19 protein-coding genes (2 of these 19 cut by a window edge) are annotated in these 57,671 nt (G+C 74.5%); 6 read left to right on the top strand and 13 right to left on the bottom strand.

The annotated features are described in order from the left end of the window. From ACIGXM_RS15815 to ACIGXM_RS15800, 4 genes are all read right to left on the bottom strand, one after another. Positions 1 to 18,690, bottom strand: the 5' portion of a protein-coding gene (locus ACIGXM_RS15815) for a non-ribosomal peptide synthase/polyketide synthase (RefSeq protein ID WP_396561071.1). 1,326 nt of this gene lie to the left of the window's left edge; the window shows 18,690 of its 20,016 coding nt (coding positions 1-18,690); it begins with the start codon at positions 18,688 to 18,690; the stop codon falls past the left edge of the window. A gap of 13 nt (positions 18,691 to 18,703) precedes the next feature. Next, on the bottom strand, positions 18,704 to 37,465 hold the full coding sequence (locus tag ACIGXM_RS15810) for a non-ribosomal peptide synthase/polyketide synthase (RefSeq protein WP_396561069.1): 18,762 nt from the start codon (positions 37,463 to 37,465) through the stop codon (positions 18,704 to 18,706). Positions 37,466 to 37,612: 147 nt separating this feature from the next. Further along, entirely contained in the window at positions 37,613 to 38,959 is a 1,347-nt protein-coding gene (locus ACIGXM_RS15805) for a serine hydrolase domain-containing protein (protein ID WP_396561067.1), read from the bottom strand. A 93-nt stretch (positions 38,960 to 39,052) separates the two neighbouring features. Next, the gene (locus tag ACIGXM_RS15800; RefSeq protein ID WP_396561065.1) at positions 39,053 to 40,174 is read right to left on the bottom strand and encodes a cytochrome P450; all 1,122 of its coding nucleotides are present in this window, start codon (positions 40,172 to 40,174) and stop codon (positions 39,053 to 39,055) included. Positions 40,175 to 41,344: 1,170 nt separating this feature from the next. On the opposite strand from ACIGXM_RS15800, the gene ACIGXM_RS15795 reads away from it, so the two are divergent. The 4 genes from ACIGXM_RS15795 to ACIGXM_RS15780 all read left to right on the top strand — a co-directional run bounded on the left by ACIGXM_RS15795 (position 41,345) and on the right by ACIGXM_RS15780 (position 44,889). Then, positions 41,345 to 41,935, top strand: a complete 591-nt coding sequence (locus ACIGXM_RS15795) for a TetR/AcrR family transcriptional regulator (protein WP_396561063.1) — start codon at positions 41,345 to 41,347, stop codon at positions 41,933 to 41,935. A 330-nt stretch (positions 41,936 to 42,265) separates the two neighbouring features. Next, positions 42,266 to 43,903, top strand: coding sequence for a CocE/NonD family hydrolase (locus ACIGXM_RS15790; RefSeq protein ID WP_396561061.1), 1,638 nt, complete (start codon positions 42,266 to 42,268; stop codon positions 43,901 to 43,903). A gap of 233 nt (positions 43,904 to 44,136) precedes the next feature. Beyond that, complete coding sequence (locus ACIGXM_RS15785) at positions 44,137 to 44,523, top strand: hypothetical protein (RefSeq protein ID WP_396561059.1); 387 nt, start codon at positions 44,137 to 44,139, stop codon at positions 44,521 to 44,523. A gap of 147 nt (positions 44,524 to 44,670) precedes the next feature. Continuing rightward, on the top strand, positions 44,671 to 44,889 hold the full coding sequence (locus ACIGXM_RS15780; RefSeq protein WP_396561057.1) for a hypothetical protein: 219 nt from the start codon (positions 44,671 to 44,673) through the stop codon (positions 44,887 to 44,889). 192 nt (positions 44,890 to 45,081) lie between these two features. Here ACIGXM_RS15780 and ACIGXM_RS15775 read toward each other — a convergent pair whose 3' ends face one another. After that, entirely contained in the window at positions 45,082 to 45,573 is a 492-nt protein-coding gene (locus tag ACIGXM_RS15775; protein ID WP_396561055.1) for an Lrp/AsnC family transcriptional regulator, read from the bottom strand. 182 nt (positions 45,574 to 45,755) lie between these two features. On the opposite strand from ACIGXM_RS15775, the gene ACIGXM_RS15770 reads away from it, so the two are divergent. Continuing rightward, positions 45,756 to 47,423 carry a histidine decarboxylase gene (locus ACIGXM_RS15770; RefSeq protein ID WP_396561053.1) on the top strand — a complete coding sequence of 556 codons (1,668 nt, stop codon included), beginning with the start codon at positions 45,756 to 45,758 and terminating at the stop codon, positions 47,421 to 47,423. 46 nt (positions 47,424 to 47,469) lie between these two features. Here ACIGXM_RS15770 and ACIGXM_RS15765 read toward each other — a convergent pair whose 3' ends face one another. The 6 genes from ACIGXM_RS15765 to ACIGXM_RS15740 form a co-directional block, all read right to left on the bottom strand. After that, complete coding sequence (locus tag ACIGXM_RS15765; protein WP_396561051.1) at positions 47,470 to 48,279, bottom strand: phosphate ABC transporter ATP-binding protein; 810 nt, start codon at positions 48,277 to 48,279, stop codon at positions 47,470 to 47,472. A gap of 62 nt (positions 48,280 to 48,341) precedes the next feature. Next, positions 48,342 to 49,232, bottom strand: a complete 891-nt coding sequence (pstA, locus tag ACIGXM_RS15760; RefSeq protein ID WP_396561050.1) for a phosphate ABC transporter permease PstA — start codon at positions 49,230 to 49,232, stop codon at positions 48,342 to 48,344. Then, positions 49,233 to 50,225, bottom strand: coding sequence for a phosphate ABC transporter permease subunit PstC (pstC, locus tag ACIGXM_RS15755; protein WP_396561048.1), 993 nt, complete (start codon positions 50,223 to 50,225; stop codon positions 49,233 to 49,235). Between the two features lie 67 nt (positions 50,226 to 50,292). Then, the gene (gene pstS / locus ACIGXM_RS15750) at positions 50,293 to 51,480 is read right to left on the bottom strand and encodes a phosphate ABC transporter substrate-binding protein PstS (RefSeq protein ID WP_396561046.1); all 1,188 of its coding nucleotides are present in this window, start codon (positions 51,478 to 51,480) and stop codon (positions 50,293 to 50,295) included. A gap of 241 nt (positions 51,481 to 51,721) precedes the next feature. After that, positions 51,722 to 53,515, bottom strand: coding sequence for a SpoIIE family protein phosphatase (locus tag ACIGXM_RS15745; RefSeq protein WP_396561044.1), 1,794 nt, complete (start codon positions 53,513 to 53,515; stop codon positions 51,722 to 51,724). Between the two features lie 276 nt (positions 53,516 to 53,791). Beyond that, positions 53,792 to 54,028, bottom strand: a complete 237-nt coding sequence (locus ACIGXM_RS15740; protein ID WP_396561042.1) for a hypothetical protein — start codon at positions 54,026 to 54,028, stop codon at positions 53,792 to 53,794. Between the two features lie 400 nt (positions 54,029 to 54,428). Between ACIGXM_RS15740 and ACIGXM_RS15735 the strand changes: the two genes are divergently transcribed. Continuing rightward, positions 54,429 to 54,740 (top strand): WhiB family transcriptional regulator, encoded by a 312-nt coding sequence (locus tag ACIGXM_RS15735; protein WP_396561040.1) that lies wholly within the window; start codon positions 54,429 to 54,431, stop codon positions 54,738 to 54,740. Between the two features lie 19 nt (positions 54,741 to 54,759). On the opposite strand, the gene ACIGXM_RS15730 is transcribed toward ACIGXM_RS15735, so the two are convergent. Together ACIGXM_RS15730 and ACIGXM_RS15725 are read right to left on the bottom strand one after the other, a co-directional pair. Further along, positions 54,760 to 56,856 (bottom strand): SpoIIE family protein phosphatase, encoded by a 2,097-nt coding sequence (locus tag ACIGXM_RS15730; RefSeq protein WP_396561272.1) that lies wholly within the window; start codon positions 56,854 to 56,856, stop codon positions 54,760 to 54,762. 341 nt (positions 56,857 to 57,197) lie between these two features. After that, positions 57,198 to 57,671 carry the 3' portion of a hypothetical protein gene (locus ACIGXM_RS15725; RefSeq protein WP_396561038.1) on the bottom strand. It continues 48 nt past the right edge of the window, so 474 of the gene's 522 nt are visible here — the last part of the coding sequence; its start codon lies beyond the right edge, outside the window — the gene reads right to left on this strand; the stop codon is at positions 57,198 to 57,200.

Below are 57,671 nucleotides of genomic sequence, written 5' to 3'. Positions count from 1 at the left end.
GGTGAGCGGCACCTCTCCCGTCACCGGGCCGTCGCCGCCGCGCCGTGGGGCGTCGCGCACGACGGTGGCCAGCTCGGCCACGGTCTGATGCGTGAACAGGTCCCGGGTCGCCAGGTGCAGGCCGTCCCGGCGCAGCCGCGACACCACCTGCATGCTGAGGATCGAGTCGCCGCCGAGCACGAAGAAGTTGTCGTCGGCGCCGATCTCCTGGATGCCCAGGACGTCGGCCCAGATCCGGGCGATGCGGCGTTCGGTGTCGGTCCGCGGTGCGAGGCGCGGCCCGGCGGCGGCCTGCGCGGGCCCGGGTGCGGGCAGGGCCCGCCGGTCGGTCTTGCCGTTCGGGGTGAGCGGCAGCCGTTCCAGCGGCACGAACACCGACGGGATCATGTGCGGCGGCAGCAGCCCGGCCAGGTGCCCGCGCAGTTCACCGGCGGACACCCGCTCCGGCAGGGGTCCGGCGGACCCGTCCGCGGGGACGACGTAGGCCACCAGCCGGCCGGGCCCGGCGACCGCCCCGTCCCCGGAGGCGTCGGCGCGCACGGTGACGACCGCGTCGCGCACCAGGGTGCTGCGGCGCAGCGCGGTCTCGATCTCACCCGGCTCGATCCGGAAGCCGCGCACCTTGATCTGGTCGTCCACGCGTCCGGCGAAGCGCAGGTCGCCGTCGGCGTGCCGGCGCACCAGGTCGCCGGTGCGGTACATGCGTTCCCCCGGCGCGCCGAACGGGTCGGCGACGAACCGCTGGGCGGTCAGGCCCGGGCGGCCCAGGTAGCCGCGGGCGACGCCCGGTCCGGCCACGTACAGCTCCCCGGTCACGCCGGGTGGGACGGGCCGCAGGGCGGCGTCGAGGACGTAGCCGCGGGTGGCGCCGCAGGGGCGGCCGATCGGCGGCGTGCCCCCGCCCGGCGACAGCGGGCCGGTCCAGGTGGCGACCACCGTGGCCTCGGTGGGACCGTAGGAGTTGATCATCCGGCGGCCGGCGGCCCACGTGTCGACCAGGTCGGCCGGGCAGGCCTCGGCGCCGACGATCAGGGTGCGCAGGGCGGGCAGCGCGTCGGCCGTCTCCGGTTCCACGGTCGCCAGGGCCGCCGGGGGGATCAGGGTGTGGCTGACGCACCGGTCGGCGAGCACCTCGGCCAGCCGCTCACCGACCAGCGGACCCTCCTCCCCCGTGACCAGCGCGGCCCCGCCGAGCAGGGAGACGCACAGTTCCAGCACGGAGGCGTCGAAGCTGGGCGAGGCGAACTGCAGCACCCGGTCGCCGGGGCCCACGGCGTACTGCTCGGCGGCGGCGGCCGCGAAGGCGGCCAGTCCACGGTGGGTCACCACCACGCCCTTGGGCGTCCCGGTCGACCCGGAGGTGTAGATGACGTAGGCGGGGTGCTCGGGGGTGAGCGCGGTGGTGCGGTCGGCGTCCGTGGGCGCCGTCTCCGGCCCGTCCGCGGCCCACACCTCAGCCGGGTCGTCGAGCACCACGCGGGCGCCCGAGTCGCGCACCATGAACTCCCGCCGCTGCGCCGGGTAGTCCGGGTCCACCGGAAGGAAGGCACCGCCGGCCTTGCCGACGGCGAGCTGCGCCACCACCGCCCCCGCCGACCGGGGCAGGGCGAGGGCGACCAACCGCTCCGGCCCCACGCCCCGCTGGATGAGCCGGTGGGCCAGCCGGTTGGCCGCCCGGTCCACCTCCGCGTACGTCAGCTCCCGCCCGCCGTCCAGCAGCGCCACCGCGTCGGGGGTGCGGGCCGCCTGCCGCTCGAACAGGTCCGGCAGGGTCGCCTCGGGCACCGGTCGGAACGTGCCCCGGGCCTGGTCCAGCAGGGTTTTCAGCTCGCCGTCACCGGTCAGCGGCAGCGCGCCGACGGGCCGCCCGGGGTCCTGCGCGACGGCGGCCAGCAAGGTGCCGAGCTGGCCGGCCATCCGCTCGGCCGTGGCCGCGTCGAACAGGTCGGTGTTGTAGGTGATCAGGCCGTGCAGTGCCCCCGAGTCCGTCTCGGCGAACTCCAGGGTGAGGTCGAACGCCGCCTGCTCCACCTCGGTTTCGACGTCCGTCACGTCGAGGCCCGGCAGGTCGAGATCGGCCACCGGGGTGTTCTGCAGGACGACCATGACCTGGAAGAGCGGGGTGCGGCTGGTGTCGCGGACCGGCTGCACCTGGTCCACCACCCGTTCGAACGGGACGTCCTGGTGGGCGAAGGCGTCCAGCACCGTCTGCCGCACGTCGGTGAGGAACTCGGTGAAGGGCCGCCGCGTCTCGACCCGCGAGCGCAGCACCAGGGTGTTGACGAAGAACCCGACGAGGTTCTGCGTCTCGGCCCGGTCGCGGCCGGAGGTGACGGTGCCGACGGCGATGTCCGCGTCGCCGCTGAGCCGGGCGAGGTAGGCCTGGGCGGCGGCGACGAGCGTGGTGAACAGGGTGGCTCCCCGCTCGCGGCCGACCCGGGCCAGGCGGCGGGCCGTGCGGGCGGGCAGCTCCAGTCGGGCGGTGGCTCCGCTGCTGGTGCGCACCGCCGGCCGGGGGCGGTCGGTGGACAGGTGGAGCGGCTCTGTTCCCGCCAACTGCTCCTGCCAGTAGGCGAGCTGGTCGTCGGCGTCGGTGTCGCCGGCCGTGCGCTGCCAGTGCGCGTAGTCCGCGTACTGGACCGGCAGCGACGGCAACTGGGGCGCGGTGCGGTCCAGTTCGGCCCGGTAGAGGTGGGCCAGGTCGGTGAGCAGGACACCGGTCGACCAGCCGTCGGTGACGATGTGGTGCAGGGTGAGGGCCAGCACGTGGTCGTCGTCGGCCAGCCGTACCAGGCCGGTGCGCAGCAGTGGTCCCCGGCGCAGGTCGAAGGGGCGGGCGCGTTCCCCGGCGAGCAGCCGGCGCAGTGCCGACTGCCGTGGATCCTCCGGCAGTTCGGACAGGTCGTGCAGCGGCAGCGGCACGTCCTGCGGCGGATGGACGTTCTGGACGCCGTGGCCGTCGACGCTGTCGAAGGTGGTACGCAGCGACTCGTGGCGGGCCACCAGGGCGCGCAGGGCCGCGCCGAGCGCTCCGGTGTCCAGGGCGCCGCGCAGGCGCAGGGCGAGCGCGGTGACGTACTCGGCGCCGCCGGGCGCGAACTCCTCCAGGAACCACAGGCGTTGCTGGGCGTAGGACATCGGCGCGGCCGTGTCGCGGGCGACCGGGACGATGGCGCGGCGCCCGGTGCCGGCCGGGTCGCCGGGCTGGCCCTGTTCCTCGGTGAGCAGCCGGGCCAGGCCGGCCGGCGTGGGGTGGGCGAACACCGTGCGGGGGGTGAGGTCGGTGCCGAAAGCCTCGGACAGGCGTCCGGCCAGGCGGATACTGAGGATGGAGTCACCGCCCAGCTCGAAGAAGCTCTCCTCCACGCCGGGCGGTCGCATGCCCAGGACCTCCCCGAAGACCTCCGCCGTGCGGCGTTCGGCCTCGGTACGCGGCGCGACCCGCTCGCGGTGCCCACCGCCGTGTTCCGCGTCCGGCGCCGGGAGGGCCGCCCGGTCGACCTTGCCGTTGCCGCTCAGCGGGAGGGCGGCGAGCGGCACGAAGGCGGCGGGGACCAGGTAGTCGGGCAGGGCGCGGGCGGCGAAGGCCCGCAGTTCCTCCGGGTCGTTCCCGGCCGGGCCGACCACGTAGGCCACCAGCCGCCTGCCGCCGGGCCGCTCCTCACGGGTGAGGACGGCGACGTCGGTGACCTCCGGGTGTGCCGCGAGCGCGGCCTCCACCTCGCCGGGTTCCACCCGGAACCCGCGGATCTTCACCTGGTCGTCCGCGCGGCCCAGGAACTCGACGGTTCCGTCCGGGCGCCGCCTGGCCAGGTCGCCGGTGCGGTACATCCGGGCGCCGGGCGGACCGAGGGGGTCGGCGAGGAAGCGTGCCGCGGTCTCGCCCGCACGCCCCAGGTAGCCGCGCGCCACGCCCTCGCCAGCCACGTACAGCTCGCCCGCACAGCCCGGCGGGACGGGCCGCAGGCGGCCGTCGAGGACGTGGACGCGCTTGTCGTCCAGGGGGTGGCCGATGGGAACGGTGTCGGGAACCGTCGTCGCGTCCGCGAGGGTGAAGGAGGTCGCGAAGGTCGTGGTCTCGGTGGGTCCGTAGCCGTCCACCACGCTCAGGCCGGGGCAGGCGCCCAGGACCCGGCGCACGGCGGCGGCGGGCACCACGTCACCGCCGGTCCACAGCCGGCGCAGGCCGGCGAAGCAGTCCGGCGTGTCCTGGGCCAGCAGCCGGAAGAGCCCGGCGGTGAGCCACAGCGCCGTCAACCCGCCGCTCCCGGCCAGCCGCCGCAGCAGCGCCGCGTCCACCGGCCCCTCGGGGGCGACGACCACGCAGCCCCCGTTGAGCAGCGGTGCCCACACCTCGAAGGTGGCGGCGTCGAAGGCCACCGGCGAGTGCAGGAGGACCCGGTCGCAGAGGCCGCCGGCGAAGCGGCTGTCGGTGGCCAGCGACGCCACGTCGCGGTGCCGTACCGCCACCGCCTTGGGCTGTCCGGTGGATCCGGAAGTGAACATCACGTAGGCCAGCCGGTCCGGGTCGGCGGGCGGCACGGGCCGCGCCGCCTCCCCGGCCACGTCGGTCCGTGCGGCGGCGACCTGTTCGGCGGTGAGCCGGGTGGTGGCGCCCGCCCGGGCGAGCAGGACCCGGCGGCGTTCCTCGGGGGCCCGGGCGTCCACGGGCACGTAGGCGCCGCCCGCCTTGAGCACGGCCAGCTGGGCGACGACGAGTTCGGCCGAGCGGTCCATCAGCAGCGCCACCCGGGCCTCGGGCGCCAGGCCGTCCGTCAGCAGCCGGGAGGCCAGGCGGTCCGACCAGTCGTCCAGTTGGCGGTAGGTCAGCTCGTTCCCGCCCTGCCGCAGCGCGACCGCTTCGGGGGTGCGGCCCGCCTGCTCGGCGAAGACCCGCACCGGGCTGCGCGGAGCCGCCCGGCGGGCGGTGGCCTGCCACGACGCCAGCAGTTCCCGGTCGGCCCGGGTGAGCGGGTCCAGCTCGCCGAGGTCACCGTCGAGGCCGTCGGCGAGGGCGGTGAGCAGGACGACCAGGCGGTCGGCCGCGTCCTGGACCGTGCGGCGGTCGAACAGCGCGGGGTCGTAGGCCAGGTCGAAGCCGAGCCGCTCGGTCAGGTGGGCGCGCAGGCACCAGGGGAAGGTGGTGGCGTCGTCGGCGCGCACCTCCGCCACCCGCACCCCGGTCCTGGCCGCGGCCGACTCGTCGACGGGGTAGTTCTCGAACACCACCATGCTGTCGAACAGCGCCTCGCCGGCCGGCACGTCGCTCAGCCCTTGGACGCGGGAGAGCGCCAGGTGGTCGAAGCGGCGGCCGTCGCTCTGCCGCTCCTGCAGGTCCCGCAGCCAGGGAAGCACGCCACCGGCGGGAATCCGGACCCGGGTCGGCACCGTGTTGATGAACATGCCGATCATCGACTCGACGCCGGGCAGTTCGGCCGGGCGCCCGGACACGGTGGTGCCGAACACCACGTCGTCGCCGCCGCCGTAGCGTGCCAGCAACAGCGCCCAGGCGCCCTCCACCACGGTGTTGACGGTCACTCCGGCGCTGGCGGCGGTCTCCCGCAGCCGCCGCGAGACCGCCTCGTCCAGCCCGTGCTGGACGGTCGCGCCGGAACGGGCGCGGTGCGACTCGGTCGGCGTGCGGTCGTACGGCAACGGGGTGCGCGCGGTGAAGCCGGCCAGGACGTCGGCCCAGTGGGCCTCGGCCGCGTTCTCGTCCTGGTCGCCCAGCCAGCTCAGGAAGTCCGCGAACGGCCGCCGTACCGGCCGGGGCGCCCGCGGACCGCCGGTCAGCGCGGCGTACTCCTCGCACACCTCGGTCAGCAGCTGCCCGCTGCTCCAGCCGTCCAGGATGAGGTGGTGGGTGGACCACAGCAGCAGGACCTCGTCGCCGGGCAGCGCGGCCAGGGCCAGGCGGGTGAGCGGCGCGGTGGTCAGGTCCATGCCCGCGGCGCGGTCCGAGGCGAGCAGCCGCTCGGTCTCCTCCGCCCGCCGCCCGGGCGTCAGATGACGCCAGTCCAGGTGGGCGACGGGCAGCTCGGCACGTTGGCGGACCACTTGGACCGGGTGCGGCAGGCCCCGCCAGTGCACGCTGGAACGCAGCGCCGGTGTGCGGTCGGCGACCTGCTGCCAGGCCCGGGCGAACCCGCGCGGGTCTGCCACTCCGGCCAGCCGCACCGCGATCCGGTCGAAGTAGGCGCCCTCGGTGTCGACCAGTCCGTGGAAGAGCATCCCGGACTGCAGCGCGGTCAGCGGCAGCACGTCGGCGACGTGGCGGCCGTCGCCGACGAGCCGGTCCAGCTGCTCCTGGGCGAGCCCGGCGAGCGGGAAGTCGGACGGGGTCCGGCCGCCGGCCCCGGGGCGGGCGCAGTGCGCGACGATGTCGCGCAGGGCGGCGCACATCTCCTCGCCCAGCCGGCGGACGGTGGCCTCGTCGTAGACGGCCGTCGGGTAGGTCCAGCCCAGTTCGAGGCGTCCGTGCTGGACCACTCCCGTGATGTCCAGCAGGTAGGGGCGGGGTTCGTCCGGGTCGGTGTCGCCGCCGGTCGGGGGCAGCGAGCCGCGGTACAGGCCGTCCGTGCCGGTGTCGCCGGCATCCCACTGCCCGTGGTAGTTGAAGCCGACTTCCGGGGCCGGTGCACCGGCCAGCGGGCTGCCCGGCATCAGATGGCGCAGCGCGCCGTGGCTCAGCCCGTGCAGCGGGACCGCGCGCAGTTGCTCCTTGACCGAGCGCAGGGTGTCGTGCCAGCCGGCGTCGGGGGCGACGCGCAGGGCGAGCGGGAACTCGGCGGTGAACCAGCCCACCGTCCGGGACAGGTCCACGTCGTCGAAGAGGTCCTCGCGGCCGTGCCCCTCCACGCCGACCAGAACGGTGTCGCGCCCGCACCATCGGGTCAGGGTGCGGCCCAGGGCGCTGAGGAGGACGTCGTTGACCTGGGTCCGGTAGACCTCGGGGACCTGGCGCAGCAGCGCGTCGGTCGCCTGCGCGTCCAGCGTCACGGTGACGGTGGCGGCGGTGCCGTGGCTGTTGGTGCCGGGCCGGCCGGCGGGCAGGCCGGCCGGAGCCGCGCAGGCGCGCGCCCAGTAGTCCGTGTCGGCGTCCAGGGCACCGGAGCGGGTGTGCCGGTCCAGCCGGGTGGCCCAGTGACCGTAGGACGTGCCCGCCGGGGGCAGTTCGACCGTCTCCCCGGCCCTGGCCGCCTGGTACGCCGCCTCGAGGTCGGCCAGCAGGATGCGCCAGGAGACGCCGTCCACGGCCAGGTGGTGGACGGTGATGACGAGCTGGCCCTCCCGCTCCCCGCCGCGGTCGAAGAACAGCACGCGTGCCACCCGGCCGTCGGTGGGGTCGAGCGAGGCCCGGGCCTCTTCCGTGGCGCGTCGCACCTCCGCCTCCAGGCCCGCGGCGTCGAGGCCGGCCACGTCGTGCCGGGTGAAGACGCCTTCCGGCGCCTGGGCCGTCACCTCCTGACGCCAACCGGTGCCGGTGTGGCGGAACCGGGTGCGCAGGGCCGGGTGGCGGTGCACGAGGGCCGAGACCGCCCGGCGGAGGGCCGAGGGGTCGGTCCCGGGGGCCAGTTCCAGGCGCTGGGTCATGGTGAAGCGCAGCGCGTCGCCGGGCCGGCGGCCGTCGAGGTACCAGTGCTGGATCGGGGTGAGCGGTGCCTCGGCGGGCGGGGTGTCGCCCCCGGCGTCCGGGCGGGCGACCACCTCGCCGACCCGCAGGGCGAGTTCGGCGACGTTCTGGTACCGGAAGACGTCCTTGGTGGTGAGGGCGAGCCCCGCGGCCCGGGCGCGGGAGACGATCTGGATGCTGAGGATGGAGTCGCCGCCGAGCACGAAGAAGTTGTCCTGGGCGCCCACCCGCGCCACACCGAGCACCTCGGCCCAGATCGCGGCGAGCCCCTCCTCGGTGCCGGGCCGCGGCGCCACGTACGGGGTGGTGCTGTCGGGCTGGGCGGGCGGGGCGGGCAGCGCGCGGCGGTCGGTCTTGCCGCTGGTGGTCCGCGGGATCCGGTCCAGCGGGACGAACGCGGCGGGCACCATGTGGTCGGGCAGCGTCCGCCGCAGCCGGGCCCGCAGTTCGTCGGCGGGCGGTACCCGGTCCCCGGCGGGCACCAGGTAGGCGACGAGCATGAGGCGGCCGGCGTGCTCGCGTGCGGTGACCACGGAGTCGGCGACGTCCGGGTGGTCCAGCAGGGCGGCCTCCACCTCGCCGGGCTCGATCCGGAACCCTCGGATCTTGACCTGCTCGTCGACGCGGCCGAGGAACTCCAGCAGTCCGCGCGCGTCCCAACGGGCCAGGTCGCCGGTGCGGTACATGCGGGTGCCGGGCGGCCCGAAGGGGTCGGGCAGGAAGCGGACGGCGGTCAGGCCGGGCCGGTTCAGGTAGCCGCGCGCCACCTGTGCGCCGGCCAGGTACAGCTCCCCGGGCACACCGGGCGGCACCGGCTGCAACGCGCCGTCGAGCACGTAGGCCCGCAGGTTGCGACCGGGGCGACCGATGACCGGGCGGTCGGGGCGGTCCGTGCACCGGCCGTAGACGGCGTCGACGGTGCACTCGGTGGGCCCGTACATGTTGTAGGCGGTGACGCCGAGGCCCGCTCGGGCCGCGCACAGCTCCTGCCAGGTGGCGGCGGGGACGGCCTCGCCGCCGACCAGCAGCAGGCGCGGATGGTGGCGGCCCGGCGCGAGCAGGCCCGCGGAGGTGAGTTCGCGCAGGAAGGAGGGGGTGACGTTCAGCAGGTCGAGGCGGCGTTCGACGATCTGGGCGCAGAACGCCTGCGGGTCCAGCCGGACGTCCTCGTCGATGAGGTGGACCTCCTGGCCGAGCGCGAGCAGCAGGGGACCTTCCCAGCTGGTGTCGAAGGAGAACGAGGCGCTGAGCGCGGCCCGCAGCCGCCCGTCCGCGACGTGCGGCGCGACCAGTCCCTCGTGGTGGTCCCGGCAGAGGTTGACCAGGTGACGGTGTTCCACCGCGACGCCCTTGGGCCGGCCCGTGGAGCCGGAGGTGTAGACGACGTAGGCGGTGTGCTGCGGCAGCAGGGGGCTCGTCCGGTCGGCGTCGGTGAGGTCGTGCGCGGGCAGCCGGTCCCACGGCACCTCGCGCAGGACGTCCGCCGTCAGCACCGTCTGCGGCCGGGCGTCGTCGAGCAGGAGGCCGGCCCGCTCCTCGGGCAGGTCCAGGTCGACGCAGAGCAGGGTGGCGCCCGCCTTGAGCACCGCGAACAGCGCCACCAGCAGGTCCGAGCCGCGCGGCAGCCGGACGGCGACCACGCGCTCCGGACCGGCGCCGAGGCCGACGAGGTGGCGGGCGAGCCGGTTGGCCCGCTCGTTGAGGGCGCTGAAGTCGAGGGTGGCGTCCCGGGCGACCAGGGCGGTGGCGCGCGGGGTGCGGACGGCCTGCGCCTCGAACAGGGCGGGAAAGGTGGTGTCCGCCCCGGGTAGCCGCTCGCCCCGCCCCTGCCGGAGCACCTCACGCCGTTCGTCGGTCGTCATCAGCGGAAGTGTGCCGACCGCGGCGCCCGGATCCCCGGCCGCGGCCTCCAGCAGGATCCTCAGCCGGGTGGCCAGGCCCTCGGCGGTCTCCGCGTCGAACAGGCCGGTGTTGTACTCCAGGTAGCCGGTCAGGCCGCCGTCGCGCTCGACGAAGTCGAAGGAGAGGTCGAAGGTGGCGTTGCGGACCGGTGGTGTCACCGGTGCCACGTCCAGGCCGGGCAGCCGGGGCGTCTCGGCGCCCAGGTTGTGCAGGGCCACCATCACCTGGAACAGCGGTGTGCGGCTGGTGTCGCGCTCCGGCTGGAAGGCGTCCACCAGCCGTTCGAAGGGCACCTCCTGGTGGGCGAACGCCTCCAGGACGGCGGTGCGCGACCGGGCCAGCAGCTCGCGGAACGACAGGTCCGGGCGCACCCGGCCGCGCAGCACCAGGGTGTTGACGAACATGCCGACCACGTCGTGGAGTTCGCTCCGCTCCCGGCCCGAGGTGACGGTGCCGACGGCGATGTCCTCCTCGCCGGCCCACCTGGCGAGCAGGACCTGGCAGGCCGTCAGCAGGGTCATGTAGAGGGTGGCGTCGGCCTCCCGGCCCCGCTCGCGCAGCCGTCCGGTCAGCGCGGCGGGCAGGGTGAAGGTCACCAGGGCCCCGTCACGGGTGCGCACCGCGGGTCGCGGCCGGTCGGTGGGCAGTTCCAGCGGGACCATGCCGTCCAGAGCCCGGCGCCAGTAGCCGAGGTCCTCCTCGACGCGGTCGGTGCGGGCCCGCTGCCAGGCCGCGTAGTCGGTGTACCGCACGGGCAGCGCCGGCAGGTCGGGGCGGCGCCCCTCTCGCGCCGCCGCGTACAGCTCGCCCAGGTCCCGGCCCAGGACGGCCATGGACCATCCGTCGGTGGCGATGTGGTGCACGGCCAGGACCAGCATGTGCTCGTCATCGGCCAGCCGGACCAGCCGGGCGCGCAGCAGGGGCCCGGTGGCGAGGTCGAACGGAGTGGCGGCGACGTGTTCCAGCAGCGCGTCGAGGGCTGCCGGGGCCGCTCCGAGGAGATCCTCGCACGGCAGCTCGACCGGCTCCGGGGGGCGCACGACCTGCCGCGCCCGCCCGTCCTGCTCGGCGTAGGTGGTCCGCAGCGCCTCGTGCCGGGCCACCAGGGCGTCCAGGGCGGTGCCCAGGGCGCCCACGTCGAGCGGGCCGCGCAGGCGGAGCGCGGACAGGGTCGTGTACTCGGTGCTGCCCGGCTCGAAGCGGTCGAGGAACCACAGCCGCTGCTGGGCGTACGACAGTGGCGGCTCGGCGTCCGGGTCCGCGGCGGGGATGACGTCGGCCGGCGAGCTCCCGGTCCCGGCCGGGTCTCCGAGGGCGGCGGCCAGGTCCGACAGCGTGGGGTGGGTGAACAGCAGCCGGGGCGAGACGTCCGCGCCGAACGCCGCGCGCAGCCGGGAGGTGACGCGGACGGCGAGGATGGAGTCGCCACCGAGGGCGAAGAAGTCGTCGTCGGCGCCGACCTCGTCGGTGTCCAGCACGTCCGTCCACGCCGCGGCGACCAGCCGTTCGGCGCGGGTGCGGGGCGCGGTGCGGTCGTGGCCGGTGGCGAAGCCGTCCGGGCCGGGCGCGGGCAGGGCGCGCCGGTCGAGCTTGCCGTTGGCGGTGAGCGGCATGGCCGCCACCGGGACGTAGGCGGCGGGCACCATGTACGCGGGCAGCAGCCGTTCCAGGTGCGCGCGGAGGTCGGCCGCCGGGGGCGCCGCGGCGCGGTCGGCGCCGCCGACGACGTGGGCCACCAGCCGGCGCGTGCCGGAGGCGTCCTCGTACACGCCCACGGTGGCGAGGCCCACGCCCGGGTGGGTCTGCAGGGCGGCCTCGATCTCGCCGGGCTCGATCCGGTAGCCGCGGATCTTCACCTGCTGGTCGGCGCGGCCCAGGTACTGCAGGGTGCCGTCGGCCCGCCACCGCGCCCGGTCGCCGGTGCGGTACATCCGGGTGCCGGGCCCCCCGAAGGGGTCGGCGACGAAGCGGGTGGCGGTCAGGCCGGGCCGGTTCAGGTAGCCGCGGGCCAGGCCCTCCCCCGCCACGTACAGCTCACCCACCGCGCCCGGCGGCACGGGGGCCAGGTCCGCGTCGAGCACGTACAGCCGCAGGTCGGGGATGCCGGTGCCGATCGGCCCGGCGCTGCCGGCCGCCGCCGTCGCGCGGTCCAGCGGGGCGCGGGTGACGTGCACGGTCGTCTCGGTGATGCCGTACATGTTCACCAGGCGCGGTGCGTCGTCCGGGTGGCGGGCGTACCAGTCGGCGAGCCGGGTCACGTCCAGCGCCTCACCGCCGAAGACCACCGTGCGCAGCGCCAGTCGGTCGCCGATCCCGGGATGTTCGGCGTCCGCGCGCACCAGCTGGTAGAACGCGGACGGGGTCTGGTTGAGGACGGTGACCTGTTCGTCGGCCAGCAGGCGCAGGAACTCCTCCGGGGAGCGGGCGGTGTCCTCGGGCACCACGACGAGCCGGCCGCCGTACAGCAGCGGGCCCCACAGCTCCCACACCGAGAAGTCGAAGGTGTAGGAGTGGAACAGGGTCCAGACGTCGTCCGCGCCGAAGCCGAACCAGTCGCGGGTCCGGTCGAACAGGCGCACCACGTTGGCGTGGGGCACCACGACACCCTTGGGGTGGCCGGTGGAGCCGGAGGTGAAGATGGCGTAGGCGGGGCTCTCCGGCAGCGGGCGGTGGGCGGTGGCGAGCCCGGTGACCGGACGCCGCGCCAGGTCGGCGCGCACCTCCGGGTCGTCCAGTGGCAGGACCGGCACACCGGCCTCCCGCGCCCCCGGGGCTTCCTCAGAGACCGTCAGCAGGGCCACCGGCCCGGCGTCCCGCAGCAGTCGGGCGACGCGTTCGGCGGGCAGTCCGGGATCGACGGGCAGATAGGCCGCGCCCGTCTTGAGGACGGCGAGGACCGCCACGACCAGGTCGACCGAGCGGGGCAGCGCGAGGGCCACGAACCGCTCGGGAGCCGCGTGGAGTTCGACCAGCCGGTGGGCGAGCCGGTTGGCCCGCGCGTCCAACGTGGCGTAGTCGAGGCGGTCCTCGCCGCACGTGACGGCCTCGGCGTCCGGGGTGCGGGCGGCCTGTGCCTCGAAGAGGTCCACCAGGGTCCGCGCGGGCCGGCCCTGCGCGGTGCCGTTCCAGTCGACCAGCACGCGCCGCCGCTCCTCGGCGGTCGTCCAGGGCAGGGCGCGCAGCGGGCGGTACGGGTCCCCGGCCAGCTCGGTGAGCAGCAGGCACAGGCGGTCGGCGATGGTTCGCACGGTCACGGCGTCGAACAGCTCCGGGTCGTAGGCGAGGTCGAAGCCGAAGCGTTCTCCCTGGTAGGCCCGGAGCACGAGCGGGTAGTTGGTGGCGTCGCGGGAGGACACGTCGGCCAGGCGCACGCCGGAGCCCGCCGTGCGGGTCTCGTCGAAGGGGTAGTTCTCGAAGGCGACCATGCTGTCGAACAGCGCGCTGCCGGACGGCAGGTCGCTGAGACCGGTCAGCTCGGCGAGGGACACCGCGGCGAAGCGCCGTGCCTCGGCCTGCGCCTCTTGCAGGTCCCGGAGCCAGGCGGCGGCGGTCCGGCCGCCGTCCACCCGGACCCGGGTCGGCAGGGTGTTGATGAACATGCCGATCATCGACTCGACGCCGGGCAGGTCGTCGGGGCGTCCGGAGACGGTGGTGCCGAACAGCACGTCCTGCTCGGCGCTGTAGCGGGACAGCAACAGCGCCCAGGCGCCCTGCACCATGGTGCCGAGCGTCAGTCCGGCCTGCCGGGCGGTGCGGGCCAGCCGCTCGGACACCTCCTCGGAGAGCCCGGCCGTGTGCACGTCCGCCGACCGGGTCCGGTGGACCTCCCGCCGGCCGCGGTCGACGGGCAGCGGGGTCGCGGTGGTGAAGCCGTCGAGGACGCCCCGCCAGTGCGCGGCGGCGGCCCCGGCGTCCTGGTCGGCCAGCCAGCGCACGTAGTCGCCGAAGGGCCGGCGCACGGCCGGTCGCGTCCCGGCGCCGGTGGTGAGCGCCGCGTACTCCTCGAAGACGTCGGTGAGGACCTGGGCCAGGCTCCAGCCGTCCAGGATCAGGTGGTGGGAGGTCCAGAGCAGGTTCAGGCGCGCGTCGGGCAGCCGGACCAGGGTGAGTCGCGTCAGGGGTGCCGTGCCGATGTCCATGCCCCGCGCGAGGTCGTCGGCGCGCAGCCGGGCCAGCCGGTCGGCGCGCTCTCCCGGGTCCGTCGCGCGCAGGTCCAGGTGGGTCACCGGTATTCGGACGCCACGGTGCACGACCTGGAGCGGTGCGGGTACGCCCTCCCACACCACCGAGGTGCGCAGCGCGGGCGTGCGGTCGGCCACCCGCTGCCAGGCGAGGGCGAGGGCCTGGGGGTCGCCCACCCCCTCCAGGAGCAGTGCGGCCTGGTCGACGTACACGTCGTCCGGCCCACCGACCAGACGGTGGAAGAGCATGCCCTCCTGGAGCGGGGTGAGCGGCAGCAGGTCCTCCACGTCCCGCCCGTCACCGACGAGCCGGTCCACTGCGGCCTGGTCCAGACCGGCCAGCGGGAAGTCGGAGGGGGTGCGTCCGCCCGCGTCGGGGCGGGCGCAGTGCTCGACGATGGCGGCCAGCGCGCCGACCATGGCGTCCGCCAGGCGGCGGACGGTGTCCGCCTCGTGTACCTGGTCGCTGTAGTGCCAGGTGATCTCCAGCTCGCCGTCGGCCACCACGGCGGACACGTCGAGGAGGTGGTCCAGCCGCTCGTCGGGGGCCGTGTCCCGGCCCAGGACCTCGCCGTTGGGGGCGAAGTCCGCTCCCCCGGAGGCCGCCCACTGTCCGTGGTAGTTGAAGGACACCTGGGGCAGCGGCAGGTCCCGCAGGGCTCCGGCGGACGGGTCGGGCGAGCCGAGCCGGGCCAGCGCCTCGTAGCTCAGGCCACGACGGGGCACGGCCCGCAGCCGCTCCTTGATCCCCTTCAGGGTGGCGGCCCAGTCCGGCGCGCCGGCCGGACCGGCCGGGGCGAGGGTGACGGGGTACTGCGTGGTGAACCAGCCGACCGTCCGGGAGACGTCGAGGTCGGAGCCGGCCGGACCGCCGAGGTCCTCCCGGCCGTGGCCCTCCAGGGCGACGGTCACCCGCTCGGCGCCCGTCCAGTCGGCGAGCGCCCGGCCCAGCGCGCTGAGCAGCACGTCGTTGACCTGGGTGCGGTAGACCCCGGGGACCCGCCGCAGCAGCGCCTCGGTGGTGGCGCGGTCCACCCGGGTGCGCACGGTGCGCACGGATCCGGCGAGCGGGGTGCCGGAGCGGTCGACGGGCAGCGGGGTGACCGGCTCCAGGGCCTCGGCCCTCCAGTACGACAGGTCGTCGTCGAGCTCCCCGGTCCGCACGCGCTCGGCCAGCCGGCGGGCCCAGTCGGTGAACGGGGCGTGCTCGGGCTCCAGGCGCGGCGGCCGGCCCTCGGCCGCCTGGCGGTAGGCGCGTTCCAGGTCGGCGAGGAGCACGCGCCAGGAGACGCTGTCCACGGCCAGGTGATGGGCCGTCACGAAGAGCTGGGGCCGCGCGTCGCCCGACCGAGGGAGCAGGGCCGCGCGCAGCAGGGCGCCGGTGGCCGGGTCCAGCGCCGCGCGGGCGGCGTCGGCGGCCCGGACCCGGGCGGCCTGGACGGCCTCGGGGTCGGCGCCGGCGACGGCGACGGGCGGGTGGTGGCGGGTCAGCAGCCCGGTGACCGGGCCCGCGCCGGGGTGCTGCCGCCAGGTGTCACCGGTGCGCGCGAACCGGGTGCGCAGCGCCGGGTGCTGCGCCGCCACCGCGGCCACCGCCTCTTCCAGTGCCCGCTCGTCGAGGTCGCGCGGCAGGTCGAGCACCAGGGACATGCTGAAGTGGCGCAGCGGGCCGTGCGTGGCGAAGAACCACTCCTGAACGGGAGTCAGCGGGGCGGGGCCGTCGTCGTGCGTTCGCGGCGACGCGGCCGGGGTGGCGGTCCGGCGGGCCGCGGCGACGAGGTCGGCGACGGTCTGGTGGCGGAAGACGTCACGCGAGCTGAGTTCCAGGCCCGCGGCACGGGCCCGGGAGACGGCCTGGATGCTCAGGATCGAATCGCCGCCCAGCTCGAAGAAGTTGTCCGTGACGCCGACCCTCGCCACGCCGAGCACCTCGGCCCAGACGGCGGCCAGCGTCTCCTCCTCGGGCGTGCGGGGGGCGACGAACTCCCGCTCCCGCCGGTCGCCCTCGGGGTCGGGGGCGGGCAGGGCGCGGCGGTCCAGCTTGCCGCTGGTGGTGAGCGGCAGCGCGTCCAGCACGGTGAAGGAGGAGGGCACCAGGTGATCCGGCAACACCCGCCGCAGGGCCGCCCGCAGGTCGGGGACGGGCCGTACGGTGCCTTCCGCGACGGTGCCGGCGGCCAGGACGACGTAGGCCGCCAGCCGGGTGTGGCCGTGCGCGTCGGGCACGGCGGCGACCGCGGCCGCGACGACCTCCGGCAGGTCCAGCAGAGCCGCCTCGACCTCGCCCGGTTCGATCCGGTGACCGCGCACCTTGACCTGGTCGTCGGCGCGCCCGAGGTAGTCGAGACGCCCGTCGGTGGTCCAGCGGGCCAGGTCACCCGTGCGGTACATGCGGGTGCCGGACGGCCCGATGGGGTCGGCCACGAACCGCGCCGCGGTCAGCCCCGGACGGCCGGCGTAGCCGCGGGCGACCTGCTCCCCCGCCAGGTACAGCTCGCCGCCGACCCCGGGCGGCACCGGTTGGAGCCGGTCGTCGAGGACGTAGGCCCGGACGCCCGGCAGCGGACGGCCCACCAGCGGGCGGTCGCCCTCCACGATGCGGCAGGCCAACGCGTCGACCGTGCACTCCGTGGGGCCGTAGAAGTTGTAGGCGGCCACCTCCGGGTGGCCGGCGAGTTCGCGCCAGAGGCGGGGGCCGACCGCCTCGCCACCGAGCATCAACACGCGTGGGCGGTGGCGCGGATCGGTGAGCAGCCCGGCGGGCAGCAGCTGCCCGAGGTAGGAGGGGGTCACGTCGAGGAAGTCGATCCGGTGCCGGACGACGTACTCGACCAGGGCGGCCGCGTCCATCCGGGTCGCCTCGTCCACCAGGTGCAGCGGGTGGCCGTCGGCCATCAGCAGCACGCCCTCCAGGGAGGTGTCGAAGGAGAACGACGCGGTCAGCGCCACCCGCAGCGGGCCGCCGCCCGCGTCGGCGACGAATCCCGCCCGGTGGGCGGCCAGCAGGTTCGCCACCGCGCGGTGCGGCACGGCGACGCCCTTGGGACGACCGGTGGAGCCGGAGGTGTAGATGACGTAGGCGGTGTTCGCCGGGCGCAGCGGGGCGAGGCGGTCGGCGTCGCGGGGGTCGGTGTCCGGGGCCGTGTCGGGCACCGCGCGCAGCGCGGCCTCGTCCAGGACCAGAGCCGGCCGGGCGTCGTCCAGCAGGTACCGGACGCGCTCCGTCGGCAGGGCCGGGTCCAGCGGCAGGTAGCCGGCGCCGGACTTCCAGACGGCGAGGATCGCCACGACCATGTCGGCGGTGCGCGGCAGCCGCAGCGCGACCAGCCGTTCGGGACCGGCGCCGAGGGCGATGAGATGGTGGGCGAGCCGGTTCGCGCGGGCGTTGAGCGTGGCGTGGTCCAGCCGCTCGTCTCCGGCGACCAGGGCGAGGGCGTCCGGCGTCAGGGCCGCCCGGCGCTGGAGGATCTCGGGGTAGGTGGTGTCGTCGACGGGGAGCGCGGTGGCGTTCCAGTGCCGCGTCACCCGGTCGAACTCCTGCGCGGAGAGCAGCGGCAGGGTGCCCAGGGGCCGGTCCGGTTCGGCGACGGCTCCCTCCAGGAGCCGCAGGAGCTGCTCGGCCATCCGCCGCGCGGTGGACTCGTCGAACAGGTCGCTGCGGTACTCCAGCAGGCCGGTCAGTCCCTCCCCGTCCGGCACGAACTCGACGCTCAGGTCGAAGGTGGCGGCCTGCCGTGGCACGGTGACGGGGGCGACGTCCAGCCCGTGCGGGGCGGTGGCGGCGGGCGGCGCGGGGTGCAGCAGCACCATCACGTCGAACAGCGGGTTGCGGCCCGCCTCGCGGGGCGCGCCCACCGCCTCCACGAGCCGCTCGAAGGGCGTGTCACCGTACGCGAAGGAATCGTTCACGGTGCCGGTGGCGGTCGCCAGCAGGTCACGGAAGGACCCGGACGGCTCCACCGGGGTGCGCAGCACCACCGTGTTGACGAAGCAGCCGACGGCGCGTTCGAGATCGGTGCGGGACCGTCCGGGCGTCAGCGAGCCGACGGCGACGTCGTCCTGGCCGGACCAGCGGGCCAGCAGCGCCTGGGTGGCGGCGACGAGGGCGGTGTACAGCGTGGTGTGCTGCTCCGTCACGAGCTCGCGCAACCGGGCCGTCAGGTGTCCGGGGACGGTGAAGGTGTGCACCGCGCCCGGACCGGCCTCCTCGCCGCGCCGGGGCCGGTCCAGCGGCGGCTCCGGCGTCATGGAGCCGGCCAACTTGCTTTTCCAGTAGGCGAGATGCTTCTCCAGTCGGGCACCGGAGAGCTGCTCGCGCTGCCACACCGCGAAGTCCGGGTACTGCGTCGCCACCGGGGGAAGCTCCGGTGCGGCACCCCGGGCCAGGGCGTCGTAGGCGGTGCAGAGCTCGTCCAGGAGCACGCCCATCGACCAGCCGTCGGTGACGATGTGGTGCGCGGTCAGCAGAAGGACGTGCGAGTTGTCCGACTCGCGCACCAGCAGGGCGCGCAGCAGGGGGCCCTGCCGCAGGTCGAAGGGGCGGGAGTACTCCTTCGACAACGTCGCGTCGAGGGTCTCCGGCGCGCTCAGGTCCCGGATCGGAAGCGCCACCGGCTCCGCCGGTCGCACGGTCTGCACCAGCCGGCCGTCGGTCTCGTCGAAGGTGGTCCGCAGCGCCTGATGGCGTGCCACGACGGCGGCCAGCGCCCGGGCGAGCGCCCCGCACTCCAGCGGCCCGGTGAACCGCAGCGCGACCGCGCTGTTGTAGCGGGGGTCGCCGGGCCGCAGCCGGTCCAGGAACCACAGGCGCTGCTGGGCGAACGAGAGGGGCAGTGGGCGGCCCTGTTCGGCGCGCGGGATGCTCCGGTCGGCGGCGGCCCCCTCGCCGCCGGACCGTCCGGCCAGCCGGCGGCGCAGCGCCTCCCGCAGGTCCTCGGGCAGGGCCGCGGCGCGGTCTCGCTTCGAAGGCGTCATGGTCGTCGGATCCTCACCGTTCGTCATCGTCGGGGTTGCCGTAGGCGGTGTCCTCGAGTTCGCTCAGCACCTGCTCCTCCACCAGCTCCGCCAGGGCGGCCACGGTGCGGGAGACCAGGACGTCGCGGGGGGTGAGCGCGAGGCCGAAGGCATCGTTGGCGCGGGAGGCGATGAGCAGGGCGCGCATGGAGTCGCCGCCCAGCAGGAAGTAGTCGTCCACCACGCCCACGGCCGTCTGCAGGGCCTCCTCCCAGATGGCCGCCACCGCCTCCTCGGTCGGCGTGCGGGGCGCCACGTGTCCGGTCCGCTCCTCCTCGGCCGGTGCGGGCACGGGCAGGGCCGCCCGGTCGGTCTTGCCGTTCTCGGTGAGCGGGAAGCGGTCGAGGACCGCGAACGCCGAGGGGACCATGTGGGCGGGCAGGGAGCGGGCGACCAGCGCGCGCAGCTCGGCGCCGGCCGGCGGCTCGGTGCCGGGGGCCGCGAGCAGGTGGGCGACCAGGCGCGGCAGCCCCGGCTCGTCCTCCCGCACGCTCACCACGGCGTCCAGCACGGCCGGGTGACGCACCAGGGCAGCCTCGACCTCGCCCGCCTCGATCCGGTGGCCGCGCAGCTTGAGCTGGTGGTCGGTGCGGCCCAGGTAGTGCAGCTCACCCCGGGAGTCGCGGCGCACGAGGTCGCCGGTGCGGTACATGCGGGTACCGGGCGGCCCGAACGGGTCGGCGGTGAAGCGGGCGGCGGTCAGGCCCGGCCGGCCCAGGTAGCCGCGGGCCAGCGCCGCTCCGCTCAGCCACAGCTCGCCCGGTACGCCGTCGGGGACCGGCCGCAGCCGCGCGTCGAGGACGTGGGCGCCGGTGGCGGGCAGCGGGCGGCCGATGGGCGGCGCGGCGCCGTCCGGTTCCAGCGGCGCGGACCAGGTGGCGACCACGGTGGCCTCGGTGGGCCCGTAGGAGTTGACCATGCGGTGGTGCGGGGCCCAGCGGGCGACGAGTTCGGCCCCGCACGCGTCGGCGCCGACCACCAGCGTCTTCAGGTCGGGCATCGTGCCGGGGGCATCGGACGGCAGGGTGGCGAGGGCGGCCGGCGGCAGCAGGGTGTGGGTGACGCGCTCCTCCCGCAGCACCTCGGCCAGCCGGGCGCCGAGCAGCGGGCCGGGAGCGGGCACCACCAGCCGCGCGCCGTGCGGCAGGGACATGCACAGTTCGAGCACGGAGGCGTCGAAGCTGGGGGACGCGAAGGCCAGCACCCGGTCGCCCGCGGCCACCTGGTAGTGCTCGGCCTCGGCCGCGGCGAACGCCGCGAGCCCCCGGTGGGTGACGACGACGCCCTTCGGGGTGCCGGTGGACCCGGAGGTGTAGATGACGTAGGCCGGGTCGTCCAGGTCGAGCGGACGGATCCGGTCGGCGTCGGTGGGCCGGTGGTCAGCGGTGCCGTCCGACGGCGCGGCCAGCAGGTCGGCAGCCTCCTTGGCGTCGAGGGTGAGCACGGGGGCCGCGTCGCGCAGCATCAACTCGATCCGCTCGTCCGGATAGTTGGGGTCCACCGGCAGGAACGCGGCGCCCGCCTTCGCCACCGCCAGCTGGGTCAGCACCATGTCCGCCGAGCGCGGCAGGAGGAGGGCGACGACGTCGCCCGGACCCGCGCCGCGGGCGATGAGCCGGTGCGCCAGGCGGTTGGCGCGCGCCTCGGCCTCGGCGAAGGACAGCTCCAGACCCGGGGCGCTCAGTGCCGGCGCGGTCGGCCGACGATCCACGGCGACCTCGACGAGGGCGGGCAGGGTGGCCGGGGGCACCGGACCCAGCGGCGGCCGAGCCGGTCCGCGCAGCAGCCGCGCCCGTTCCCCGGGCGGCAGCACGTCGATGTCGTCCAGCCGGACGGTGCCGTCCGAGGCGGCCAGGGCGGCCAGGGTGTGCAGCAGTTGGTCGGCGAGGGAGACGGCGGTGGCCCGATCGAAGTACCGCGGGTCGTAGCCGAGTTCCACACTGAGCCGGTCACCGGGTGAAATGACCACGGTGAGCGGGTAGTTGGTGGCCTCCCTGGCGTCCAGATCCCGGATCCGCAGTCCGTGCGAGCCGGCGGTCGCGTCACCGACCGGGTAGTTCTCGAAGACCACCAGGCTGTCGAACATCGGTGTCCCGGGGGGAAGTTCGCTCAGGCCGTGCATCTCGGTCAGCGGCAGGTGGTCGAAGCGGCGGTCCTCGGCCCGTTCCTCCTGCACCGCGCGCAGCCAGGCACCGCAGTGCGCGCCGCCGTCGACGGTGACGCGGGCGGGCAGGGTGGTGATGAACAGGCCGGTGATGGTGTCGGCGCCGGTCAGGTCGGCCGGCCGACCGGAGACGGTGGTGCCGAAGCACACCCCCGGCTCACCGCTCCAGCGCGACAGCAGGAGCGCCCAGGCACACTGCACCAGGGTGTTGAGGGTGAGGCGGTGCCGACGGGCGAACTCCTGCAGCCGGTTCGTCTCGGCCTCGCCGAGCCGCTGCGACAGCCAGACCCCGGACCGGGCCGTGGAGTCCTGGGCGGGCCTGCGGTCGTAGGGCAGCGCGGTGGGCGCGGTGAGGCCTGCCAGGACGCCCCGCCAGTGTTCCGTCGCCGGGCCGGTGTCCCGGGCGGCGAGCCAGGCGGCGTAGTCCGCGAAGGGCCGGCGCTCGGGCAGGCTCGGCTGCTCGCCACGGGTGAGCGCGGCGTGGGCGGCCTGGACGTCCGACAGGACGTGGAAGACGCTCCAGCCGTCCAGCAGGACGTGGTGGAAGGTCCACACCACGCGCACCGCGTCCGGTCCGAGCCGGACCAGGGCGAGCCGCAGCAGCGGGGCCCGGTCCAGGGCCAGGGGGCGGGTCCGCTGCTCGGTGAGGAGCCGCTCCAGCTCCGCGTCGCGCCGTTCCTCCGTCAGGGCGCTCCAGTCGTGCTCGGTGACCGGCAGGGTCACGTCGCGGTGCACCACCTGCAGGGGCACCGGCACGTCGTGCAGGGCCACGGCGGTGCGCAGGACGGGAGTGCGGTCGACCACGTGCTGCCAGGCGGCGGCCAGCAGCCGGGGATCGCGGGCTCCGTCCAGCACGAAGGTGATCTGCTCGATGTACAGGCCGTGTTCGGCCTCGTCCAGGCCGTGCACGACCATGCCGGTCTGGGTGGGCGTGAGCGGATAGATCTCCGTCACACCCCGTCCGGTGCCGGCCAGCCGGTCGACGGCCGCCTGGTCCAGCGGGGCCAGCGGGAAGTCGGAGGGGGTGCGGCCCCCCGCGCCGGGCTCGGCGCAGTGCCGGACGATCGCCCGTAGTTCCTCCGTCATCTCGGCCGCCAGACGGGCGACGGTCTCACGCCGGTGCACCTCGCGGGAGTACGACCAGGTGAACTCGAGCCGCCCGTCGCCGACCTGCCCGAGGACGTCGAGGAGGTGCGGCCGGTCCGCCGAGCGGTCCATGCCACCGGTGAGCGGGCCGTACGGCGCGTGCAGCAGGCCGCCCGGGGTGCCGCTCCAGTCCTGCCGGCCCAGGTAGTTGAAGCCGATCTGCGGCAGTTCCGGCAGCTCGGAGCCGGCCGCGGGTCGCAGGAACCGCAGGGCACCGTAGCCCAGCCCGCCGCGTGGCACGGCCCGGAGGTTCTCCTTGACCGCCTTCAGCGCGCCACCGGTGTCCGCGTCGCGGGGCACGTCCAGGACCACGGGGTACATCGTGGTGAACCAACCGACGGTCCGGGCGAGATCGACCCCGTCGAACAGCTCCTCGCGGCCGTGGCCCTCCAGGGCCACCGCCACCCGGTCCTGCCCGGTCCAGCGCGCCAGGACCCGTCCCAGGGCGCACAACAGGACGTCGTTGACCCGGGTGCGGTAGACCTCCGGCACGTCCTGCAACAGCCGGCGCGTCTCCTCGGCGTCCAGACCGACGGTCAGCGTCTCCTCGACGGAGGCCGTGTTGGCGCCGGTGCGGTCGGTCGGCAGGGCGGCCGGGGCGGTGCCGCCGTCGAGGCCCTGCCAGTGGGCGAGTTCGTCGTCGAAGCCGCCGGCCGCGGCGTGCTCGGCGAGGCGCTGCGCCCAGGCGCGGAACGAGGTGCTCTTGGGTCCGAGCTCGGGCCGCCCGCCCGCGCGCAGGGCGCGGTAGGCGGTGTCCAGGTCCTCCAGGAGCAGGCGCCAGGACACCGCGTCCACGACCAGGTGGTGCGCGGCCACCAGCAGGACCGGGTGCCGCCCGTCGCCGAAGCGGCACAGCGCGGCCCGCAGCAGCGGCCCGGCGGCCAGGTCGAAGCCGTCGGCCAGCTCGTCGGCCAGCTCGCGCAGCGCCGCCGCGTGCTCCGCCGGCCCGCCGCCGGACAGGTCGTGGACGCGCAGGTCCGGTGCGCCGCCGGGCGCGGTGCCGTACTGGCGCCACCGCCCGCCGCCGACCTGTTCGAACCGCAGGCGCAGCGCGTCGTGTTGTTCCAGGACCGCGGCCAGGGCGGCGTGCAGCAGCGTCTCGTCGGTGTCCGCCGCGAGCTGGAAGGAGACCGCCTGGGTGAGGCGGGCGGCGTCACCGGTGAGGGTGTCGAACAGCCAGTGTTGCACGGGGGTGAGCGGGAGGTCGCCCACCACCGCGCCCTGCTCCGCGGCGACCGCCACGGTCGGCTGCTCCTCGGCGGCGAGGGCGAGTTCGGCCAGGGTCTGGTGCGCGAACAGGTGCCGGGGGGTCAGGGCGAGACCGGCCCGGCGGGCGGCCGAGACGATCTGGATGCCCAGGATCGAGTCGCCGCCGAGCGCGAAGTAGTTGTCGTCCGCGCTCACTTCGGGCACCCCGAGCACCTCGGACCAGATCGCGGCGAGCGTCCGCTCCGTTTCGGTGCGGGGCGGCCGGTCGCCCCCCGCGGCCGGGGCGGCCCACACGGGCTCGGGGAGCGCGCGCCGGTCGAGCTTGCCGGTGGCGCCGAGCGGCAGCCGCTCCAGCCGCACCACCAGCGCGGGCACCAGATGGTCGGGGAGCGTGCGCGCGAGGAAGGCGCGCCACTCGGCCGGTTCCGGGAACCCGGTGTCGTGGGAGACCGCGTAGCCCACCAGGCGCCGGTGACCGTCGTGTTCCACCACCCGGGCCGCGGCCGCCGACACCTGCGGGTGGCGGGCCAACGCGGCCTCGACCTCACCGAGTTCGATGCGGAAGCCGCGCACCTTCACCTGGTCGTCCGTGCGGCCGAGGTAGACGAGGTCGCCGTCGGCCGTCCAGCGCACCAGGTCGCCGGTGCGGTACATCCTCCCCCAGCCTCCGGCCGGGGGTGCCCCCGCGCCGGGCGGGCCGAAGGGGTCGGGCAGGAACCGGGACGCGGTCAGGCCGGGACGGCGCAGGTAGCCGCGCGCCACACCGGTGCCGGCGAGGAACAGCTCCCCCGGCGCGCCGACGGGCACCGGGCGCATCCGGTCGTCCAGGACGTAGGCCCGGGCGCCGCCGACCGGCCGGCCGATGGGCGGGTCGAGGTCGGGGTCGGCGGGGTCACAGGCGAAGGCGGTGGCGTAGACGGTGGCCTCGGTCGGGCCGTAGATGTTCAGGACCCGGCAGCCGGGCACCGCCGCGCGCACCCGGCTCACGGTGCGGGCGGGCAGGCCCTCGCCCGCCAGGACCACCGTGTCCGCGGTGACGTGCACGGCGTCCTCCGCCAGCAGCCTGCCCAGGGCCGAGGGCACCGCGCTGAGCAGACCGGCACGCCACGGTCCGGGACGCTCGGCCAGCGCCAGCAGGTCGCGGACCACCTCCACGCAGCCACCGGCGAGCAGCGGCGAGAGGATCTCGAACACCGACACGTCGAAGTTCAGCGACGTGGAGGCCACCACGTGGGCCAGCCCACGGCCGGTGAACTCGGCCACGGCCCAGTCGGTGAGGGCCGACACCGAGGCGTGGGAGACCACGACGCCCTTCGGCCGGCCCGTCGAGCCCGAGGTGTGGATGACGTAGGCGGGGTGCTCCGGCAGCAGGGCGCCGCGCCGCTCGTCGTCGCCGAGAGCGGCGGCGGGGGCGGTGGCCAGCCGTGCGGCGTAGTCGGGGTCGTCCAGCACGATCCGGGCGAACGGGCCGTCCGGCAGGCGGCCGGCAGTCTCCGTGCTGGTGACCACGGCGTCGGGCCGCACGTCGGCGAAGAGGAACGCGATGCGCTCGGCCGGATAGCCGGGGTCCACCGGCAGGTACGCGGCGCCACTCTTGAGGACCGCCAGAAGCGCCACCACCAGGTCCGCCGTGCGGGGCAGCGCCAGCGCGACGAAGCGCTCGGGTCCGGCACCGGCGGCGATCAGCAGCCGGGCCAACCGGTTGGCCCGCTCGTCGAGTTCCCGGTAGGTCAGGGTCTCGGATCCGGACAGCACGGCCGGGGCGCCGGGCGTGCGCGCGGCCTGCCGCCCGAACGCCTCGGGCAGGGTGTGGCGCCGCGGCTCGGTCCCCGCTCCGCCGAACCGTTCGACGAGCTCGCGGGCCCGGTCGGGGTCCAGCAGCGGCAGGTCGGCCGGCGAGCGGTCGAGGTCGGCCGCCATCCCCGCCAGCAGCGTTCTCAGGCTCGCCCCGAGCCCCTCGACGGTCGCGGCGTCGAAGGCGGCCGGATCGTAGTCGAGGTTGACCGACAGGGCCTCTCCGGGCGCCACCACCACGCTGAGCGGGTAGTTGGTGGGCTCCAGGTCGCGTTCCTGCTCGATGCCCAGACCGTGCCGGGCCACCGCCTCCTCGTCGAACGGGTAGTTCTCGAAGACCACGATGCTGTCGAACAGGCTGGTCCCGCCGGGCACCTCGCTCCACGACTGCAACTGCGCCAGCGAGACGAAGTCGTGGCGCCGGGCCTCCGACTGGGCGGCCTGCAGCTCACCCAGCCACTCCAGCAGCGGGCGCCGACCGTCGATCCGCACCCGGGTGGGCTGCGTGTTGATGAACAGGCCGACCATCGAGGTCACGCCGGGCAGCTCGGCGGGCCGGCCGGACACGATCGTGCCGAACACCACGTCGTCGCCGCCACCGTAGCGGGACAGCAGCAGCGCCCAGGCACCCTGCAGCACGGTGTTGACGGTCAGCCCCGCGCGCTGGGCCGTCTCCCGCAACCGCGCCGACAGTTCGGTGTCGAGGGTCACCCGCACCGACTCGGACGAGGAGGTGCGGTGGGCTTCGGCGGGCCGCCGGTCCCGGGGCAGTTCGGTCGGCGCGTGGAACCCGGCAAGGGTGTCGCGCCAGTACCGCTCGGCCCCGGCGGCGTCCTGACCGGCCAGCCAGCGCAGGTAGTCGCCGAAGGGGGCACGCTCGGGCAGCCGCGGCCGGCGTCCGGAGGTCAGGGCGGCGTACCGCTCACACACCTCGTCGAAGACCTGGGCCGCACTCCACCCGTCGAGCAGGACGTGGTGGAACGTCCACACCATCCGCACCCGCGCCGGTGACAGCCGGATCAGCGCCAGCCGCATCAGCGGCGCCGTGCCCAGGTCGACACCGGCCCGCCGGTCCTCGGCCAGCAGCCGGGCCGTCTCGCGCTCGATCCGGTCGGCCGCCAGCCCCGTCCAGTCGTGGTGGGTCACCGGAACGGTGGCCCGCTCCTGCACGACCTGGAGCGGCTCGGCGGTCTCCTGCCAGGTCAGCCGGGTGCGCAGCATCGGGTTGGCGTCCACGGTGCGCTGCCACGCCTCGGCCAGGGCGTGCGGGTCGGTGACCCCGGACAGCACCAGCTGCACCTGGTTGACGTAGGTGCGCCCGGCCGGATCGAGCAGGCTGTGGAAGAGCATGCCCGCCTGCATCGGCGTCAGCGGGTAGACGTCCGCGACGGCGCGTCCGTCCCCGACGACCCGGTCCACGGCCGCCTGGTCCAGCCGGGCCAGCGGGAAGTCCGCGGGCGTCCGGCCGCCGGCCTCCGGGCGCCCGCAGTGGGCGACGATGGCCTCCAGCCCGCGCAGCATGCCCTCCGCGAGCCCGGTGACGGTCTGCTCGCGGTGCCGCCCGCCGCTGTAGTACCAGCTGATCTCCAGGTGGTCGTCCTCGACGCGGGCCACCACGTCCAGCAGGTGCGGACGCGCCGTTCCGGGTGCCTCCGCGCCGCCGAGGCCGCCGGGGACCGCGCGGACCAGGGCGGCACCGTCGGCCGACCAGTCGAACCGGCCCAGGTAGTTGAAGCTGACGCCGGGGGCCGGCGCGCCGGCGAGCCGTTCCTCCCGGGCGAGGTGGCGCAGGGCGCCGAAGCCCAGGCCCCGGTCCGGCACCGCCCGGAGCTGCTCCTTCACGGACTTCAGCGCGATGCCCCAGTCCCCCTCCGGGACCTCCAGGGCGACGGGGAAGAGGGTGGTGAACCAGCCGACCGTGCGGGACAGGTCGACGTCCTCGAACAGGTGGTCCTCGCGACCGTGCCCTTCCAGACCGACGGCGACGGTGCGCCGTCCGGTCCACTCCGCGAGCACCCGACCGAGGGCGGTGAGCAGGACGTCGTCGATCCGGGTGCGGTAGACCCCGGGGACCCTGCGCAGCAGGTCGTCGGTGCGCTCCCGGTCCAACCGGACCGTCACGGCGCGCACGTCGGCCGCGGTGTTGCCGCCGTCGCCGTCCACCGGCAGCGGTGCCGCGCAGTGCCGGGCGACCGCCTCCCAGTGGGCGCGCTGGGCCGCGAAGCCGGCGTTCCCGGTGTGCTCGCGCAGCCGGCGGGTCCACTCCTGGACGGAGGTGGTGCGGGCCGGCAGGCGCATCGGCCGGCCGGCCGCGGCCTGTCGGTACGCGCTCTCCAGGTCCTCCAGCAGCACGCGCCAGGAGACACCGTCGACCACCAGGTGGTGGACGGCCAGCAGGAGCCGGGCGGGCCGGGTACCGCCGGTGGTGAACAGCCGGGCCGTGAGCAGGGGGAGGGTGTCCAGCCGGAACGCGGCGTGCGCCGCCGCCGTGACCCGGGCCTCGGTCTCCCCGGCCGCCGCCGCGTCCAGGGCGCCGAGGTCGCAGACCTCCAACAGCTCGGGGGCGGCGGCGTCCGCGGGGGCGCAGTGCTGCTGCCAGGTGCCGTCGTCGTCGGTGGTGAACCGGGACCGCAGGGCGTCGTGGTGTGCCCACAGGGCCGTCAGGGCACGGCGCAGGACGTCCGGGTCGACCTCACCGGGCACTTCGAGGACGACGGACTGGTTGAAGAACCCGGCGTGCGGCGGGTGGGGGTCGAGGAACCAGTGCTGGATGGGCGTCAGGCCGACCTCGCCGCTCACCGGTCCGGTGCCGGCGACGGACCCGGCGGTGCCGCCGGCGGCGGCCAGCGCGGCGACCGTGGGACGCCGGAACAGGTCGCGGGGGGTCAGTGCGAGCCCCGCGGCCCGGGCGCGGGAGACGACCTGGATGCTCAGGATCGAGTCGCCACCCAGCATGAAGAAGTTGTCGTCCACGCCGACCCGCTCCACGCCCAGCAGGTCCGCCCAGATGGCGGCGAGCACGCGCTCGGTCCCGGTGCGCGGGGCCCGGTAGGCGCTGTCGCCGGCCGCCGACCAGTCGGGGGCGGGCAGCCGCCGCCGGTCCACCTTGCCGTTGGCCGTCAGGGGCAGGTCCGGCACCGTGACGAACGCGGCCGGGAGCATGTAGTCGGGCAGGTCCGCCGCCAGGTGGTCGCGGAGCGCGCCGGCGGACGGCGGCGCGGCACCGTCGGCCGGTACCAGGTGGGCCGCGAGGCGCTTGCGCCCGGCGTCCTGGTACAGCGACACGACCGCCTCGGCGACGTCCGGGTGGGCGGTGAGCCGGGCCTCGATCTCGGCGGGTTCGATCCGGAAGCCCCGGATCTTGATCTGGTCGTCCGCGCGGCCCACGAAGTGCAGTTCGCCGTCCTCGCTCCACCGCGCGGTGTCGCCGGTGCGGTACATCCGGCCTCCGGGCGGCCCGAAGGGGTCGGCGACGTAGCGGGCGGCGGTCTCGCCGGGCCGTCCCGCGTAACCCCGGGCCAGCCCGGCCCCGGCGACGTACAACGCCCCCGGGATGCCCGGCGGTTGGGGCTGGAGCAGGTCGTCCAGCACGTACACGCGCGTGTTGTCCAGCGGGCGTCCGATGGGCAGCACGGCGGGCAGCGGGTCGCCGGAGCGGAAGACCCGCCGGGTGGCGAAGGTGGTGGTCTCGGTGGGGCCGTAGCCGTCGACGACGGTGAGGCCGGGGCAGGCCTCCAGGACCCGGCGGACGACCGCGCCCGGCACGGCCTCGCCGCCGGTCCACACCTCCCGCGCGCCACGCAGGCAGGTGGGATCCTCCTGGGCGAGCAGGCGGAACAGGCCGACGGTCAGCCACAGGCAGCGCACGCCCTGCTCGGTGATGGCGCGGCGGACCAGGGCGGCGTCCAGGTCCGTCGGCGGGGCCAGCACGGCCGTGCCACCGCGCAGCAGCGGCACCCACACCTCGTAGGTGGCGGCGTCGAAGGCATGCGGGGAGTGCACGAGCACCCGGTCGTGGCCGGTGAAGGCACGGTCCAGGGCGAGCGCGGCGACGTCCCGCTGACGCACCGCGACGCCCTTGGGGGTACCGGTGGAGCCGGAGGTGAACATCAGGTACTGGAGGTTGTCGGGATGGACCGCCGGGGCCGGACGCGCGGGGGCCCGCCCCGGACCGGCCGGCTCCGGCCGGTCCTCGGCGCCGGCGTCGTCGAGTCGCAGGACGCCCTCGCCGGGGCACAGGTCGCGGGCGGTCTCCTCCCAGTCCGCGTCGGTGAGCACCAGATCGGCGCCGGCCTCCGCCAGCATCCGGCGCAGCCGCTCGCGCGGCGCCCTGCCGTCCAGCGGCACGTACACCCCGCCGGTGCGGACCAGGGCCAACTGAGCGGTGATCAGCGCGACGGAACGATTCATCAGCACGGCGACCGGGCGCTCCGCCCGGACGCCGAGCGCGGCCAGCCGGGTGGCCAGGGCCTCGGCGCGGGCGTCGAGGTCCCGGTAGGTGACGCGCTGGTGGCCGGCCTCCAGGGCGACGGCGTCGGGCGTGCGGCGCACCTGTTCGCCGAAGAGCTCCGCGACACTGCGCTCGGGGAGCTCGGTGGCGGTGTCGTTCCACTCTCCGAGCACCCGCGCACGCGCGTCGACGGCGAGCAACGGCAGTCGCGCGGGCGGGCGCCCGCCGCCGTCGGGCATGCCCGCCAGCAGGACCGTGAGGTACCCGGCCATCCGTCGCACCGTGGCGGTGTCGAACAACTCCGGGTCGTAGCAGAGGCGCAGGGCCAGCTCCGGTCCCGGGTAGGCCACCAGGCTCAGCGGGTAGTTGGTGGTCTCGATGCCGTCCAGATCACTCAGGCGCAGGCCGTGGGCGGCGGCGAGGTCGCCGTCGACCGGGTAGTTCTCGAAGACGACGATGCTGTCGAACAGGGCCACCCGCTCGGGCAGACCGGTGAACGTCCGCATGCGGGTGAGCGGTACGTAGTCAAAGCGCCGGTCCTCGCCCTGCTCCCGCTGCAGCCGGCGCAGCCAGTCGAGCAGGGTGCCGTCGCCCGGCACCGCGGCCCGGGTGGGCAGGGTCGTGATGAACAGGCCGGTCATGGCCTCGGCCCCGGGCAGCTCGGGCGGCCGTCCCGACACCGTGGTGCCGAACACCACCTCGTCCCGGCCCGCCTGACGGGCCAGCAGCAGCGCCCACGCGCCCTGGACGAGGGTGTTCAGGGTGAGGCCGGAGGTCCTGGCGAGGTCCTCCAGTGCCCGGGTGGTGGCCTCGGGCACCGTGACCCGCACGGCCTGGGTGGACTCCGCGCGGTGGGTCTGGCGCGGCTCGCGGTCGAAGGGCAGCGGTGTGGCCTCGGCCAGGCCCGCGAGGCGGTCCCGCCAGTGCCGTTCGGCCTCCGCCCAGTCGCACCCGCGCAGCCACTCCACGTAGTCGCGGTAGGGGCGGCGGTCCGGCACGGTGTCCCGCGGAACGTCCGTCGCGCCCGGGCCGGCCGCGGACAGGGCCGCGTGGGAGGCGAAGACGTCCGACAGCACCTGGAACAGGCTCCAGCCGTCCAGGACCAGGTGGTGGAAGGACCACACCACGCGCACGGCGGTGTCGGAGACCCGGGCGAGCACCAGGCGCTGGAGCGGGGCCCTCGCCAGGTCGACACCGTGCGCGCGGTCACGGTCCAGGAGGTCGCCCAGCCGACCACGGCGCTCGTCCTCGGGCAGGTCGCGCCAGTCCAGCCGGGTGACCGGCACCAGCGCGTGGCGCTGCACCACCAGCAGCGGCTCGGGCACGTCCTGCCAGACCACGCGGCCGCGCAGCACCGCGGTGCGGTCGGTCACCCACTGCCAGGCCGCGGCCAGCGCGTCCGGGTCGGACACGCCCTCCAGGACCAGGGTCAGCTGCTGGAAGTAGACGCCGCTGTCCTCCTGGGCGAGTCCGTGGAAGAGCATGCCGGCCTGGGTCGGCGTCAGCGCCAGGACGTCCTCCACGGCGCCCGGCTCGTCTCCCACGATCCGGTCCACGGCGGCCTGGTCGAGCCGGGCCAGCGGGAAGTCGGACGGCGTGCGCCCGCCGGCGCCGGGGCGTGCCGCGTGCCGGGCGAGGCCGGCCAGCTCCTCGGCGAACCGTTCGGCCAGTGCCTCGACGGTGGCCCGCCGGTGCAGCTGGTCGGAGTAGAACCAGGTGAACTCCAGTTCCTCGCCGTCGAGCTGCCCGACGACCTCCAGGGCGTGCGGGCGTTCGGCCAGTGGGTCGGCGTCCAGTTCCAGCGGCCGGAACGTGCCGCGGTACAGCCCGTCCGGCCCCTCCGGGAACGCCATCCGCCCCAGGTAGTTGAAGCTGACCTGCGCGGCCGGGAACCGGGGAGCCGTCCCGGGCCGGCCCAGGTGGCGCAGGGCGTCGAAACCCAGGCCGTGCCGGGGGACGGCGCGCAGCTGCTCCTTGACCTGCTTGAGGACCGTGTCCCAGTCCGCCCGCGCGGGCACGCCGAGGGCGACGGGGTACCGGGTGGTGAACCAGCCGACGGTGCGACTGATGTCGAGGTCGCCGAAGAGCTCCTCGCGACCGTGCCCCTCGACGTCCACCACCACCCGGTCCTGTCCGCTCGACGCGCACAGCACCCGGCCGAGGGCGCTCAGCAGCACGTCGTTGACCTGGGTGCGGTAGGTGTCGGGCAGGGTGCGCAGGAGGACGGCGGTGTCCGCGGAACTCAGGCGCACGGTCACCGAGCGGGCCGAGGCGTAGGTGTTGGCGCCGGCCAGATCGGCCGGGAACGGGTCCACCGGGTCCGGGACCGCCCGCGCCCAGTACGCCGTCTCGTCCTCGAAACCGCCGTCGGCCGCGTGCGCGCCGAGCCGCCGGGCCCACTGCCGCAGCGGCGAGGACTTCGCCGGCAGCGCCGCGGCACCGTCGCGGCCGTCGCGGCGGGCGCGGTAGGCCGCGTCGAGGTCCTCCAGCAGCACCCGCCAGGAGACCCCGTCCACCACCAGATGGTGCACGGCCAGGTGCAGGACCGGCGGCCGGCCGGGTCCGCGGTCGTGCAGCACGGCTCGCAGCAACGGTCCGTGGCGCAGGTCGAAGGAGCCGAGGTGGGGGGTGTCGGTGTCCGGGCCGGTGTGGCGGGCCAGGGCGACCCGGGGCGCCCGGTCGGCGATGTGCCACCGCACGTCCGCGGCACCGACGCGGGCACCAGCGTCGTCGGCCGGGAAGCCGGAGCGCAGGGCGTCGTGGTGGGCGACCACGTCGTTCAGGGCGTCTGCCAGCGCCGCCGTGTCCACCTCGTCGGGCAGGCGGACGGAGAGTGCCTGGGCGAAGTGACCGGCCCGCTCCGCGGCCCGGTCGAACCACCAGCGCTGAATGGGCGTCAGGGGGCTCGGTCCGGTGGCGGCGACCGCCGCGGGAGCGGCCGGCTGCCGCCTTCCGGCGGCGTCCGCGCACCGGGCGAGGGCGGCGAGCGTCTGGTGCTGGTAGATGTCCCGGGAGGTCACTGAGAGCCCCGCCTGCCGGGCGCGGGCCACCACCTGGATGCTGAGGATGGAGTCGCCGCCGAGCTCGAAGAAGTTGTCGTCCGCGCCGACCCGTTCCAGATGCAGGACGTCGGCCCAGATGGCGGTGAGGGCGCGCTCGGTGGGGGTTCGGGGCTCGACGTGGCGTACGGCCCGCACGGCCGGTCCCGGCTCGGGGAGCCGGGACCGGTCGAGCTTGCCGTTGGGGTTGAGCGGCAGGACGGACAGCGGCACGACGACCGAGGGGACCAGGTAGTCGGGCAGCGTGAGGCCGAGCGCCCGGCGCACGGCCTCGGGCTCCAGGCGGGCCTCCGGGGCGGGGACGACGTAGCCGACCAGGCGCCGGTTGCCGTCGGTCCCGGAGAGGGTGGCGGCCGCCTCCGCCACGCCCTCGCAACGGCGGAGCGCTTCCTCCACCTCCCCCAGTTCGATCCGGAAGCCCCGGACCTTGACCTGCTGGTCGACCCGGCCGACGTACTCGAGGTCGCCGTCGGCGCTCCACCGCACCAGGTCCCCGGTGCGGTACATGCGCTCCCCCGGCGCGCCGAACCGGTCGGCGACGAACCGGGCGGCGGTCAGGCCGGGGCGCCGCAGGTAGCCGCGCGCCAGCCCACCTCCCCCGAGGTACAACTCACCCACCACACCCGGGGGTTGCGGACGCAACGCGCGGTCGAGGACGTACACCCGGGTCCGCGCCACCGGCCGGCCGATCGGCGGTGCCTGCTCCGGCAGCCCGTCACCGGCGAACCAGGCGGTGGAGTACACGGTGGCCTCGGTGGGGCCGTAGACGTTGGCTATCGCGCTGCCCGGCATGGCGGACCGGAGGTCGCTCACCACCTGGGCGGAGAGCGCCTCACCGGCCAGCACGACGGTGTCCGCGTCGACCGGGGCGGCGCCCCCGGTCACCAGGCGGGAGATCACCGAGGGCACCCCGCTGAGCAGCCCGACCCGCCGCTGGTCCGGCTCATCGGCGAGGGCCGGCAGGTCGTCGACCACCTCGACGCTCCCGCCGGCCAGCAGCGGGCACAGCAGCTCGAAGACCGACACGTCGAAGTTGAGCGAGGTGGAGGCGATCACGTGTGCCAGCCCGCCGGGGCCGAACCGCTCCCGCGCCCAGGCGGCGAGCGCCACGACGCTGCGGTGGGTGACCACCACGCCCTTGGGCCGACCGGTCGACCCCGAGGTGTAGATGACGTAGGCGGGATGGTCGGGCTCCAGCGGCCGGACCCGGTCGGCGTCGGTCAGGTCCGCCCCGGCGGCGCCCGTGACGTCGGTGTCGAGCGCGGGGTGGTCCTCCAGGAGCAGCACGGCGCAGCCCTCGGGCAGGGCGTGCGCGGTCTCGCGGGTGGCGACGACGAGAGCGGGCTCGGCGTCCTCCAGCATGAAGCGGATCCGCTCGGCCGGGTATCCCGGGTCCACCGGGACGTATCCCGCGCCCGCCTTCAGCACCGCCCACAGCGCCGGCGCCAGTTCGGCGGAGCGGGGCAGGCACAACGCCACCAGCGTCTCCGGGCCCGCGCCCCGGGAGACGAGCAGCCGGGCGAGGTGGTTGGCGCGCCGGTTCACCTCCGCGTAGTCCAGCCGTACCGGGCCGCAGGCGACGGCGGTCCGGTCGGGGGTGCGGGCGACCTGCGCCTGGAACAGCTCGGGCAGCGCGGCGTCCGGGAGGTCCCGCCCGTCGAGCGCGGGCGGGTTCCAGGAGTCGAGCAGCGTGCGCTGTTCCTCGTCCGAGAGCATGGGCAGTTCGGCCAGCGTCCGCTGCGGGCCGTCCGCCATGCCCTCCAGCAGGCGACGGAGGTGACGGGACATCCGGGCCACGGTCCGCGCGTCGAACAGGTCCGTGTTGTATTCGACCGTCAGCGCGCAGCCGCCCGACACCTCCGGTGCGAACTCCAGGACCAGGTCGAAGCGGGCCGCCGGCCGGGGCAGCGGGTGCTCCTCGAACCGGAGGCCGCCGGCGGGTGGCGGGACGGCGGCGGCCGTCTGCTGGACGACCAGCACCTGCACCAGCGGGGTGCGGCTGGGGTCCCGGGGCGGGGCCAGTTCCTCGACCACCCGGTCGAACGGCACCCCGGCATGGACGAAGGCGTCCAGCACGGTCGTGCGCATGCTCTCGACGAACCGGTCGACGGTGGCCGCCTCGTCCACGTCACCGCGCAGCACCACGGTGTTGGCGAAGAAGCCCGTCACCTCCTCCAGCTCCCGGCGGTCGCGCCCGTTGGTGACGGTGCCGAACGCCACGTCCCGCTGGCCGGAGTAGCGCGAGAAGAGCAGCGCGGACGCCCCGGCGAGCAGGGTGAACAGCGTCGTACCGCGCCCTGCGGCGAGGTGCCGCAGCCGGCCCACCAGATCGGCCGGGAGGTGGTGCCGGTGCGCCGCACCGGACGTGGTGCGCGTCGCGGGCCGGGGCCGGTCCGTGGGCAGTTGCAGGGGCTGCAGCCCCGACAGGCACCGCTTCCAGTACGCCAGGTCCTCGGCCTCGCCGGCCCCGTGCTCGGCGGCCCGCCGCCGCTCCCACACCGCGAAGTCGGGGTACTGGAGGGCCGGGACGGGCAGGCCGTCCGGCTCGCCGGAGACCTCCGCGCGGTAGAGCGCCACCAGCTCGCGGGTGAGGACGCCCACCGACCAGCCGTCGGTGATGATGTGGTGCTGCCCCAGCAGCAGCAGGTGCTCGTCGGCGGCGAGGCGGACGAGCAGCGCCCGTGCGAGCGGACCGTCCGTCAGGTCGTAGGGGCGGCCCAGTTCGTCGGTCAGCAGCCGTTCGGCCTCCTCGGCACGCCGCCGCGCGGGCAGGTCGCCGAGGTCGACCGACCGCAACGGCAGGGAGCCTTCCGCGGCGATCCGCTGCACGCCCTGCCCGTCGACCGTGGTGAACGTGGTGCGCAGGGAGTCGTGGCGGGCCACCAGGCGGTCCAGGGCCCGGCCCAGGGCCTCGGGATCCGCCGCGCCGCGCAGCCGCAGGGCCACGCCGGTGTTGTACTCCGTTCCGCCGGCGGTCAGGTCGTCGAGGAACCACAGCCGTCGCTGGGCCCTGGACAGCGGCAGCGGCACCTCGCGCGGGGCGGACGGGATCGGCTCCGGCGGCGCGGTGGCGTGCCGTTCGCCCAGCAGCGGGGCCAGGCCGGCGATGGAGCGCTCGGTGAAGACGTCCCGGAGGGTGAGGTGGACGCCCAGCTCCGCCCTGACCCGGGCCAGGGTCCGGGCGGCGAGGACCGAGTCACCGCCCAGGTCGAAGAAGTCGTCCGTCACCCCGACGGCGTCGGTGTCCAGGACATCCGCCCAGATGGCGGCCAGGGTGCGCTCCTGTGGGGTGCGCGGTGCCAGGTGGCCGGCCGCGGACGGGCGGGCGGGCGCGGGCAGCGCCCGCCGGTCGATCTTGTGCTGCGCGGTGAGCGGGAGTGCCCCCAGGACGACGACGGCGGACGGCACCAGGTGGGCGGGCAGGGCGGCGGCCAGGGCCGTGCGCAGCGCCGCCGGGTCCGGGGCCCGCTCCGGGTCGGCGGGGGTGACGTAGCCGACCAGACGCTCCCGACCCGGCTCGTCCTCGCGGACCACGACGACGGCCTCGCCGACCTCGGTGTGCTGTCGCAGGGCCGCCTCGATCTCCCCCGGCTCGATGCGGAAGCCACGGATCTTCACCTGCCGGTCGAGCCGGCCGAGGAACTCCAGCACCCCGTCGGGGGTCCAGCGCACCCGGTCGCCGGTGCGGTAGAGCCGGGCACCCGGAGGTCCGAAGGGATCGGCGACGAAGCGCGCGGCGGTCAGGCCCGGGCGGCCCAGGTAGCCGCGGGCCACCCCGTCCCCGCCGATGTACAACTCGCCGTCGACGCCGGGCGGCTGGGGAGTCATCGCCGCGTCGAGCACGTACACCCGGGTGTGGGGCAGCGCGCCGCCGATCGTCGGTGTGCCGGCGCCGGCGGACAGCGGCCCGGTCCAGGTGGCGACGATGGTGGCCTCGGTGGGGCCGTAGGAGTTGATCATGCGTCGGCCCGGCGCCCAGCGGTCGACGAGAGCGGCCGGGCAGGCCTCGGCGCCGACGATGAGCGTGCGCAGGTGGCGGGCGGTGCCGGTGGCCGGGGCGGGGAGGGTGGCCAGGGCCGCCGGCGGGATGAGGGCGTGCGTGACGCGGTGTTCGTCCAGGACGGCGGCGAGGTCGTCGCCGAGCCAGGGCCCGTCCGGGGGCACCACGAGAGTGGCGCCGGACAGGACGGAGATGAGGAGCTCCAGGACGGAGGCGTCGAAGCTGGGCGAGGAGAACTGCAGCACGCGGTCGCCGGGCCGCACCGCGTACCGCTCGACGGCCGCCGCGGTGAACCCGCCGATGCCGCGGTGGGTGACCACCACGCCCTTCGGCGTCCCGGTGGAGCCCGACGTGTAGATCACGTACGCCGCGTGGTCGGTGCCGACCGCCGCGACCGGTGCGTCGGCCTCGACCGCGGTGTCGGCCTCGACCGCGGTGTCGACCGCGACTGCGGTGTCGACCGTGACCGCGTCCAGCACATCGCGGACGTGCGCCGGGTCGTCGAGGGTCACGGCGGGTGCCGCGTCGGCGAGCATCAGCGCCCGCCGCTCGGCGGGATAGGCGGGGTCCACCGGCAGGAAGGCGGCGCCCGCCCTCGTGACGGCCAGCTCCGCCGCGATCAGTTCCATCGAGCGCGGCAGGACCAGGGCCACCGTCCGGTCCGGCCCGGCACCGCGTCGTACCAGGTGGCCGGCCAGGCGGTCGGCCCGAGCCGCCAGTTCCCGGTAGGTCCAGGTGCGCCGACCGTCGGTCACCGCGGGCGCGTGCGGCGTGCGGGTCACCCAGGCGGCGAACAGCTCACCGAGCGTGGGGCACGCCGGCCACCGGGCCGCGCCGCTCTCCGGCGTCCCGGCGGTGCCACCGGCCTGCGGCGAGGTGGGCACGGGTACGGGCTGGTCGGGCAAGTCGGCCATGGAGTGAGAAGTCCTTCCGGATGGGGAGGATGCGGCGCGAGCGTCGGGGAGGGCGGGCGAGCGGGCGGCCCTCGGACCCGCGGGAGTGGTGGGGTGGGGGCGGCCACGGGCACGCCGGTGCCAGGGGGCTGACGGACCGCTACCGGCTCAGGCGAGGCCGGTGCGGTGTGCCGTGCGACCGGATATCTGCACGCGGTCGATCGCGCCGGTGGCGGGGTCGCGGTGGAAGCGTCCGCCGGGCTCGGGGCGCCCGGTGCCCGGGTCGACCAGATCGCACGAGAGATCGGGGTAACAGCGCAGGGGTATCGGCAGGTCACCGTCGACGGACAGGGTCGGCGAGCCGTCGGGCTCGAGCGCGACGCGGTACCGGGTGCCGCCGTTGACGTAGGTGCCCGCACACTCGGGCAGGCCGACGGCGTCGGCCAGATCCACGGGCGCGATCGCGGCCGGCACCCGAACGCCGGCGATGCGGGCCAGGTCGTCGGCGAGGTCACGCCAGAGCGCGGTGGCGGCGCCGGCGTTGCCCGTGAAGGCGACCACCACGCCGCTGTCCGGTTCGGCCCGCAGGTGGCAGGAGGTCCCCTGGGCGTTGCCGTCGTGGCCGTACCAGAGCTGGTCGTCCTGCCGGTAGAGGGCCAGGCCCAGCCCCCAACCGTCCGCGAGGGCACCCGGACGGGCGGCGGACTGCGGGCGGCGCATCTCGACGGCGACGGCGGAGGGCAGGACCGCGGTCCGGCCGGCCAGGGCGCTGCCGAGCGCGCCGAGGTCCGCCGCGCTGGCCAGCAGCGCTCCGGCCGGTGCCTCCAGCGGGGCCAGGTTCTGCTGGACCGGGCGCACCCGGCCCGTCGCGGTGTTGAGCGCGTGACCGGCGGCGACCGGACGGCCGGAGGCCTTCGTGCCGACGAAGGCGGGTGCGGTGCCCAGGGGTTCGAGGAGCAGGGCGCGCACGGCTTCGTGCCACGGCATGCCGGTCACCGTCTCCACCAGGCGGCCGGCGGCGACGTAGCCGGCATTGGAGTAGGAGAAGTCGCTTCCGGGCGGGAACAGCGCGTCCCGGGCGGTGCACACGGACGACAGGTAGCGGGCCACGGTGGACCGGGCGGCGGTGTCGGAGTCGGGGCCGGTGGGCAGGCCGCCGGTGTGGCTCAGGAGCTGGCGAATCGTTACGTCCGGCACCTGCCGCAGCTCGGGGAGGTAGTCGGCGGCGGGGTCGTCCGGGTCGAGGTCACCGTCGTCGGCGAGGAGCATCACGAGGGCGGCCGTGTAGGGCTTGGTGAGCGAACCCAGGGGGACGGCGGTTTCCGGGGTGAAGGGGACACCGGTGGCGGCGTCGGCCACACCGGTGTGCAGGGCGACCACCTCCGCACCGGTGTCCACGACCAGTTGGGCGCCGGGCACCCGATGGCTGCGCGCGAGGGTGTCGAGCCGGTGCTGCAGCTCTCTCCGTAAGAGGAACGGCGCGCGCTCGCGGACCGGGGTGATGGTGTACGTCATGAGAAGGGGACTCCCGTTGACTGGTTCTCATGTGCGGGTGTGGCCGGCGGCCGCGGGTGAGCGCGGGGCCGACCGGGCGCGTGCACGCCCGTCCTACGTTCTGACGACCTCGACCGGCAGGCGACGCACGCCGATGATGACGGCCGGGTTCTGGTACGTGACGTCCTCGTAGGACGGGATCGCGAGAGCGCGGAATCGTTCCTGCAGCATGCGCAGAGCGATCCGCGCCTCCAAGCGGGCCAGCGGCGCACCGAAGCAGAAGTGGATGCCGTGGCCGAAGGACAGATGGGGATTGGGGTGGCGTGTCACGTCGAAGACGTCGGGCGCGTCGAACCGGGCCGGATCGCGGTTGGCGGCACCGAGATGGGCCACCAGCATGGTGTCGGCCGGCAGTTCGTGACCGCCGAGCACCACGGGTCGGGTGACGCGGCGTCCCAACTCGGGGAAGGGGGGCAGCCAGCGCAGCACCTCCTCGATGGCCTGCGGAAGCCGGCCGGGCTCGGCGCGCAGCGCGGCGTCCGTGCCGGGATGCCGGTCGAAGGTCACGACGGCGTTGCCCAACAGCGCGGTCGTGGTGACGTGTCCGGCGACCAGCAACAGGGCGACGAACCCGACCATCTGCTCGTCCTCCAGGCGGACGCCGTCCACCTCCGCGGTGATCAGTTTGCTGGTGAGGTCGTCCCCCGGACGGGCGCGGCGGTTGCGGATGTGTTGCAGCACGTACCCGTTCATCTCGCGGACGGTGGGGGCGATGGCTTCCAGTGCCCGTTCCAGGTCGGCCGAGTCGGCCACCTCGCCGAGCTGGTCACCGCTGAACAGGACGCTCGCCCACTCCTGGAAGAGCCGGTGCTCGTCGGACGGGATGCCGAGCAGGTCGGCGATGACGATGATGGGGAGCGGATAGGCGAGAGCGTCGACCAGGTCGAACCGCTCGTGGTCCGCGACGGCGTCCAGCAGTCGCGCGCACACGGCCTCGATGCGCGGTGCCAGCTCCTGCACGACCCGCGGGGTGAACGCCTGGCTCACCAGCGCGCGGAGTCTGCGGTGTTCCGGTGGGTCCATCCCGACGAAGTTGCCCCGCCGGAAGGTCTCGAAGTCCTCCTGGGTCGGAGTGAGGGACGAGAGGTCCGACGAGTAGGTGGCCGGATCGGCGAGCACGGTGGCGACGGTCTCGTGGTCGAGGACCTGCCACTGGCCCTGGCTGTCGCACCGCACTGGTCCTGCCTCGCGCAAGTCCCGCCAGCGCCCGGTCATTTCCTCCAAAAGAACTGAGGAGTAACCTAATTGATGGTCAGGCACCTGTCCTCCTTGGGTCACGGCTCGCGGGCATGGCTGGATCAGGCAGGGGTTCCCACCGAACGAGGCTTCGGCAGGACATGACGAATCGGGGCCACGACGGCTCCGAACGCGACGTCAGCGCTCCCCGGCGGACGGAGCCGGGCCGCACTCGGGACACACCGTCCGGACGACACGGGACTGTTCTGTGTGACGCCGCGCCGCGAGGGGCCAACGGACACCTGACGTCAGCCGGTTACCGCAGCCAGGTGGAGCACCTCAACACGCCCGCCGGCGGTCCTCCGACCCAGCCTCCGCGCTGGTCCGGCCTGGCATAGCATCCCCCTCACGATCTCTCCCACGCAACCGCTGCGCGAACCCGGCACAGCAGCCGCCACGGCCAGTGCGGACCTTGACGGTCCGGTACTCACAACGACGAACCCGCCACAGTCTTCACGGTGGGTCACTCTCTCGCAACCCCTTGAGGTTGAACGGGAAGCAACTCTCATGAGAAAGCGTCGTCTTGTCGGAGGTGAGGCGAAGGTTTCCGCTGGTCGGGACGGAACCGACAGGAGCATGGCAGTACGAGGCCGTCGGGTCGTCCCGTCGATGGCGCCGGGTGACTTCGACGGTGGGGCCGTCGGAGGACCGGGAGCCGGCCGCTCGTGACCGCGCACGAGACGGCGTGCGCGCGTCAGCCGGCCCTTCGCGGCGAGGCCGACCAGCCACCCCCGACCTCGACCGAGCCGGACTTCACGGACGGCGACACCGAGGACCGCGACACGAGGAACAGGACTACGAGGACGGCGGTGTCGTGCTGGACGGCACAGTCCCTCCGACCACCGAGGCGCCTTCGGTCCGGTGACGCGGGCCGGTCTGTCGTGACAGCCGGGCCCCGGCGGATCGCACCCGACAGCCGTCGCGAGGCCATCGGGGCTCCAGGCCGGCACCGCTCGACCGCGCCTCCTCCATCGCGGGCGAAGCATGGTGGCCGTGCGTGGTTTGGTTGCCGGCCCTCCGCTCTGGCATCATAATCAAGCGGAACCTTGTTCCGGTAACAGTGCGGAACACTGGTCCCCGGACCAGCCCGGCGACGGAGAGGACGGCGCGGTGAACGACGGCGACGGGGGCGCCAGGCGTGCGCCCCGACCCAAGCGGGCGGACGCCCGGCGCAACGAGGAGGCCCTGCTCGACGCGGCTGCCGCGATCTTCGTCAGGTCGGGCGTCGAAGCGCCGGTGCGCGACATCGCGGCCGAGGCCGGCGTCGGGACGGGCACGATCTACCGCCACTTTCCGACACGCTCGGACCTGATCATCGCCGTCTACCGGCACCAGGTCGAGACCTGCGCCGAGGCCGGTCCGGCACTGCTGGCGACCAGCGCGACTCCGCACGCCGCGCTGGGGCGATGGATCAACCTCTTCGTCGACTTCCTGGTCACCAAGCACGGACTCGCCGCCGCGCTGCAGTCCGACAACGCCGACTTCGAGACGCTGCACACCTACTTCCTCGACCGGCTCGTGCCCGTGTGCGCCCAACTGCTCGACGCCGCAGCCGACTCCGGCGAGACTCGATCCGACCTGGACGCCTACGGGCTCATGCGCGGCGTCGGCAACCTCTGCATCGGCGCGGGCAGCGATCCCCGCTACGACGCACGTCGACTGGTCGAACTCCTCATCACGGGACTACGCCTACCGCACTGAGCCGCATCCCGTCCCGCGCGACCGACTCGACCACAACCGAACACCTGCGACCGGATCCCGACATCCCCCCGGAGGGCAGGAGAGCCGACGACGCGCGCCCCCGGACCGACCGGCGGACCGACGAACTGGCGGCCCGCGCCATGCGTCCGCCGGCGAGCGCGGCATGCTCGGGCGTACTCGGGCGCACGTGACCCGGCCAGCGGTTATTACCAGCCAGTAAGTTGACTGATCATCATCTCGCACGTGGCGGTGGTGCACCCCTACGCTCCCAGTCACCACATCGCACGACCAGCCGCCCCCGGCACCGCGATCCGACCCGCTGGAGCTGCCGTGAAGCCTCCCCACCGCCGCCGAGGATGGCGGACAACCGCACTGGTTCTTCTGGGAGTCGTACTGGCCGTCGGCGGCGCGACCCCGGCCGTGGCCGTCCCCGCGACCGCGACCGCGACCGCCGTGGCGTTCCGGACCGTCGACGTCCCGATGTCGGACGGCGTGGTACTGAAGGCCGATGTCTTCACCCCGGCCCCCGGCACCCCCGGGGCCGACGCCCAGGGCCGCTTCCCCGCCGTCGTACAGCCGGCCAGTTGGGGGCAGAACGACCTGGAGTACGTGGCCCAGGGCCGGCAACTGGCCGCCGCGGGCTACGTGGCCGTCACGTACACCGTGCGCGGGTTCTGGGGCTCCGGCGGCGAGATCGACGTGGCGGGACCGCGGGACGTCGCCGACCTCTCCTCGGTGATCGACTGGACCCTCGCGCACACCCCGGCCGACCCGCGGCGGGTGGGCCTGACCGGGCTCTCCCTGGGTGGCGGCCTGGCCCTGCTGGGGGCCGCGTTCGACCCGCGGGTCAAGGCGGTGGCCGCGATGAGCGGATGGGGGGACCTGGCCGACTCGCTCGACAGCGGGCAGACCCGGCACCTGCAGGCCGCCGCCCTGCTGACCGGCATCGCCCTGCCCACCGGCCGGCAGAGCCCCCAGATGCGCCAGAACCTGGGCGACCTGTTCACCGGGCAGGACATGCCCGACGTCCTCCGGTGGGCGCGGACCCGCTCCCCCGCGAGCTACGTGGACCGGATCAACGCCAACGGCACCGCGGTCCTGCTGGCCAACGCCTGGGGCGACAGCATCTTCAACCCCAGCCAGGTCACCGCCTTCTACCAGCGCCTGACCGGGCCCAAGCGGCTCGAACTGCGCCCCGGCGACCACGCCACCCAGGAGCTGCCCAGCCTGCTGGGGCTGCCGGACGCGACCTGGTCGAGCGCACTGGCCTGGTTCGACCAGTACCTCAAGGGCCACCCGGACGCGGGCGGACGGCCGCAGCGGTCGGTGGAGCTGACGGTCCGTCCCGACGACGTCCAGGAGAGCTACCCGGACTGGTCCGCCGTCAGCACCCGCACCGAGCAGCTGCGGCTGGGCGCCGCCGACCCGTTGGGCACCGGCGCCCTCGGCGGCCCGGCCGGCACGGGCTGGCACACCTCGGTCGTCGGCGGTACCGACTCGGGCGCCGACGGCGGCGTCGTCGAGCTCTCCGGGCTGCTCGACCAGGTCGCCGCACTGCCGCCGACCGTCGTGGTCCCGCTGCTGTCCCGGTCGGCCGGGGCCGTCTGGGAGTCGGCGCCGTACCCGGCCGGAGCGCGGATCCGCGGCGCCGCGACCGTGCACACCACGGTCACCGCCAGCGCCCCGGCGGGCACCGTCTTCGGCTACCTCTACGACGTCGACGCCGCCGGCGTGGGCAAGCTGATCTCGCACGCCCCGCAGAGCTGGTCGGACCGACCACCCGGCCGGGCCTTCCCGTTGGACATCCAGCTCTTCGCCACCGGCTACGACCTGCCAGCCGGGCACCGCCTGGCACTGGTCCTGGACACCAGCGACCCGCTGTACGCCGGCGACACCCCGCTGGGCAGCCGGGTGACCTTCGACTCCCCGGCCGACGACCCCTCCCGGCTCACCCTCCCGGTGCGCTGACCACGGGCCCCCTTCGCCGGACGCCATCGGCACCGCCGAGCCGTCGGCCACCGCCGACGGTCCGCCCTGTGGTGACCGACCGCCCGCCGCCTGCGGACGGCCGGTCACCACACCTTCGGGTGATGCTCGCCGCGGCGAGCGAGCCCGGCACGGTGGCCGCGGTGGTACTCGCTACGGTTGCGGGGACCTTCCGCCCAGGGGTCATCCCCGCTTCACCCAACGGAGGACCATCGATGCGTAGCAGGATCCTGTCCGTCGCGGCCGTGACGCTCGCCCTGGCCGGTACCGTCCTGGCGGCACCGGCCCAGGCCACCGCGGTTCCCGACCGCACCCGCGACAACAGCGGCTGCAACCACGACGTCTGCATGGCCATCGACGGAACGACCGGCCAGGTGACCGTCAAGGCATGGGCCTACGACCGGACCTTCACCGGCCACTTCCAGCTGCTGCAGCCCAACGGGCACGAACTCAACGGCCGCGACGGGACGTTCGGCGCCGGCGACGTGGCCGGCGGCTCCTCGTGGCGGCTGCACGCCGACGCCGGAAAGTACTGCGTCATCGGCTGGGACGGCGTCAACGGCCACTTCGACAACATCGGAGAGCCCTGCCTCAGCCTCTGACCGGCGGGCCCGGCCCCTGCCACGCCCCCACCGCGGCCCGCGCGGTGGGGGCGGCCGCATGTCGTCCCACCGTTCACGCGCAGCCTGCTGGCGGATGTCGACACCTGGCCGAGCCGGCCGACGGGCGCCGTGGAAGGCTGACGGGTCATGAGCAGTCGTCACAGCACCAGTAGCAGCAGCCACACCGTCCACACCAGTCACACCACCACGCATCATGTGACGGTGGTGCGCCATGTCACCGTGGTGCACCACCGCGGCGTCTACTACTCCAGCACGCACGGCGCCGGCCTGGGCGGACTGATCGTGGTCCTCGTCCTGCTGATCGCCCTGGTGGCCTGGCTGGCGGTGCGCAGGTCGCGCGCCTGAGGTCCGGTGGTCCGGGAGGAGCGCCGGATCGATCGCGCACGGACCACCGGCCCGAGGCCGGGCGCCCGACGGTGCGGGCGGTGCGGGCCGGTCGGCCGGACCCGGAACGGCCCGGCCGCCGCGTCACCTCGGCGGGTCGGCGGGTCGGCGGGTCGGCGGGTCGGCGGGTCGGCGGGCTCGAGGACTTCGTGGTCACCGCCCCGGTGCCAGGTACCGGCGGCCGGCTATCTGCTCGAAGATCAGGTTGGTCCGGGTCTGTGCCACCGCCGGGTGGGTGGTGAGGTTGTCCACGACGAAGTCGCGCAGCGCCTCGGGGCCGGCGACACCGACGTGGAGCAGGTAGTCGTCGGATCCGGCCATGTGGAACACCGCCAGGACACCGGGCAGGTCGGGGGCCGTGCTCCGGAAGCTCTCGTTCTGCTCGCGGGTGTGCGCCCGGAGCCGGACCGAGATCATCGCCTGCAGCGGCAGTCCGATCGCCGCGGGATCGACCTCCGCCCGGAACCCGCGGATGATCCCGCGCTCCTGCAGCGCGCGCACGCGGGCCAGGCAGGTCGAGGGGGCGATGCCCACCGCCTCGGCGAGGGCGTTGTTCGGCGTCCGGGCGTTGTCGGCGAGGGCGCGGATGATCGCCCGGTCCACGTCGTCGATGGGCGCCCGGCGGGCCTGCGGATTATTCGGCACGCGCCAATGATCTCGGTGAATCCCGTCGATCCGCAAGACAACGGGCGCGTGTGCCGAATTTTGTTCGGAAGGTCTTCCGTCGGAGTGCCGCAAAGTTCCATCCTGACCCGCGAGCGGCGAACGCCCTCCGCCGTTCCCCGCCCTGCGGGCCGGCCGCCCAGTGACCTCGGAGTACCGCGCCCATGAGCCCGACCGCCACCTTCGCCGCCGCGCCCGCCGTCGACCCGGGGCCCGAGCTCGACGGTCGTGACTTCGAACTCCCGGCGAGCGGCCTGGACGACGCCGAGCGCCTGCGCGCCCTCGACACGGTGGACGAGTACCTGACGCGGAAGCGCCGGCACCTGGTCGGCTACCAGGCGACGCAGGACATGCAGGGCTGCGCGCTGGACCTGGCCCGGTTCATGCCGAACAACATCAACAACCTCGGCGACCCGTTCCAGAGCGGCGGCTACAAGCCGAACACCAAGGTCGTCGAGCGCGCGGTGCTCGACTACTACGCGGCGCTGTGGAACGCCAAGCGGCCGTACGACTGCTCCGACCCCGAGTCGTACTGGGGCTACATGCTCTCCATGGGCTCGACCGAGGGCAACATGTACGCGCTCTGGAACGCCCGGGACTACCTGAGCGGCAAGGCGCTGATCCAGCCCCCGACACCCCCGTTCGACGCCCTGCGGTACGTCCAGGCCGCGCCCGACCGGAGCAACCCCAACGCCCACCGCCCGGTGGCGTTCTACTCCGAGGACACCCACTACTCCTTCGCCAAGGCGGTCCGGGTGCTGGGCGTCGAGACCTTCCACGCCGTCGGCCTGGAGAAGTACGCGGACGAGTGCCCCCTGGTCGACCCCGTGACGGGGACCCGCGAGTGGCCCACCGAGGTGCCCTCCCGTCCCGGCCCCTCGGGCCGGTCCTGGGACGGCACGGGCGAGATCGACGTCGACGCCCTGGCGGTGCTGGTCGAGTTCTTCGCCGCGAACGGACACCCGATCTTCGTCAACCTCAACCTCGGCAGCACCTTCAAGGGCGCCCACGACGACGTCCGGAAGGTCTGCGAGCGCCTGCTGCCGATCTTCGAGGAGCACGGCCTGATCCAGCGCGAGGTGGTCTACGGCACGGACCCGCAGACCGGTGAGCCGCTGGTCGACCTGCGCCGGGGCTTCTGGATCCACGTGGACGGCGCCCTCGGCGCCGGTTACGCGCCCTTCGTGCGGATGGCCTCCCAGGACCCGGTGGCGTACGGCTGGACCCCTGAGGTGGAGCTGCCGGAGTACGACTTCGGCCTCACCTTGCCCACCCGGGACTTCGGCGAGCTCGACATGGTCTCCTCGATCGCGATGAGCGGCCACAAGTGGCCCGGCGCGCCGTGGCCGTGCGGCATCTACATGACGAAGGTCAAGTACCAGATCTCGCCGCCGTCCCAGCCGGACTACATAGGCGCGCCGGACACCACCTTCGCCGGCTCCCGGAACGGGTTCTCCCCGCTGGTCCTCTGGGACCACCTGTCCCGGCACTCCTACCAGGACCAGGTGGACCGGATCCGCGACGCCCAGGAACTGGCCGGCTACCTGGAGCGGCGCCTGAGGGCCATGGAGCTGGAGACGGGCGTCGAGCTCTGGCCGGCGCGCACCCCGGGCGCCATCACGGTGCGGTTCCGCAAGCCCAGCCCCGAGCTGGTGGCCAAGTGGTCGCTGTCCTCCCAGGACGTGCTGATGGTCCCGGGCGACGAGTCCACCCGCCGCAGCTACGTGCACGTGTTCCTGATGGCCTCGGTGGACCGGACGAAGCTGGACGCCCTGTTGGCGGAGCTCGCCCAGGACCCCGCCATCCTGGGCCTGCCCACCCGGCTGCCGTGACGGCTCGCCGCGGCCGGGCCCCCGTGACGCCGCCCGTACCGGCGGTTCACCCGGCCTTGCCGGTGATGTAGTCCTCGGTGGCTTGTTGTCGCGGGGTGCTGAAGATGTGCTCGGTCGGGCCGACCTCGATCAGTCGACCGGGCTCACCCGCCCCCGTCATGGTCAGGAACGCGGTGGTGTCCGCCACCCGTGCGGCCTGCTGCAGGTTGTGGGTGACGATGACGACCGTGTAGGTCTGTTTGATGTCCTTGATCAGGTCTTCGATCGCCAGGGTGGAGCTCGGGCCCAGGGCGGAGCAGGGCTCGTCCATCAGCAGGACCTCCGGCTCCACCGCCAAGGCCCGGGCGATGCACAGGCGTTGCTGCTGACCACCCGACAGCCGCCCGCCCGGCGTGTCGAGCCGGTCCTTGACCTCCTGCCAGAGCTCCGCCCTGGTCAGGGCCTGTTCGACCAGGTCGTCGTGACCGCCCCGGCCGAGTCGCCGGCCCAGGTGCAGGCCGGCGAGGACGTTGTCGCGGACCGACATCGTGGGGAACGGGGTGGGGCGTTGGAAGACCATGCCGACCCGTTGGCGGATCTCGACCGGGTTGGTCCCGCCGGTGTAGATGTCGGTGTCGTCCAACAGCACCTTGCCGGTCACGGCGGCCCCGGGGACGGTCAGGTGGATGCCGTTCATGCAGCGCAACAGGGTGGACTTGCCGCTGCCCGAAGGGCCGATGAGGGCGGTGACCTGGTGGGGTGTGATCCTCAGGTTGACGTCCGCCACCGCGGGACGGCCGTGGTAGGAGGCGGTGAGGCCGACCACGTCGATCCGGGCCGGACCGGTGGTTCGGGTGGGCGGGAGCGGGGTGGGCATCGCGGGCTCCTTGGCGGGGAGGTGGTCGGGGCCGCCGGTCTTCGGGCTCCGGAGGCCGTGCTTCAGCGGGCGCTGCGGGCGATGCCTCGGCGCCCGAGGAGGCGCGCGCCGATGCTGACCGCCAGGACGATGACGACCAGTGTGAGCGTCCCGGCCCAGGCGCGGGCCTGGGCGGTGCGGAACCCGGTGATGGCGTTGTTGAAGATCTGCAGGGAGAGCGTGGACATCCGCTGGGTCGGGTTGGTCTCGATGAACAGGTCGTTGCCCAGGATGGTCAGCAGCAGCGGCGCGGTCTCGCCCATCGCCCGGGCGATCGCGAGCATGACGCCGGTGGTGATCCCGGAGCGCGCGGTGGGCAGCACGATGGAGACGATGGTGCGGGCCTGGCTCACGCCGAGCGCGAGGCTGGCTTCCCGCAGGTCGGCCGGCACCAGGCGCAGCACCTCGGCGGTGGCCCGGGTGACGAGCGGGAGCATGATCAGGGCCAGTGCCGCCGCCCCGGCCAGCCCCGAGAAACCGAAGTTGACCACCCAGAGCGAGTAGACGAACGCGCCGGTGACGATGGACGGCAGCCCGATGAGCACGTCGGTGAGGAAGCCCGCCACCTTGGCCAGGCGGCCACCGTACTCGATCAGGTGGACGGCGGCCGCGATGCCGATCGGCACCGAGAGGGCGGTGGCGATGCCCACGGTGATCACGGAACCGATGATGCCGTTCACGAACCCGCCCCCCGCCTGCGAGGGATCGCCCGGCGGGGTCTGGGTGAGGAAGGTCGGCCCGAGGTACCTCAGTCCTTGATCGGCCACGTGGACCAGGATCCACAGCAGCACGGCGACCGCGACGGCCGCGGCGAGCGTCAGCAGCCCGGTCATCGCGGCATTGACGGCCAGGCGCTCCGGAACGCTGCGGCGAACGGGAGCCGCGGGCGGAGCGGCGGGCGGAGCGGCGGTCATCTACCCGAGGTCCTCTCCCGTGCGCCGCACGACGAGTCTGCCGAGGACGTTGACGACCAGGGTGATGACCAGCAGCCAGGTGGCGACCACCATCAGGGACTGGAGGTGGAAGGGCTCGGTGGCCTCGGTGAACTCGTTGGCGATCACCGAGGCCATGGTGGCCCCGGGGCCGAGCAGGCTCGCGGTGATCGAAAGGACGCTGTTGCCGATCACCATGGTGACCGCGATGGTCTCCCCCAGGGCCCGGCCCAGGCCGAGCACGGCCGCACCGGTGATGCCGGAGCGGGAGCGGGGAAGGATCGCCATCCGCACCATCTCCCACCGCGTCGCCCCGAGGGCAAGGGCGGACTCCTTGTCGATGGTGGGGACGGTGGCGAAGACCTCGCGGCAGATCGCGGTGATGATCGGCAGGATCATGATCGTCAGGACGATGCCGGCCACCAGGTAGGAGACCCCGAAGAAGGGGCCGGCGAAGACGGGCCCGATCACCGGGGCGTTGCCCAGGGTGTCCGACAGCCAGACGCCGGCCGGGCGGACGGCCGGGATCAGGGCGAAGACACCCCAGAACCCGTAGACCACCGAGGGAATCGCGGCCAACAGGTCGATCAGGCCGGCCAGCGGCCTGCGCAGCCAGCCCGGTGCCACCTCGGTCAGGTACAGCGCGACCGCGACCGCGACCGGAACCGCCAGTGCCATCGCGATCAGCGAGGTGACCACGGACCCGTAGACGAACTGCAGGATGCCGTACGGGTTCGGGTGCGCCGAGGAGGCGGTGGCCTCGGAGGGTGCCCACCGGTCGGAGCCGAGGAAGCTGAGGGTCCCGTAGTGGCGCAGCGCCGGCCATGCCTGCCGGACCAGGAACACGGCCGTGGTGACCAGCACGAGGATCACGAAGGCCGCCGCGGCCCTGACGGCGGCCCGGAACGCGGTGTCGCCGGCGTGCCGGGCGCGCGAGCGTCGCACCGAGGTGAAGGAGTCTGCGAGGGGGGTCATCTCTCTCCCCTGGGTCGGGCGGATCCGGCGGTGGGCGGTCCGGGAACGGGCGCCCGGCGGGCGGTGGCTACCTGATGAGGGGCTGGCCACGGACGGTCAGCTGCTCCAACTGCCCGACGGCCAGCCGCTGGAGGTCCTTGCCGAGCGGCGCGTAGTTCAGGGCGGCGGTGAGGTCCTGGCCCGCGGACAGCACCCAGCCGAGGAAGTTCGCCAGGGCGGCGGCCTTGGCCGGGTCCGTCTGGCTCCGGTAGAGCAGCGCGTACGTGGTGCCCGAGATCGGGTACGCGTCGGGGTCGCTGCCGTCGGTCAGCGACGTGTTGAGGTCCGCCGGGAACGTCACGCCGTTGACCGCTCTGGCGACGGTGGCGACGCAGGGCTGGATGAAGTTGCCCGCCTTGTTCCGCACCTGCCCGTACGTGCTGTTCTGGGCCAGCGCGTACTGCAGTTCCAGGAAGCCCAGCGCGCCCTCCGTCTGGTTGACCTGCCCGGACACTCCCTCGTTGCCCTTGCCGCCGATGCCGGTCGGCCAGGCCACCGTCTTGCCCGTGCTCCTGCTCGGACCACCGAGCGCGCTCACCCAGGTCGGGGACTCCTTGGTGAGGAAGTCCGTCCAGATGTCCGTGGTGCCGGAACCGTCGGAGCGGTGCACCACCGCGATCGGCTCGTCCGGCAGCTTCATCCCGGGGTTCAACGCGGTCAACGCCTGGTCGTCCCACTTCTTGATCTTCCCGGCGTAGATCCGGCCGAGCAGGTCGCCGGTGAACTTCAGCCCCGATGGCAGGCCGGAGAGGTGGTAGGCGGGCACGACCGCGCCGAGCAGCAGGGGGATCTGCAGGATCGGGCCCCTGGCCCTGGCCTGGTCGGCCGGGCTCAGCCCGGTGTCGCTGACACCGAAGTCCACCGTGCCCGCCAGGATCTGGGCCACCGCACCGCCCGATCCGATCGACTGGTAGGCGACCTGCACACCCGAGGACTGGCTGTAGACCTTGGTCCAGTACGACATCATCGGCGCGACGAAGGTCGACCCGGCCCCGGACAGGGAACTCGCCCCGCCGGGCAGCCGCGCGAACGGCGGCGGGTAGCCGGGCTTGGTGGCGCCGGCCTGGCCGCAGATCTGGGTCCCGAAGTCCGCGCTGGCGGCGGCGCCGGTACCGCTGGGAGAGGTGTTGCTGACGTTGTTCGTGGTGCCACAGCCGGTGGCGAGCAGCGCCGCTGCCACCACCAGGACGAGCCCGGCGAAGGCCTTGTGAGCCATGAGATCCATTCTTCCGCGGGTCGGCGCAACCGGTGCGTCACTCCACTGGCGGAGCCAGGAACGGGGACCGCGCGAGTGGTCCGATCAGCAACGAGAAGACCCAGACTCTCGCTTGCGGCGGCCCATATCCACGATCGGGGCCGGCTGCGGCGCGTGTCCACCCACTGGGCGGAACGCCGGGGACGCCCGCGGTGGACGGACGGGCGGAGCAACCCCGCGGAAGGACGGACGCGGGTGACGATCACGCTCGGGACCCGCCCGGCTCCTGGTCCGCGGGCCGGGGGCGCACCCGGGCGGCGAGGACCGCGATGTCGTCCTCCGCGCCATGGGGCACCAGGCCGTACAGGGTCTCGTCGAGCAGGTCGCCGAGGTCGCCGGCCACTGGCAGCCGCAGGTCCGCGAGCCGGGCCAGCGAGACGTCGATGTCCTCACCGCGCCTCTCCACCAGGCCGTCGGTGTAGAGGAGCAGCACCTGGCCCGGCCGGAAGCCACCGGTGACCAGCTCGTATCCGCCGACCCCGGTACCGAGGGGCGGACCGGTCGGGACCTCGACCAGTTCGGTGCCGCTGTCGGCGGTGAAGAGGGCGGGCGGGAGGTGCCCGGCGCTGGAGTACGTGCAGCGGCTGCGGGCCGGGTCCGCCAGCGCCAGCAGGCAGGTGGCCGGCCGTCCCGACTCGCTCTCGGAGACCATGGCGTCGAGCTGTCGCAGGATCCGGTGCGGCGGCAGGTCCGTCGCGGACACGTAGCGGAGCATCGAGCGGTAGCTGCTCATGTCGACGGCAGCCTCGACCCCGTGGCCCATCACATCCCCCATGACCAGCAGGGTTCGTCCGAAGGCCAGGCGGACCGTCTCGAACCAGTCGCCACCGACCATGGTGCTGGTGCCGGACGGGAGGTAGCGGGAGGCCAGTTCGAGGTTGGGGTGCGGGTTTCCCGGCTCGGCGAGCAGAGCCCGCTGGAGTTCCAGGGCGATCGTCTGCGAGTGGGTGTAGCGGCGGGCGTTGTCGATGCTGACCGCGGCGCGGCCGACCAGGTCCTGGATGATCACCACGTCCTCGTCGCTGAACTCCGGGCTGTTGCCGGCTCGGGCCAGTGACACGGTTCCGATGGCGTGGCCCCGGGCCGCGAGCGGGACGACGAGGGTCGAGTGGATTCCGGCGGCCCGGCAGGCCGCGAGCCGCCCCGCGTCCGGTGCCGAGCGGTCCGGCTCCGCGGAGAGCAGGTTCCGCACGATCGGATGGCCGGTCTCCAGGCACCGTGCGATGGCCGGGTCCTCCCGGTACCCCACGGTGCTGTCGGTCATCCCGAGGTCCCGCGCACAGCTGCGCAGGGTCGGCACGCAGGCCAGCGCGGTCCGGCGCAGCCGCAGTGCCCTGGCCCGCGGAGGTCCGTGGCCCTCCGGCAGACCGACCGGCAGGACCTCGACGGTCGCCAGGTCCGCCAGCAGTGGGACGACGAAGTCCGCCAGCTCCGCACAGGTGGTGTCGACGTCCAGGGAGGTACCGATCCGAGTGGCGGCATCGTCGAGCAGGGCGAGGCGTACGTGGGCCTGCTCCAGGTCGTGCTGCTCCTGCCGTGACTCGGTGACCTCCAGCACGACGCCGACGACGCCGAGCACCCGGCCGGCGACCTCCAACCGGTGGTAGGCACCGTGCCACCAGCGGCCTTCCTGGGCGGAGCCGGCCTCGCGGCTGCTTGTCGCTTCACGGGGCCGCCCGTCACGCAGCACCTGGCGGAGGACGTCCGCACGGCTGCCGACGCCTGGCAGCGTCTCGGCCACGGCCCGGCCGACGAGGTCGGCGGCCGACTGGCCGGTCATCCGGGCGAGGGCGGGGTTGACATAGCGGTAGCGCAGCTGCGGGTCGAAGATCGCAACGCCGAACGCCGTGCCTCCCAGCACGCTCCACAGCACCTCGTCGGTACTGCCCGCCGAGAGGGCGTCGACCGCTGCTTCCAGGAGGGCGTCCGCGTCGGGCCGGCCGGAGGCGCCGGCGCACGCCCGCCCACCTCCTCGTCTGCGGTACCGGAAGCGCATGGTCCAATCGTCGGCCCGCGACGGGTGATCCGCACCCATGCCGCTGCCAGGCCCCTCCGCGAAGCGGTCACCGGGCCGCTACCGTGCCGAGCGACATGGCACTCCCCCGGATCCGAGCGCGGTGTCACGACTGTCGATACCGGCGGGATTGCCAGCGGATGAGACGACCGTCAATACGGACGCGCGTCGAATCCGGACGCCGGCGTGGTCGAACCTCCACCGTCAACAGACCCCACCCCGCCCACGGGGGAAGGCCTGCCCGACATCGGCGCCCGCTCAGGCGCCGGGCCACTCGCCGGGGTGGTCGACCCAGTGGAGCTGCTGGGCGTCGTCGGGGTCGAGGTCAGGGCGCTCCCGCCGGAGGACCTCCTCGAACTGCTGCCGGCTGGAGCAGGCAACGACGACCGGCGTGGTCCCGGGACGCTCGATGCGCACCTGTCGATCGCGGTGGCCGGACACCAGGGCCGAGATTTCCACAGGGCGCGCCCTGTCGAGGGCTTCGTGGCTGGTCATGTGACCAGGTTCGGCCGGGACCGGCCATCGCGCACGTCGATCTGCCGGGCCGGCCCGGCGGCGCGGGCCACCGAGGGACCGGGCGCCGTGGCGGCGTCGGGGCGAAGTCAGTGCACGACTCCCGGGTTTGAGACGCCTGTTGGCGGTGAGACGACGGCCGAGGCCGTCAACCGGCCGCAGCGCGCTCCCCCTCGCGCGGCGGCCGGCTCCCGGGACGGCCTTGGGCGACCGCTCCGGGACCGGTGGCGCCACCCGGTCCCGGAGCGAGGACGCCTCTACGATCGTCGGGGGCTGCCGGACGACCTGGCGCCGCCCGTCCGACCCCGACCGTCCGACCGCCCGCCCGGTCGCACCGTCCCGGGAGGTGCCAGGCGAGTGGTCGCAAGCCGAAGGAGTTTCCATGAGCGACGTGTCACGGCTGCCCGGACCCCTCGAGCAGCACTGGAACTGGCAGTTGGACGCGGCCTGTCGCGGCGCGGACAGCAGCCTGTTCTTCCACCCGCCCGGCGAGCGCAATCCCGCCCACGACGACCGCGACACGGCCGCGAAGGCGGTCTGCGCACGCTGCCCGGTCCGCGAGGCCTGCCTGAACCACGCGCTCACGGCCCGCGAACCCTACGGCGTCTGGGGCGGGCTGAGCGAGGACGAGCGGGCCGCCGTCCTGCGCTCGCGCCGGCGCGGCCACCCGGCCCGCCACCGGGTCGCGGTCTGACCTTCGGGCCTCCGTCGCATCAGTCCCCAGCGGGCCCGGTGGGGACGACCCGGGCGATGAGGAGCGCGATGTCGTCGTGGCCGTTGGGAAGACGCAGGGCCGCCAGGAGTCGGTCGCACGTCACTTCAAGGGGCAGGTGGGTGTCGACCAACAGGCTGAGGAGGGCGTCCAGGCGGTCGTCGATGGGTTGGTCACGGGTTTCGACCAGGCCGTCCGTGTAGAGGACGAGCTGGTCGCCGACCTCCAGGTCGAGGACGGTGGCCTCGAAGGGGACGCCCCCGACGCCGAGCGGCGCTCCGGTGGGCAGGTCCAGCAGCACGGGGAAGCTGCCGGGGCGGACCAGGACCGGGGGCAGGTGGCCCGCGAGTGCGATGCGGCACTGCGCGCGGTGGGGATCGTAGACGGCGTAGACGCAGGTGGCGATGGTCTCGTCCAGCGCGCGGACGGTGCGGTCGAGGTGGTGCAGGATCGTGGCGGGGTCGAGATCGAGGTCGGCCAGGGTCCGGGTGGCGGTGCTCAGTTGCCCCATGGCGGCGGCCGCGTTGATGCCACTGCCCATGACGTCGCCGACGACGAGGGCGGTCTTGTCGCCGGCCAGTCTGACGGCGTCGAACCAGTCGCCGCCGGCCTCGCCGACGATTCCGGCGGGCTGGTAGCGGTAGGCGACCTCGAGACCGATCGATCGCGGTGGCGTACGCGGGAGCAGGTGGCGTTGCAGGGTCAGGGCCGCGTGGCGTTGGATCTGGTACCAGCGGGCGTTGTCGATGCACACGGCGGCGCGGGCGGCCAGCTCGCCCGCCAGGGCACAGTCGTCGTCGTTGAACGGCCGCGGGTTGAGGGTGCGTTTGAGGTCGAGCACGCCGAGGATCTCGCCACGGGCGATCAGCGGCACGGCGAGGTACGAGTGCAGGCCAGCGCGGCCCAGGAGGGCGGCGGCCTCGCCGTCCCGGGCGATCTGCGACAGGTCCTGGGCCTCGACCCGGGCCACCAGGATCGGCAGGCCGGTGATCGCACAGCGGGTGATCAGATGGTTGACGGCGTAGGCGGCGGTCCCGCCGGTGGGGTCGACGTCACCGGCGGGGGTGCTGGGACAAGCCCCGGCCACGGCCAGGGACCGGAAGATCGCGGGCCCGGCGCCGGTGCTCGTCGTGCCGGCGGGACGGTCGTCGAGGACCGAGTCCAGGACGTTCACCTCAGCGATGTCGGCGAGGTCGGGTATGGCGATGTCGGCCAGCTCGTCGGCGGTTCGGACGAGGTCGAGGCTGGTGCCGACGAACACCGAGGCGTGGGCGATGATGGCCAGCTGCCTCCGGGCTTCGGCGGCCTCCGAGGCCACTCGGTGCTGTTCGGTGACATCCACGACGGTGGTCGCCAGTCCGATCACCCGCCCGCCGGAGTCCTCGAGCCGGTAGTACGACGCTCTCCAGGCGTGGTCGATGCCGGGGTCGGCCTGTGTGCGGCCGATGGTGAACTGGTCCACCAGGGGTGTGCCACTGGCCAGGACCTGGCGCATCGCCGACTCGATGGCCTCGACGTCCAGGAACGGCAGCGCCTCGCGGACGGTTCGGCCGAGGTGCTTCCCGGCGGACAGGCCGTTGATGCCCTCCAGCGCCGGGTTGACCAGGACGTACCGCAGGTCGGTGTCCAGCACCGCCAACCCGATCGGTGACTGGGCCACCAGCCGCACCGACAGCGCCAGGTCCCGCTCGACGCCGCGCAGCGTCGCCTCGTCGCTGGCGAGCCCGAGGGCGTACAGGCCGCCGCGGTCGTCCAGCAACCGCATGTTGCGGAACTCCACCAGCCGGGTGGAGCCGTCCTTGTGCCGCACGGGGAAGACCCCGGCCCAGGCACCGCCTCCGGACATCACCTCGGTGAACAGTTCGAGGACCGGTTCGACGTGCTCCTCGGCGACCAGCAGCTTCGCCGCGTACTGCCCCAGCGCCTCCTTCGCGCTCCAGCCGAACAGTTCCTCGGCCTGGGGACTCCACAACGCGATCCGTCCCCTGTCGTCCAGCACCACCGCGGCCACGCTCAGCACGTCCAGCAGCCCGCCGGGTTCGAACGAAGCGACCCCGAGCGGGCCGGACGCGGGCCGGAACGCCTCGGGCGACCCCATCACCGGGCCCTCCTTCCTCTGCCCGATCGCGGTGACCGCCTCGGGCCGGATCCAGTCGCTCGCTCCGCCTGACCCTCCCTCCTCAGCCGTGTTCCCATCCTCCCCCCACACCGTTTCACCGGCAGCTTCCGGCTCTCGCACGATCCCCGGCCGTTGGAACGCTCCACGGTCCCGCGCACCGCCCCGCGGCGGACATCCGCCCGAGCGGCCCGTCCTCGAAGGAGGAAGCACGCCGGCCCTGGCACCTGTTCCACGGGGGTCGGGCGGGGGCGGGGGCAGGCGAACACCGCCACCGGACGCGCGAACGTCCGAGGGCGGAGTCCGGGTGCGTGAACCGCGGCTCAGGTGGTGAGCAGGCGGTTGAAGAAGGACCGGTAGCGCTGGAGGGCGATCCGCAGGTCCTCGGTGACGATGTCCTCGCCGCGGTCCCACTGGCCTTCCAGGCCGTCCTTGTGCTCGGCGAAGGACGTGGCGAGCGTCCGCATCACCTCGGCGACCAGGGCGTCGGCCGAGCGGACGGCCTCCTTGGGGTCGTCGACGAACTCGGTCTGGATCTTCTGCCAACGGGTGCGGAAGCTCTCGGCGTCCTCCTGCGCCAGCAACGGCCGGTTCTCCTCCTCACCGCTCGGCCGAGCGGATTCCAGGGCCTCACCCTCGCCCGCGGCCCGGTCCTCACCACCGGTCGGCGCGGCCTCGCCCGGGTACCGGGGACGCTCGTCGGCGGTCACGCTCGTGTCGTCGGTGTCCGTCGTGGTTCCGGGGTCCTCGGCCGTTGTCCTCCGGGGGTGGGCGATGTCCTCGGTGCTGAGGGGTTC

Origin of the sequence: Kitasatospora sp. NPDC052896, assembly GCF_044547075.1 — a bacterium.
Lineage (GTDB): Bacteria > Actinomycetota > Actinomycetes > Streptomycetales > Streptomycetaceae > Kitasatospora.
Note: the sequence above shows the minus strand (reverse complement) of the source record. Positions and strands in the feature narration are given on the sequence as shown.

What these genes read in the sequence shown, in the direction of transcription:
- ACIGXM_RS15780 (WP_396561057.1), top strand. Translation starts at nt 44,671, where the DNA reads ATGAGCAGTCGTCACAGCACCAGTAGCAGCAGCCACACCGTCCACACC.
- ACIGXM_RS15770 (WP_396561053.1), top strand. Translation starts at nt 45,756, where the DNA reads ATGAGCCCGACCGCCACCTTCGCCGCCGCGCCCGCCGTCGACCCGGGG.
- pstS (WP_396561046.1), bottom strand. Translation starts at nt 51,480, where the DNA reads ATGGCTCACAAGGCCTTCGCCGGGCTCGTCCTGGTGGTGGCAGCGGCG.
- ACIGXM_RS15735 (WP_396561040.1), top strand. Translation starts at nt 54,429, where the DNA reads ATGAGCGACGTGTCACGGCTGCCCGGACCCCTCGAGCAGCACTGGAAC.
- ACIGXM_RS15810 (WP_396561069.1), bottom strand. Translation starts at nt 37,465, where the DNA reads ATGGCCGACTTGCCCGACCAGCCCGTACCCGTGCCCACCTCGCCGCAG.
- pstC (WP_396561048.1), bottom strand. Translation starts at nt 50,225, where the DNA reads ATGACCCCCCTCGCAGACTCCTTCACCTCGGTGCGACGCTCGCGCGCC.
- ACIGXM_RS15740 (WP_396561042.1), bottom strand. Translation starts at nt 54,028, where the DNA reads ATGACCAGCCACGAAGCCCTCGACAGGGCGCGCCCTGTGGAAATCTCG.
- ACIGXM_RS15730 (WP_396561272.1), bottom strand. Translation starts at nt 56,856, where the DNA reads ATGGGGTCGCCCGAGGCGTTCCGGCCCGCGTCCGGCCCGCTCGGGGTC.
- ACIGXM_RS15785 (WP_396561059.1), top strand. Translation starts at nt 44,137, where the DNA reads ATGCGTAGCAGGATCCTGTCCGTCGCGGCCGTGACGCTCGCCCTGGCC.
- ACIGXM_RS15765 (WP_396561051.1), bottom strand. Translation starts at nt 48,279, where the DNA reads ATGCCCACCCCGCTCCCGCCCACCCGAACCACCGGTCCGGCCCGGATC.
- pstA (WP_396561050.1), bottom strand. Translation starts at nt 49,232, where the DNA reads ATGACCGCCGCTCCGCCCGCCGCTCCGCCCGCGGCTCCCGTTCGCCGC.
- ACIGXM_RS15745 (WP_396561044.1), bottom strand. Translation starts at nt 53,515, where the DNA reads ATGCGCTTCCGGTACCGCAGACGAGGAGGTGGGCGGGCGTGCGCCGGC.
- ACIGXM_RS15805 (WP_396561067.1), bottom strand. Translation starts at nt 38,959, where the DNA reads ATGACGTACACCATCACCCCGGTCCGCGAGCGCGCGCCGTTCCTCTTA.